At 70.7% G+C, this 55,922-nt stretch carries 52 protein-coding genes, 1 tRNA gene, 4 pseudogenes and 1 riboswitch (2 of these 58 cut by a window edge); of the genes and pseudogenes, 25 read left to right on the top strand and 32 right to left on the bottom strand.

Going from position 1 to position 55,922, the window contains the following annotated elements:
- From ACIHCX_RS07200 to ACIHCX_RS07225, 6 genes are all read left to right on the top strand, one after another.
- Positions 1–1,015, top strand: the 3' portion of a protein-coding gene (locus ACIHCX_RS07200) for an aspartate aminotransferase family protein (RefSeq protein ID WP_400027440.1). Its footprint begins 269 nt before the window's first position; only the last 1,015 of its 1,284 coding nucleotides appear in the window; its start codon lies beyond the left edge, outside the window; its stop codon occupies positions 1,013–1,015.
- A gap of 92 nt (positions 1,016–1,107) precedes the next feature.
- Positions 1,108–2,694 (top strand): PucR family transcriptional regulator, encoded by a 1,587-nt coding sequence (locus tag ACIHCX_RS07205; protein WP_400027442.1) that lies wholly within the window; start codon positions 1,108–1,110, stop codon positions 2,692–2,694.
- Positions 2,695–2,850: 156 nt separating this feature from the next.
- Positions 2,851–3,693, top strand: a complete 843-nt coding sequence (locus tag ACIHCX_RS07210) for a nitrilase-related carbon-nitrogen hydrolase (protein ID WP_400027444.1) — start codon at positions 2,851–2,853, stop codon at positions 3,691–3,693.
- A gap of 47 nt (positions 3,694–3,740) precedes the next feature.
- Positions 3,741–5,141, top strand: a complete 1,401-nt coding sequence (gene hydA, locus ACIHCX_RS07215; RefSeq protein ID WP_400027446.1) for a dihydropyrimidinase — start codon at positions 3,741–3,743, stop codon at positions 5,139–5,141.
- A gap of 11 nt (positions 5,142–5,152) precedes the next feature.
- Positions 5,153–6,172 (top strand): TIGR03842 family LLM class F420-dependent oxidoreductase, encoded by a 1,020-nt coding sequence (locus ACIHCX_RS07220; RefSeq protein WP_400027448.1) that lies wholly within the window; start codon positions 5,153–5,155, stop codon positions 6,170–6,172.
- A gap of 111 nt (positions 6,173–6,283) precedes the next feature.
- Positions 6,284–7,813 (top strand): NCS1 family nucleobase:cation symporter-1, encoded by a 1,530-nt coding sequence (locus tag ACIHCX_RS07225; RefSeq protein WP_400027450.1) that lies wholly within the window; start codon positions 6,284–6,286, stop codon positions 7,811–7,813.
- A gap of 75 nt (positions 7,814–7,888) precedes the next feature.
- On the opposite strand, the gene ACIHCX_RS07230 is transcribed toward ACIHCX_RS07225, so the two are convergent.
- From ACIHCX_RS07230 to ACIHCX_RS07240, 3 genes are all read right to left on the bottom strand, one after another.
- A complete protein-coding gene (locus ACIHCX_RS07230) occupies positions 7,889–8,581 on the bottom strand; it encodes a hypothetical protein (protein ID WP_400027452.1) in 693 nt (230 codons plus the stop codon).
- A gap of 272 nt (positions 8,582–8,853) precedes the next feature.
- Complete coding sequence (locus tag ACIHCX_RS07235; protein WP_400027454.1) at positions 8,854–9,918, bottom strand: biotin/lipoate A/B protein ligase family protein; 1,065 nt, start codon at positions 9,916–9,918, stop codon at positions 8,854–8,856.
- Positions 9,919–10,037: 119 nt separating this feature from the next.
- Complete coding sequence (locus ACIHCX_RS07240; protein WP_400027456.1) at positions 10,038–11,120, bottom strand: DUF4190 domain-containing protein; 1,083 nt, start codon at positions 11,118–11,120, stop codon at positions 10,038–10,040.
- A 465-nt stretch (positions 11,121–11,585) separates the two neighbouring features.
- On the opposite strand from ACIHCX_RS07240, the gene ACIHCX_RS07245 reads away from it, so the two are divergent.
- The 3 genes from ACIHCX_RS07245 (at position 11,586) to ACIHCX_RS07255 (ending at position 13,961) form a co-directional block, all read left to right on the top strand.
- Positions 11,586–12,530 carry an ABC transporter ATP-binding protein gene (locus tag ACIHCX_RS07245; protein ID WP_400027458.1) on the top strand — a complete coding sequence of 315 codons (945 nt, stop codon included), beginning with the start codon at positions 11,586–11,588 and terminating at the stop codon, positions 12,528–12,530.
- A complete protein-coding gene (locus tag ACIHCX_RS07250; RefSeq protein WP_400027460.1) occupies positions 12,527–13,504 on the top strand; it encodes an ABC transporter permease subunit in 978 nt (325 codons plus the stop codon). Before ACIHCX_RS07245 ends, ACIHCX_RS07250 begins: the two co-directional genes overlap by 4 nt.
- A gap of 61 nt (positions 13,505–13,565) precedes the next feature.
- Complete coding sequence (locus tag ACIHCX_RS07255; protein ID WP_400027462.1) at positions 13,566–13,961, top strand: GntR family transcriptional regulator; 396 nt, start codon at positions 13,566–13,568, stop codon at positions 13,959–13,961.
- A 42-nt stretch (positions 13,962–14,003) separates the two neighbouring features.
- On the opposite strand, the gene ACIHCX_RS07260 is transcribed toward ACIHCX_RS07255, so the two are convergent.
- The 3 genes from ACIHCX_RS07260 to ACIHCX_RS07270 form a co-directional block, all read right to left on the bottom strand.
- Positions 14,004–14,417 carry a hypothetical protein gene (locus ACIHCX_RS07260; RefSeq protein WP_400027464.1) on the bottom strand — a complete coding sequence of 138 codons (414 nt, stop codon included), beginning with the start codon at positions 14,415–14,417 and terminating at the stop codon, positions 14,004–14,006.
- Positions 14,418–14,440: 23 nt separating this feature from the next.
- Positions 14,441–16,108 carry an energy-dependent translational throttle protein EttA gene (gene ettA, locus ACIHCX_RS07265; RefSeq protein WP_400027466.1) on the bottom strand — a complete coding sequence of 556 codons (1,668 nt, stop codon included), beginning with the start codon at positions 16,106–16,108 and terminating at the stop codon, positions 14,441–14,443.
- Positions 16,109–16,146: 38 nt separating this feature from the next.
- Positions 16,147–16,210: riboswitch (Fluoride riboswitch) on the bottom strand.
- A 133-nt stretch (positions 16,211–16,343) separates the two neighbouring features.
- Complete coding sequence (locus tag ACIHCX_RS07270; RefSeq protein WP_400027468.1) at positions 16,344–17,441, bottom strand: hypothetical protein; 1,098 nt, start codon at positions 17,439–17,441, stop codon at positions 16,344–16,346.
- A 233-nt stretch (positions 17,442–17,674) separates the two neighbouring features.
- On the opposite strand from ACIHCX_RS07270, the gene ACIHCX_RS07275 reads away from it, so the two are divergent.
- Positions 17,675–18,772 (top strand): barstar family protein, encoded by a 1,098-nt coding sequence (locus ACIHCX_RS07275; RefSeq protein ID WP_400027470.1) that lies wholly within the window; start codon positions 17,675–17,677, stop codon positions 18,770–18,772.
- A gap of 79 nt (positions 18,773–18,851) precedes the next feature.
- Here the strand turns inward: ACIHCX_RS07275 and ACIHCX_RS07280 are convergent, their stop codons facing one another.
- From ACIHCX_RS07280 to ACIHCX_RS07290, 3 genes and pseudogenes are all read right to left on the bottom strand, one after another.
- Positions 18,852–19,256, bottom strand: coding sequence for a hypothetical protein (locus tag ACIHCX_RS07280; RefSeq protein WP_400027472.1), 405 nt, complete (start codon positions 19,254–19,256; stop codon positions 18,852–18,854).
- A 40-nt stretch (positions 19,257–19,296) separates the two neighbouring features.
- Positions 19,297–19,550 (bottom strand): annotated as a pseudogene (locus ACIHCX_RS07285) (UTRA domain-containing protein); the annotation flags it as partial.
- A pseudogene (locus ACIHCX_RS07290) lies at positions 19,546–19,869 on the bottom strand (IS110 family transposase); the annotation flags it as partial. The pseudogenes ACIHCX_RS07290 and ACIHCX_RS07285, both read right to left, overlap by 5 nt.
- A 3-nt stretch (positions 19,870–19,872) precedes the next feature.
- Between ACIHCX_RS07290 and ACIHCX_RS07295 the strand changes: the two are divergent.
- Positions 19,873–20,216, top strand: a pseudogene (locus ACIHCX_RS07295) (transposase); the annotation flags it as partial.
- 71 nt (positions 20,217–20,287) lie between these two features.
- On the opposite strand, the gene ACIHCX_RS07300 reads toward ACIHCX_RS07295, so the two are convergent.
- Both ACIHCX_RS07300 and ACIHCX_RS07305 read right to left on the bottom strand, forming a co-directional pair.
- Positions 20,288–20,827: a GNAT family N-acetyltransferase gene (locus ACIHCX_RS07300; protein ID WP_400027715.1), complete on the bottom strand. Its 540-nt coding sequence runs from the start codon at positions 20,825–20,827 to the stop codon at positions 20,288–20,290.
- A 75-nt stretch (positions 20,828–20,902) separates the two neighbouring features.
- Positions 20,903–21,115, bottom strand: a pseudogene (locus tag ACIHCX_RS07305) (UTRA domain-containing protein); the annotation flags it as partial.
- Between the two features lie 209 nt (positions 21,116–21,324).
- Between ACIHCX_RS07305 and ACIHCX_RS07310 the strand changes: the two are divergent.
- On the top strand, positions 21,325–22,122 hold the full coding sequence (locus ACIHCX_RS07310; protein WP_400027473.1) for a DUF5707 domain-containing protein: 798 nt from the start codon (positions 21,325–21,327) through the stop codon (positions 22,120–22,122).
- Between the two features lie 570 nt (positions 22,123–22,692).
- On the opposite strand, the gene ACIHCX_RS07315 is transcribed toward ACIHCX_RS07310, so the two are convergent.
- A tRNA-Gly gene (locus tag ACIHCX_RS07315) sits at positions 22,693–22,798 on the bottom strand.
- Between the two features lie 43 nt (positions 22,799–22,841).
- On the opposite strand from ACIHCX_RS07315, the gene ACIHCX_RS07320 reads away from it, so the two are divergent.
- From ACIHCX_RS07320 to ACIHCX_RS07340, 5 genes are all read left to right on the top strand, one after another.
- Complete coding sequence (locus tag ACIHCX_RS07320; protein ID WP_400027475.1) at positions 22,842–24,671, top strand: gamma-glutamyltransferase family protein; 1,830 nt, start codon at positions 22,842–22,844, stop codon at positions 24,669–24,671.
- 163 nt (positions 24,672–24,834) lie between these two features.
- A complete protein-coding gene (locus ACIHCX_RS07325) occupies positions 24,835–25,725 on the top strand; it encodes an inositol monophosphatase family protein (RefSeq protein WP_400027477.1) in 891 nt (296 codons plus the stop codon).
- Between the two features lie 180 nt (positions 25,726–25,905).
- A complete protein-coding gene (locus ACIHCX_RS07330) occupies positions 25,906–27,315 on the top strand; it encodes a phytoene desaturase family protein (RefSeq protein WP_400027479.1) in 1,410 nt (469 codons plus the stop codon).
- A complete protein-coding gene (locus ACIHCX_RS07335) occupies positions 27,312–27,824 on the top strand; it encodes an O-acetyl-ADP-ribose deacetylase (RefSeq protein WP_400027481.1) in 513 nt (170 codons plus the stop codon). Before ACIHCX_RS07330 ends, ACIHCX_RS07335 begins: the two co-directional genes overlap by 4 nt.
- A 22-nt stretch (positions 27,825–27,846) precedes the next feature.
- Positions 27,847–28,386: a manganese efflux pump MntP family protein gene (locus ACIHCX_RS07340; RefSeq protein ID WP_400027483.1), complete on the top strand. Its 540-nt coding sequence runs from the start codon at positions 27,847–27,849 to the stop codon at positions 28,384–28,386.
- A gap of 5 nt (positions 28,387–28,391) precedes the next feature.
- Here ACIHCX_RS07340 and pqqE read toward each other — a convergent pair whose 3' ends face one another.
- The 10 genes from pqqE to ACIHCX_RS07390 all read right to left on the bottom strand — a co-directional run bounded on the left by pqqE (position 28,392) and on the right by ACIHCX_RS07390 (position 38,391).
- The gene (pqqE, locus tag ACIHCX_RS07345; protein ID WP_400027485.1) at positions 28,392–29,528 is read right to left on the bottom strand and encodes a pyrroloquinoline quinone biosynthesis protein PqqE; all 1,137 of its coding nucleotides are present in this window, start codon (positions 29,526–29,528) and stop codon (positions 28,392–28,394) included.
- Complete coding sequence (pqqD, locus tag ACIHCX_RS07350; protein WP_400027488.1) at positions 29,521–29,850, bottom strand: pyrroloquinoline quinone biosynthesis peptide chaperone PqqD; 330 nt, start codon at positions 29,848–29,850, stop codon at positions 29,521–29,523. The genes pqqE and pqqD overlap by 8 nt, the downstream gene beginning before the upstream one ends.
- Before the next feature lie 5 nt (positions 29,851–29,855).
- A complete protein-coding gene (gene pqqC / locus ACIHCX_RS07355) occupies positions 29,856–30,563 on the bottom strand; it encodes a pyrroloquinoline-quinone synthase PqqC (protein ID WP_400027490.1) in 708 nt (235 codons plus the stop codon).
- A 4-nt stretch (positions 30,564–30,567) separates the two neighbouring features.
- A complete protein-coding gene (gene pqqB, locus ACIHCX_RS07360; RefSeq protein ID WP_400027492.1) occupies positions 30,568–31,455 on the bottom strand; it encodes a pyrroloquinoline quinone biosynthesis protein PqqB in 888 nt (295 codons plus the stop codon).
- Positions 31,456–31,582: 127 nt separating this feature from the next.
- Positions 31,583–31,705: a pyrroloquinoline quinone precursor peptide PqqA gene (gene pqqA / locus ACIHCX_RS07365; protein ID WP_400027493.1), complete on the bottom strand. Its 123-nt coding sequence runs from the start codon at positions 31,703–31,705 to the stop codon at positions 31,583–31,585.
- A gap of 56 nt (positions 31,706–31,761) precedes the next feature.
- On the bottom strand, positions 31,762–33,462 hold the full coding sequence (locus tag ACIHCX_RS07370) for a PQQ-dependent dehydrogenase, methanol/ethanol family (protein ID WP_400027494.1): 1,701 nt from the start codon (positions 33,460–33,462) through the stop codon (positions 31,762–31,764).
- A 20-nt stretch (positions 33,463–33,482) separates the two neighbouring features.
- Positions 33,483–33,992 carry an MSMEG_3727 family PQQ-associated protein gene (locus ACIHCX_RS07375; RefSeq protein ID WP_400027495.1) on the bottom strand — a complete coding sequence of 170 codons (510 nt, stop codon included), beginning with the start codon at positions 33,990–33,992 and terminating at the stop codon, positions 33,483–33,485.
- 136 nt (positions 33,993–34,128) lie between these two features.
- Positions 34,129–36,312, bottom strand: coding sequence for a catalase/peroxidase HPI (gene katG, locus ACIHCX_RS07380; protein ID WP_400027497.1), 2,184 nt, complete (start codon positions 36,310–36,312; stop codon positions 34,129–34,131).
- Positions 36,313–36,350: 38 nt separating this feature from the next.
- Complete coding sequence (locus ACIHCX_RS07385; RefSeq protein WP_400027498.1) at positions 36,351–37,745, bottom strand: LytTR family transcriptional regulator DNA-binding domain-containing protein; 1,395 nt, start codon at positions 37,743–37,745, stop codon at positions 36,351–36,353.
- Positions 37,746–37,809: 64 nt separating this feature from the next.
- Complete coding sequence (locus ACIHCX_RS07390) at positions 37,810–38,391, bottom strand: DUF488 family protein (protein WP_400027500.1); 582 nt, start codon at positions 38,389–38,391, stop codon at positions 37,810–37,812.
- A 139-nt stretch (positions 38,392–38,530) separates the two neighbouring features.
- Here ACIHCX_RS07390 and ACIHCX_RS07395 point away from each other — a divergent pair, with 139 nt between their 5' ends.
- Positions 38,531–40,096: an AlkA N-terminal domain-containing protein gene (locus ACIHCX_RS07395; protein WP_400027502.1), complete on the top strand. Its 1,566-nt coding sequence runs from the start codon at positions 38,531–38,533 to the stop codon at positions 40,094–40,096.
- Between the two features lie 12 nt (positions 40,097–40,108).
- Positions 40,109–40,591, top strand: a complete 483-nt coding sequence (locus ACIHCX_RS07400) for a methylated-DNA--[protein]-cysteine S-methyltransferase (protein WP_400027504.1) — start codon at positions 40,109–40,111, stop codon at positions 40,589–40,591.
- An 83-nt stretch (positions 40,592–40,674) separates the two neighbouring features.
- On the opposite strand, the gene ACIHCX_RS07405 is transcribed toward ACIHCX_RS07400, so the two are convergent.
- A complete protein-coding gene (locus ACIHCX_RS07405; protein ID WP_400027506.1) occupies positions 40,675–41,241 on the bottom strand; it encodes a nucleoside deaminase in 567 nt (188 codons plus the stop codon).
- Between the two features lie 63 nt (positions 41,242–41,304).
- Between ACIHCX_RS07405 and ACIHCX_RS07410 the strand changes: the two genes are divergently transcribed.
- Both ACIHCX_RS07410 and ACIHCX_RS07415 read left to right on the top strand, forming a co-directional pair.
- Positions 41,305–42,273 carry an antibiotic biosynthesis monooxygenase gene (locus ACIHCX_RS07410; RefSeq protein WP_400027508.1) on the top strand — a complete coding sequence of 323 codons (969 nt, stop codon included), beginning with the start codon at positions 41,305–41,307 and terminating at the stop codon, positions 42,271–42,273.
- A 406-nt stretch (positions 42,274–42,679) separates the two neighbouring features.
- Positions 42,680–43,204 carry an FAD-binding protein gene (locus ACIHCX_RS07415; protein ID WP_400027510.1) on the top strand — a complete coding sequence of 175 codons (525 nt, stop codon included), beginning with the start codon at positions 42,680–42,682 and terminating at the stop codon, positions 43,202–43,204.
- Here ACIHCX_RS07415 and ACIHCX_RS07420 read toward each other — a convergent pair.
- A complete protein-coding gene (locus ACIHCX_RS07420) occupies positions 43,158–44,102 on the bottom strand; it encodes a hypothetical protein (RefSeq protein WP_400027512.1) in 945 nt (314 codons plus the stop codon). The genes ACIHCX_RS07415 and ACIHCX_RS07420 overlap by 47 nt on opposite strands.
- A 119-nt stretch (positions 44,103–44,221) precedes the next feature.
- Here ACIHCX_RS07420 and ACIHCX_RS07425 point away from each other — a divergent pair, with 119 nt between their 5' ends.
- The gene (locus tag ACIHCX_RS07425; protein ID WP_400027514.1) at positions 44,222–45,154 is read left to right on the top strand and encodes an aminoglycoside phosphotransferase family protein; all 933 of its coding nucleotides are present in this window, start codon (positions 44,222–44,224) and stop codon (positions 45,152–45,154) included.
- A 226-nt stretch (positions 45,155–45,380) separates the two neighbouring features.
- Here the strand turns inward: ACIHCX_RS07425 and ACIHCX_RS07430 are convergent, their stop codons facing one another.
- A complete protein-coding gene (locus tag ACIHCX_RS07430; protein ID WP_400027516.1) occupies positions 45,381–45,722 on the bottom strand; it encodes a YciI family protein in 342 nt (113 codons plus the stop codon).
- 123 nt (positions 45,723–45,845) lie between these two features.
- The gene (locus ACIHCX_RS07435; protein WP_400027518.1) at positions 45,846–46,580 is read right to left on the bottom strand and encodes an SIR2 family NAD-dependent protein deacylase; all 735 of its coding nucleotides are present in this window, start codon (positions 46,578–46,580) and stop codon (positions 45,846–45,848) included.
- A gap of 185 nt (positions 46,581–46,765) precedes the next feature.
- Between ACIHCX_RS07435 and ACIHCX_RS07440 the strand changes: the two genes are divergently transcribed.
- Positions 46,766–48,217: a membrane-associated oxidoreductase gene (locus tag ACIHCX_RS07440; protein ID WP_400027520.1), complete on the top strand. Its 1,452-nt coding sequence runs from the start codon at positions 46,766–46,768 to the stop codon at positions 48,215–48,217.
- A gap of 213 nt (positions 48,218–48,430) precedes the next feature.
- On the opposite strand, the gene ACIHCX_RS07445 is transcribed toward ACIHCX_RS07440, so the two are convergent.
- Positions 48,431–48,763 (bottom strand): hypothetical protein, encoded by a 333-nt coding sequence (locus ACIHCX_RS07445; RefSeq protein ID WP_400027522.1) that lies wholly within the window; start codon positions 48,761–48,763, stop codon positions 48,431–48,433.
- Positions 48,764–48,935: 172 nt separating this feature from the next.
- Positions 48,936–49,445, bottom strand: a complete 510-nt coding sequence (locus ACIHCX_RS07450; protein ID WP_400027524.1) for a hypothetical protein — start codon at positions 49,443–49,445, stop codon at positions 48,936–48,938.
- Between the two features lie 503 nt (positions 49,446–49,948).
- Between ACIHCX_RS07450 and ACIHCX_RS07455 the strand changes: the two genes are divergently transcribed.
- The gene (locus ACIHCX_RS07455; protein ID WP_400027526.1) at positions 49,949–51,070 is read left to right on the top strand and encodes a hypothetical protein; all 1,122 of its coding nucleotides are present in this window, start codon (positions 49,949–49,951) and stop codon (positions 51,068–51,070) included.
- An 85-nt stretch (positions 51,071–51,155) separates the two neighbouring features.
- Here ACIHCX_RS07455 and ACIHCX_RS07460 read toward each other — a convergent pair whose 3' ends face one another.
- Both ACIHCX_RS07460 and ACIHCX_RS07465 read right to left on the bottom strand, forming a co-directional pair.
- Positions 51,156–51,659: an NUDIX domain-containing protein gene (locus ACIHCX_RS07460; protein WP_400027528.1), complete on the bottom strand. Its 504-nt coding sequence runs from the start codon at positions 51,657–51,659 to the stop codon at positions 51,156–51,158.
- 85 nt (positions 51,660–51,744) lie between these two features.
- The gene (locus tag ACIHCX_RS07465; protein ID WP_400027530.1) at positions 51,745–52,809 is read right to left on the bottom strand and encodes an ADP-ribosylglycohydrolase family protein; all 1,065 of its coding nucleotides are present in this window, start codon (positions 52,807–52,809) and stop codon (positions 51,745–51,747) included.
- A 194-nt stretch (positions 52,810–53,003) separates the two neighbouring features.
- Between ACIHCX_RS07465 and ACIHCX_RS07470 the strand changes: the two genes are divergently transcribed.
- Entirely contained in the window at positions 53,004–54,149 is a 1,146-nt protein-coding gene (locus ACIHCX_RS07470; RefSeq protein ID WP_400027716.1) for a glycerate kinase, read from the top strand.
- Between the two features lie 775 nt (positions 54,150–54,924).
- Here ACIHCX_RS07470 and pssA read toward each other — a convergent pair.
- Together pssA and ACIHCX_RS07480 are read right to left on the bottom strand one after the other, a co-directional pair.
- Complete coding sequence (gene pssA, locus ACIHCX_RS07475; protein ID WP_400027717.1) at positions 54,925–55,743, bottom strand: CDP-diacylglycerol--serine O-phosphatidyltransferase; 819 nt, start codon at positions 55,741–55,743, stop codon at positions 54,925–54,927.
- Positions 55,744–55,765: 22 nt separating this feature from the next.
- Positions 55,766–55,922, bottom strand: partial view of a phosphatidylserine decarboxylase gene (locus tag ACIHCX_RS07480; protein ID WP_281156604.1) — the end only. 500 nt of this gene lie beyond the right edge of the window; 157 of the gene's 657 nt are visible here — the last part of the coding sequence; the start codon falls outside the window, past its right edge — the gene reads right to left on this strand; it ends in the stop codon at positions 55,766–55,768.

Consider the following 55,922-nt stretch of genomic DNA (forward strand, 5'->3'; position numbering starts at 1 on the left):
CGTCGCCCAGTTGAGCGGAATCCCGGACGCCCGGGTGTTCTTCACCACCTCCGGCACCGAGGCCAACGACACCGCCCTGCTGCTGGCGACGACGTACCGGCGCGCCAACACCGTCCTCGCCATGCGCAACAGCTACCACGGCCGCTCCTTCAGCGCCGTCGGCATCACCGGCAACCGCGGCTGGTCCCCGACCTCCCTGTCCCCGCTCCAGACGCTGTACGTCCACGGCGGCGTACGTACCCGCGGGCCCTTCGCCCACCTGAACGACGCCGAGTTCATCGCCGCCTGCGTCGAGGACCTCAAGGACCTCCTCGGCCACACCCGCCCGCCCGCCGCGCTGATCGCCGAACCCGTCCAGGGCGTCGGCGGCTTCACCTCCCCGCCCGACGGCCTGTACGCCGCCTTCCGGGACGTGCTCCAGGAGCACGGCATCCTGTGGATCTCCGACGAGGTGCAGACCGGCTGGGGCCGCACCGGCGACCACTTCTGGGGCTGGCAGGCGCACGGAAGCAGCGGACCGCCCGACATCGTCACCTTCGCCAAGGGCATCGGCAACGGCTCGTCCATCGGCGGGGTCGTCGCCCGCGCCGAGATCATGAACTGCCTGGACGCCAACAGCATCTCCACCTTCGGCGGCACCCAGCTGACCATGGCCGCGGGCCTGGCCAACCTCAACTACCTCCTGGAACACGACCTCCAGGGCAACGCGCGGCGCGTCGGCGGACTGCTCATCGAGCGGCTGCGGGCCGCCGCCGCCCAGCTGCCCGGCGTCCGCGAGGTCCGCGGCCGCGGGCTGATGATCGGCGTCGAACTGACCCGGCCGGGGACGGACGAGGCCGATCCGCGGGCGGCCACCGCGGTGCTGGAGGCGGCCCGGCAGGGCGGCCTGCTCATCGGCAAGGGCGGCGGGCACAACACCAGCGCCCTGCGCATCGCCCCACCACTGTCCCTGACCGTCGCGGAGGCCGAGGAGGGCGCCGCGATCCTGGAGGGCGCACTGCGCGCCGCCTACTAGCGCCGCGGCACCAGCACCAGGCGCCACCTACCAGCGCCGCGGCGCTGACGCCCTGGAGGTGAACCGAACCGCACGCAGAGGGGAACGTCGCCATGACCACCGCCTCGGACACACCCCCGACCTCCTGGAATGCGCCGGAACCCGCTCTGTCGGTGCGCCAGGTCCTCACCCTGGAGCGGGTGCTCGCGGGGGAGCCCGAGGTGGTGGCCGGCGCCGGCCACCTCGACCGGCCCGTGCGCTGGGTGCACGTCGCCGAGGCCGCCGACGTCGGCGTGATGCTCAGCGGCGGCGAGATGGTCCTCACCACCGGCGTGCTGCTCGCCGGCGACGAGGCGAAACAGGCCGAGTACATCCGCTCCCTGCACCGCGCGGAGGCCGCGGCCGTCGTCCTGGGCCTGGGCCGGGCCTTCCCCACGCCGCCGGAGGTGATGCGCCGGGCCGCCGAGCGGTGCCAGCTGCCCCTGGTCGTCCTGCACCGCCCGTTCCCCTTCGCCGAGCTGACCGAGGAGGTCCAGTCCCGGCTGGTGCGGCGCAAGTTCGCCTCCGTCAGCCTGTCGGAGGCCGTACGCACCGCCCTCACCGCGCTGATCACGGCGGGCGCCCCGCTCCAGGCGCTGCTCGACGAGATCGCCCAGCACAGCGCCTGCCCCGTCGTCGTCACCAACCTCGCCCACCGCGTCCTGGCCACGGCGGGGGAGCGGTCGGCGGTCGACGACGTGCTGCGGGACTGGGAACGCATCTCCCGGCAGGCCGGCGCCGCCCAGGCCGACGGCTGGATCCGGGCCGAACTGGGCGGGCGCGGGGAGCGGTGGGGACGGATCGTGCTGTGCGGCCACCGCGGCGACGGCGCCACCGGACGGCTGCTGGCCGACCGCGCCGCCGAGGCCCTCGTCCTGCACCGCATGCTCGGCGGCAGCGCCGGATGCTCCTGGGAGGAGCAGTCCGCGCAGGGCCTGCTCACCGACCTCGTCGGCGGAGCCGTACCCGCCCGGCAGCTGCTGCCCCGGGCGCGGGCCGCCGGGCTGCCGGTCAACCGGCGCACCTTCGTCCCGCTGGTCGTACCGGACGGCGAGGTGGCCGCACTCGACCGGCTGCTGCGCCTGCTCGGCCTTCCGGGCCTGGTCGCCGAGCTCACCGAGGGCGCCACCGCCGTGCTGCTCAGCCTCGCCCGCGACCAGGACGCCGACGCCCTCACCGAGCACTTCGCGACCCGACTGCGCGACGGGTCCGGCGCGGACCGCGCGGTCGTCGCCGCCGCGGACGCCCGCACCGTCTGGGACGACGTGCCCGCCGGGCTGCGCGAGGCCCGGCACGTCGCCCGGGCCGTGGCCGACTCCGCCGCCGCCCTCGACCTCCCGGCCGTCGTACGCCTGAGGGACGTGCACCTGCGCGGCCTCGTCCGGCTGCTGCGCGACGACCCGCACGTGCAGTCCTTCGCCGAGCGGGAACTGGACGGCCTGCTGCGGCGGGGCGACGACGACCTGCTGCCCGTACTGCGCACCTACCTCGCCACCGGCCGCAACAAGTCCCGCACCGCCCAGCTCCACCACGTCTCCCGGCCCGCGCTCTACCGCCGCCTGGAGTCCATACAGGCGTGCCTCGGGGTGGACCTCGACGACTTCGAACAGGCCGTCTCGGTCCACATCGCGCTCCTCGCGCACGACGCGCAGCGGGAGTGAGCCGGAAGAACAGCCGGGAGAACGGCGGTGAGACATGGGACGGACCCGGAGTGACACGGTGGCACGCCCCGCCCCCGCAGACGTGACACGGTGCACCTCGAAGCGGAGCCGCCGGCTTTCTACGCTCCCCGCACCATCCAGCGAGTGGAGGTCCCGATGAGCAAGGTGATCCGTGCCGCCCTCTTCCAGACCGCGTGGACCGGCGACAAGGAATCCATGATCCAGGTCCACGAGCAGGCGGCCCGCGACGCGGCCGCGCAGGGCGCCCAGGTGCTGTGCTTCCAGGAACTGTTCTACGGACCGTACTTCTGCCAGGTCCAGGACCCCGCGTTCTACGCGTACGCCGAGCAGATCCCCGAGGGCCCGATCGTCCGGCGCTTCCAGGCGCTGGCGAAGGAACTCGGCATCGTCCTGGTACTGCCGATGTACGAGGAGGAGCAGCCCGGCGTCCTCTACAACACCGCCGCCGTGATCGACGCGGACGGTTCCTACCTCGGCAAGTACCGCAAGACCCACATCCCGCAGGTCAACGGCTTCTGGGAGAAGTTCTACTTCCGGCCCGGCAACGGCGGCTGGCCGATCTTCGACACCAAGGCGGGCAGGATCGGCGTCTACATCTGCTACGACCGGCACTTCCCGGAGGGCTGGCGGGCCCTCGGACTGGCCGGCGCCGAGATCGTCTTCAACCCGTCGGCCACCTCGCGCGGCCTGTCCGGCTACCTGTGGCAGCTGGAGCAGCCCGCGGCGGCCGTCGCCAACGAGTACTTCGTCGGCGCGATCAACCGGGTGGGCGTCGAGGAGTACGGCGACAACGACTTCTACGGCACCTCGTACTTCGTGGACCCGGAGGCGCAGTTCGTCGGCGAACCGGCGAGCGACAAGGACACCGAACTCGTCGTGCGCGATCTGGACCTGGCCAAGCTGCGCGAGGTCCGCGACCGCTGGCAGTTCTACCGCGACCGCGCCCCGGGCACGTACACGCCGCTGACCGCGCCCTGACCGGGGAACCGCGCCCCCGTGCACACCCGACCGGAAGGAGAGGGAGCATGAGCCGCACCGTCATCCGCGGCGGCCTCGTCATCACCGCCGCCGACGAGATCCACGCCGACGTCCTGATCGAGGACGGCCGCATCGCCGCCCTCGCCGCCTCCGGCACCCCGGCCGCCGAGGCGTTCACCGCCGAGCGGACGATCGACGCCACCGGCAAGTACGTCATCCCGGGCGGGGTCGACGGCCACACCCACATGGAGATGCCGTTCGGCGGCACCTACGCCTCGGACACCTTCGAGACCGGCACCCGGGCCGCCGCCTGGGGCGGCACGACCACGATCGTGGACTTCGCCATCCAGAGCGTCGGCGGAGCCCTGCGCGAGGGCCTGGACGCCTGGCACGCCAAGGCCGAGGGCAACTGCGCCATCGACTACGGCTTCCACATGATCGTCTCCGACGTGAACCAGGAGACGCTGAAGGAGATGGACCTGCTGGTCGAGGAGGGGGTCACCTCCTTCAAGCAGTTCATGGCCTACCCGGGGGTCTTCTACAGCGACGACGGGCAGATCCTGCGCGCCATGCAGCGGGCCGCCGACAACGGCGGGCTGATCATGATGCACGCCGAGAACGGCATCGCCATCGACGTCCTGGTCGAACAGGCGCTGGCCCGCGGGGAGACCGACCCGCGCTACCACGGGGAGGTCCGCAAGGCCCTGCTGGAGGCCGAGGCCACCCACCGCGCCATCCGGCTCGCCCAGGTCGCGGGCGCGCCGCTGTACATCGTGCACGTCTCGGCGCAGGAGGCGGTCGCCGAACTGGCCAGGGCACGCGACGACGGGCTCAGCGTGTTCGGCGAGACCTGTCCGCAGTACCTGTTCCTGTCCACCGACAACCTCGCCGAGCCCGACTTCGAGGGCGCCAAGTACGTGTGCTCCACGCCCCTTCGCCCCAGGGAGCACCAGGCGGCCCTGTGGAAGGGCCTGCGCACCAATGACCTCCAGGTGGTCTCCACCGACCACTGCCCCTTCTGCTTCACCGGCCAGAAGGAACTCGGCCGCGGCGACTTCTCGAAGATCCCCAACGGAATGCCGGGCGTGGAGAACCGGATGGACCTGCTCCACCAGGCCGTCGTCGACGGGCACATCTCGCGCCGCCGCTGGATCGAGATCGCCTGCGCCACCCCGGCCCGCATGTTCGGCATGTACCCGAAGAAGGGCACCATCGCGCCGGGCGCCGACGCGGACGTCGTCGTCTACGACCCGCACGCCGAGCAGGTCCTGTCCGCCGAGACCCACCACATGAACGTGGACTACTCGGCGTACGAGGGCAGGCGGATCACCGGCCGGGTGGAGACCGTGCTCTCCCGCGGCGAGCCCGTCATCACCGAGCGGGAGTACACCGGACGTGCCGGGCACGGCGTCTACACCCCGCGCTCCACCTGCCAGTACCTCGACTAGGAGTGCCGCCCATGGACTTCGGACTCGTCCTCCAGACCGACCCGCCGGCCTCGCGCGTGGTCAGCCTGATGAAGCGCGCCGAGCGCAACGGCTTCCGCTACGGCTGGACCTTCGACTCCGCCGTGCTCTGGCAGGAGCCGTTCGTGATCTACAGTCAGATCCTCGCGAACACCGAGAAGCTGACCGTCGGCCCCATGGTCACCAACCCCGGCACCCGCACCTGGGAGGTCACCGCCTCCACCTTCGCCACCCTCAACGACATGTTCGGCAACCGCACGGTCTGCGGGATCGGCCGCGGCGACTCCGCGATGCGGGTGGCCGGCCGCAAGCCCAACACCCTGGCCCGGATCAGCGAGGCGATGAAGGTCATCCGGGCGCTGGGCAGGGGGGAGGAGGCCGACCTCGGCGGCACGGTGATCCGGTTCCCGTGGGTCAGGCCCGGAGCCGAACTGCCCGTGTGGATGGCCGCGTACGGGCCCAAGGCGCTGAAGATGACCGGTGAGGAGGCCGACGGGTTCATCCTCCAGCTCGCCGACCTCTACCTGACCGAGTACATGGTGAAGGCGGTGAAGGACGCGGCGGCCGCCGCCGGGCGCGACCCCTCCGAGGTGAGGATCTGCGTCGCCGCCCCCGCCTACGTCACCGCCGACGACTCGCCCGAGGCACTCGCCCACGCCCGCGACCAGTGCCGGTGGTTCGGCGGCATGGTCGGCAACCACGTCGCCGACCTGGTCGCCCGCTACGGCGAGCACTCCGCCGCCGTACCCGACGAACTCACCGACTACATCAAGGCCCGCCAGGGCTACGACTACGCCCACCACGGGCGCAGCGGCAACCCGGACACGCAGTTCGTGCCCGACGAGATCGTCGACCGGTTCTGCGTGGTCGGACCGGTCGAGAAGCACATCGAGAAGCTGAACGCGCTGCGCGAGCTGGGCGTGGACCAGTTCGCCGTGTACGACATGCACGACGCGCAGGAAGCCGTGATCGACGCGTACGGGCAGCAGATCATCCCGGCCGTCAACTCCTGAGTCCCCGAGCGCTGTTCCCATCCCCCCTCTGTCCCCCCTCCCCACCTCCCCGGGGAGGGGCCGGGCGCCCGCACCGCCCCGTTTCGACCCGTCTCCTCGATTGGGCTGCCCATGACCGACACCGCTCCTCCGGCGATACCGCCGTCCGCGCAGGTCACCCTCCCCGACGGGCGCGTGGAGATCGCCCCCGGCACCCCGCCGCCCAGCGGCCCCTACGCCAACGCCGACCTGCTGCCCGTCCCGGTCGCCCAGCGCACCTGGACCACGTACAACTTCTCCGCCCTGTGGGTCGGCATGGCCCACAACACGGCCTCCTGGACCCTGGCCTCCGGTCTGATCGCCGTCGGCATGGACTGGAAGCAGGCGGTGTTCACCATCGCCCTGGCCAACCTGATCGTGCTCGTCCCCATGCTGCTCACCGGGCACGCGGGACCCAAGTACGGCATCCCCTTCCCGGTCTTCGCCCGCGCTTCCTTCGGGGTGCGCGGCGCCAACCTGCCCGCCGTCGTACGGGCGTTGGTGGCGTGCGGCTGGTTCGGCATCCAGACCTGGATCGGCGGCGAGGCGATCTACTTCCTCGCCGGGAAGCTGATCGGGACTGGCTGGACGGACGCCGCGAAGGTGGGCGGCCACGCCTGGACGATGTGGCTGTCGTTCGCCATCTTCTGGGTGATCCAGGTCGCCGTCATCTACCGGGGCATGGAGACCATCCGCCGGTTCGAGAACTGGGCGGCGCCGTTCGTGCTCGTCGGCGCCTTCGTGATGCTGTGGTGGATGAGCAGCAAGGCCGGCGGATTCGGCCCGCTCTTCGACCAGCCGTCGAAGCTGGGCTGGGGATCGGGCTTCTGGAAGCTGTTCGCGCCCTCCCTGATGGGCATGATCGGCTTCTGGTCCACCCTGTCGCTGAACATCCCGGACTTCACCCGGTACGGCAGGAGCCAGAAGGCGCAGACCCGGGGCCAGGCGCTCGGACTGCCCACGACCATGACCCTGTTCGCGTTCCTGTCCGTGCTGGTCACCTCGGGCTCCCAGGCCGTGTACGGCGAGCCGGTCTGGGACCCGGTGCAGTTGGCGGCCAAGACCGACAACGTGGTGGGCCTGGTGTACGCGCTGGTGACCGTGCTGGTGGCGACCCTGTCGGTCAACATCGCGGCCAACATGGTCTCCCCGGCCTTCGACTTCTCCAACATCGCGCCGCGCAAGGTCAGTTTCCGGACCGGCGCGCTCATCACCGCCGTACTCGCCGTGGTGATGTGCCCGTGGAAGCTGTACGCGGACCCGCAGGGCTACATCTTCACCTGGCTCGGCCTGGTCGGCGGCCTGCTCGGCACGGTGGCCGGCATCCTCATCGCCGACTACTGGGTCCTCAGGCGCTCCCGGCTGGACCTGGCCGACCTGTACCGCCCGGGCGGCGGACGGTACTGGTACGAGGGCGGCTGGAACTGGCGGGCGGTCGTGGCCTTCGCGGTGGGCGGCGTGCTGGCCATCGGCGGCGCGGACTTCCACCCGCTGATCGACGGCCGGCCCATCCCGGCGCTGAGGTCCCTCGCCGACTACGGCTGGGCGGTGGGCCTGGGCACCTCGCTGGTCCTGTACCTGCTGCTGATGGCGGCGCGCACCCGGCAGCGGTCCACGGCCTGACGCGCTCGCCGTCCGACGCGCGTCACCGTCTGACGCGCGTCACCGTCCGAGGCACGTCACCGCGCTGGAGAACGGTCAGCCCGTGCGACCGTTCTCCAGGGCGGCCATCGCCTCCTTGGCCGCCTTGATGGCGCCCTTGTTGATCTCGTCCGTGCTCGGCGCCTTCTTCGTCTCGAAGTCGCTGCCGTTGTACGTGACGGCCACGATCGCGTTGGCGGAGCGGGCCAGCACCACGCCCTCGCGGGTGTCCTGGTTGCTCTCGGTGGTGAGGTTCACCACCGAGTAGGCGCTGTCCCCGAGGCCGGGCACCGCTCCGCCGCCGCTCTTGTCGGTGGTCCGCTGCTCGTACGACTTCTGCGCCGCCTCGTCCGTCGCCATGATCTCGAAGGACACGTCGAGCCAGCGGTAGTCGTAGCCCTTGAGCGCGTTCCACGAACAGGTCCGGCGCACCCTGGTGTCCGTCGACGGGATCTCCTTGCCCGCCGTCTTGGCACCCGGCACCAGGGACGTGATCGTCTTCTCGGCGATGCTGGTGCACGGCACCGGGGCGGACGCGTACGTCTTGGTCGCCGCGGTCGACGACGGCGAGGACGGCTCGGAGGACGCCCCTTCGCCGGTGCCGCGGTCCTCCTGCTGCGCGGTCTCGGGACCGGCGGCGGCCGGGGAGGCGGCGAACGGACCGGACGTCAACGCCCAGCCCGCGCAGGCGAGCACGACGACCGGACTCAGACGCGCGGTGAGCGCGAGGGGAAGAGGAAGTTCACGCACGGCGCACTTCTCGTGTGGGGACGGACGCGGGTGCGGAGCGACTCCACACTGCGGACGGGACCTCAGTGTCACACGACTCCCCGTGTGGCGGAAGCCGCACTCCGCTCCGTGCCCGCGTGGTCACGGACGCGCCCTGCTGACGTACTGTTTGCCGCTTATGCCGCCTGCGGCGGCCGGGGGGACCGGGGACGCCCCTTGCAGCCCGCACCGGGCAACTCGTCGCTCTTGCCCGGGAGTCGGGGCCCGCTGACGGTGTACGTGGACGCCGGGCGCTACGGCACGCGTGCCGTCCACCGGGCCGAACCGAACTTCGTCCGCGCCAGCTCCCGAGCGCGGGCCAGTTCCTCGTCGCTCGCCTTGCCGGCCGTCAGCCCGTACCGGGCGCGGAAGGACTCCACCATCCGCGCGATGACGGCCTCGCGCCCAAGCCCGGTCTGCCGGCGCAGCGGGTCCACCCGCTTCTTCGCGCTCCCGATGCCTTTGTCGGACAGCTTCTCCCGCCCGATTCGCAGCACCTCGAGCATCTTGTCGGCGTCGATGTCGTACGACATGGTCACGTGGTGCAGCACCGCTCCGGGCCCTCCGCCCGGTCCCACCATCCGCTTCTGCGCGGCGCCCGCGATCTTGCCCTGGTCGGTGGCGATGTCGTTCAGCGGCTGGTACCAGGCCCGGATGCCCATGTCGCCGAGGGCGCCGAGCACCCAGTCGTCCAGGTAGGCGTAGCTGTCCTGGAACGACAGCCCCTGCACCAGCGCCTCCGGCACGGACAGCGAGTACGTGATCGTGTTGCCCGGCTCGACGAACATCGCGCCGCCGCCGGAGATCCGGCGCACCACCTCGACGCCGTGCCGTGCCGCCCCCTCGAGGTCCACCTCGTTGCGCAGCGACTGGAAACTGCCGATGATCACCGAAGGGGAGGCCCACTCCCACACGCGCAGCGTCGGCGGACGCCGGCCCGCCGCGACCTCCGCCGTCAGCACCTCGTCCAGCGCCATGTGCAGCGCGGGGGACTGCGGGCCCTCGTGGACGAGCTGCCAGTCGTAGTCCGTCCAGTCCGTGGCGTGCGCCAGCGCGCGGCGCACCGCGATCCCGACGCCTTCGGACGTCAGCCCGTACATCACGGTGCCCTCGGGCAGCGCCGCGTCGATCCGGGCGGCCAGGCCTGCCGCGTCGGTGTCCGAGGGGGCACCCTCCAGCGCCCGGTTCACGGCGTCCAGCGCCTCGTCCGGTTCCAGGAAGAAGTCGCCCGCCACGCGCACGTGCCGCAGCACGCCGCCCTCCGCCTCCACGTCCACGACGACGAGCTTGCCGCCGGGGACCTTGTATTCACCGTGCACCGTCCGACCTCCGATCCTGCCGCAGCACACCAACACCACGGACCCCTGAGGTGTTCCCGCGGGCGCCGGGTGACAGCGGCAGGGTCACACGGGTGCCGGGGCGGAGCGGTCTTGTCGCCTCATGCCTGCTTCGGCTGCGTGGTGGGCAGGGGAAGGTCCAGCAGGCGGCGTATCTCGAGGATGTACGCGTCTCCGTTGTGCCGGTCCACCGACCGCAGATGCCCGAGGAAGGTGTCCGCGTCGGACGCCTTCGCCGCCTGCTGCCAGAACGGCAGCCCCGCCTCGAACTCCGCCACGAGTTGCTCCGTCGGCCGCTGCGCCCCGGGCAGATCGGCGTCCTTGAGCAGCCGGATGGTCTCCTTCTGTGCCTCGGCCATCCGGCCGGCCCAGGCCCTGGCCCCGTCGAGGTCCTCCCGGGGACCTCGCGCCGGACGGAGCACGCCCGCGGCGTTCAGTGGTTTCACCGCGGAGAGGAAGGCCAGCTGGCCGTCGTCCACGTCGGACGCGTCGCGCCTGACCGTGGTGTCGAGTTCAGCGTCGTTCTGCGGGGTCACCCAGCACCGCACGGTGCGGTTCCCGGTGGTCCAGCCGCGTTCGTCCGGATAGAAGTAGTAGCTCTGCAACGGCCCGAAGGCCAGCGGGTCGATCGAGTAGTCGAGGAAGAGTTTCGAGCACCGCGGCCCTGCGATCGCGGCGATCGTGTCGGGGCCCGGGAACTCCTGCCCGGAGAGCGTGAAGGAGGCGTACGCCTCCGCGTGGTGCGACGTGTCGCACGGCGTCAGCTCCACACTGATGTCACCCAGCGACGAACCCTTCTCCTTGGGCAACTCGGTGCCCGGGTTGAAGCAGTCACCGTCCCTGAGCGAGTAGATCGTGGTCCACCCGCGGCCCGTGACCTCACCGCTGTCGTCCCTGCCGGGAATCGTCCACACCCTGAAGTCGACCGTCGCCACGATGAAGGCGGTCAGCAGCAGCACAGCGCCGGAGACGGACAGCCCGGCGATCGCGAGCCCCTTGCCCCGCTGCCCCCTCCTGGATATCTGCACCAGCGCGACGATGCCGAATATCAACCCGAGGGGAGCGAGGCACACCAGCGAGGTCACCAGCGCCGCGACCGCGAAGCCGTTCAGCCCCGGCGGAACCGGCTGACCCGCCGGGCTCCACTGCGGTCCCCAGGGCTGTCCCGGGCCGGGATCGGACACGGGCGGCTGAGGAGGATACGACGGCGGGGGAAACGACATGGAGTGTGAGCCTTTCTCGATATCTTGACCGGTCTCATGCGGGTGTCGACCACGACCTGCCGGCGCCTACGAGGTCCGTGGGGCTGGGCCTTAACGAGGGCTAAATCATCGATGGCGTCGCCACTGTGCGGCGCCTCGGTGTCCAGGATCAGCAGAGGGTGCCGGACGATGTGCCGGACCATCCCGGTGAACGATGCGCCGAACTGCCTTGATCTCCCTGGCTTCATGCCCGGGACTGTAGCGCCGCTTCCCCTCGCGGGTCTTTGGCGGAGTTTGCCGGCGGGAGGCGCCCACGCGCCGCTCCGCACTTCGGCGCACGCTCCCGCACCACCGCGTACGTCCGGGGGCTTCCCGGCCCGCCTTGACACCCTCCCGCCGTGAAGACCATGATTCCATTAATTGACTAGTGGAATTGAGAGGATGTGCATGACGGACACATTCGCTCCGGGCGGCTCGCTCGGCGCCTGGGCCATGGAAGCCCGCGGTCTGGGGAAGCGCTATCGCCGCGGCTGGGCGCTGCGCGACTGCTCGTTCAGGCTGCCGGCCGGGCGCATCTGCGGGCTCGTCGGCCCCAACGGGGCGGGGAAGAGTACGCTGCTGGGGCTCGCCACCCAGCAGATACAGCCGACGGAGGGCGAGTTGCGCCTCTTCGGCGTCCCGGCGGGCGATAAGGCGATGAGGCCGAGGACCGCGTTCCTCGGTCAGGACAAACCGCTGTTCAAGGGGTTCACCGTGGCGGAGACGCTGCGCATGGGCGCCGAGCTCAACCCCGCCTGGGACATGGCCTCGGCCGAGCGGATCGTCCAGTCGGGCCGGGTGCCGATGGATGCCCGGATCGGCACGCTCTCGGGCGGCCAGCACACCCGTGTCGCGTTCGCGGTCGCCTTCGGCAAGCGGCCCGATCTGCTGATGCTGGACGAGCCGATGGCCGATCTGGACCCGCTGGCCCGCCACGACCTGAGTTCCCTGCTGATGGCGGAGGCCGTCGAGCGCGGCATCACCGTCGTGATGTCTTCGCACCTGCTGTCCGAACTGGAGGACATGTGCGACTACCTGTTGGTCCTCGCCGGCGGCCAGGTCCGGCTGGTGGGTGACGCGGACGCGCTCGTCCCGGCCCACGCACTGGTGACGGGGCTCGTCACCGACGAGAACCCGCTCGCCTCGCTGGCCCCGCACACCGTCGTCGAACTCCGCTCCCAAGGACGGCAGTTCCAGGCGCTGATACGGCCGAACGGCCCGTTGCGCCCCGAATGGGACGTCAGCGAGCCCAGCCTGGAGGAAGTGCTGCTGGCACATCTGCGCTCGCCGGACGCGTCTCCCCTGTGCACACCCGGCGCCCGTCACGAGGCCGAAGGGACCCCCACCGCATGAGCACCACCCTGACCGACACGTCCCGGACGGCCGCCCGGGAGCCCGGACGCCGACTGCTGGGCGGGCTGAACTGGCTCGTCGTGCGCCAGCACCGGGCAGCGCTGCTCACCGTGGCCGCCGCGGTCGTGCTCGGCTCGGCGTGGATCGTCTACCAGCGCAATCGTCTGGCCGGAGTTCTCGAAGCGATCGGCTGGCCGGACAAGGAACCGCCGATGCCGGTACCCGGCTCCCAGAGCATCAGCCTCACCATCACCGCCCTGGGCATGCTGCCGGTCCTCCTCGGCGTCTTCCTCGGCGCCCCGCTGATCGCGGGCGACCAGGAGCGCGGCACCCTGCAACTGGTCACCACCCAGTCGGTGTCCCGCCGCCGATGGCTCACGGCCAAGCTCGCCTGGTGCTACGCGGCGGCGCTGCTGGCCGGTGCGGTGCTCTCGGTGTTCTTCACCTGGTGGTGGAAGCCCTACCGCGCGGTGTTCTCGAGCCCGTGGTACGAGGGGAGCATCTTCGACCACACGGGCCCGGTGCTCCCCGCCATGTGCCTTTTCCTCACCGCCGCCGGGATCACCATCGGCATGCTGGTGCGCCGGGTCCTCCCGGCGATGGCGGTCACGTTCGTCTTCTCCATGGCCGTCCAGATCGCCTGGGGACAGTTGCGCGCGTACCTCGCCCCGTCACGGATGTTCAGCTACCCGTACGGCGGCGGCATCCTCCAGCAGCTGGACGATCCGTACGAACTGGACAGCTGGATCGGGTCCGCCGACGGCCGCCTCTACGGCTGGGGAACGTGCGCCAAGCCGACGGATGCGGCGACGGACGCCTGCATGAAGAAGTACGGGATCGTCAACGACGTCATCAAGTACCTCGACTTCAGCCAGATGTCGGCGATGCAGTGGACCGGGGCCGGCATCCTGCTCGCGGCCACCGCGGCACTCACCGTGTTCACGGTGTGGCGGGTGTCCAGGAAGCCGTTGTAGGGCACGGAACCGTGCGTGACATGCGTATGGTTTCGGCAGTACGAAACAGGAGGTGAGAAGAATGGTCGTGTTCCGCATCAACAAGCGCAGCGGAGTGGCGACATACCTCCAGATCGTGCGACAGGTGGAACAGGCGCTGCGGATGGGCGCCCTGGAAGCGGGGGACCGGTTGCCGACGGCCGCTCAGGTCGCTGCGGACACCAAGGTCAACCCGAACACGACCCTCAAGGCGTACCGCGAGCTGGAGCGCGCGGGGCTCGCCGAGGTGAGGCAGGGGGCAGGCACCTTCATCACCCGCTCCCTGGCACCGGCGCAGGAGGGCCCCGTCTCCCCGCTGCGGACCTCGCTGGCCGCGTGGATGGACGAGGCGCGGTCCCAGGGGCTCAGCGGTGAGGAGGTCACCACCCTCTTCCGGGCGGCGCACGCGGCGGTGTTCCCCTCCGAGACGGACCGTTGACGGCCGGAGCGGGGCATGCACCGTCGTCCTCCACGGTGACCGTCAGGGCCGCCGTTTTCCCGGCGGCGGCTGCGGATTCGTCTGGTGGCCGGACGCCGTGGCGGGTGCGGGGCGGTCGGTGACCCGGTGGCGGGGCATGCCCGCGTCGCGGGACAGGGCACGGGCGGCGCCGTGCGCGGTGCGGTAGGCGCCGATCCCCCGGGCGGTGCCGGCGGGGACGGCGATCCAGCGAGCCGTGCGGCCGTCGCGGTGCCGCCGGACCCGGCCCAGCAGCCGTCCGTCGCAGGTGACGACCCGGATCACCGGGTGCCCGGGGAACAGCGGGGTGCAGGCCAGGCCGCGCACGTGGGCCAACCGCTCGACCGCCTGTTCTTCGCAGAGGTGCCAGGTGGCGTTGATGACGGTGAGCTGGGCGGCGCGGAGGGCCGCCACCGCCTCCTGATCGAGGTGCGTCATGGCGAAGGCTCCTGTCGGGCCGGTCAACCACGGACCAGACGGCGGTGGGTGACCTGGTGCGGGCGGGCCGCCTCCGGCCCCAGCCGTTCGACCTTGTTGGCCTCGTAGTCGGCGAAGTTGCCCTCGAACCAGAACCAGTTCGCGCCGCCCTCCCAGGCCAGGATGTGGGTGGCGATGCGGTCCAGGAACCACCGGTCGTGCGCGGTGATCACGGCGCACCCCGGAAAGCCGAGCAGCGCGTTCTCGAGGGAGGCGAGCGTCTCGACGTCGAGGTCGTTGGTCGGCTCGTCCAGCAGGAGGAGGTTGCCGCCCTGCTTCAGCGTCAACGCCAGATTGAGGCGGTTGCGTTCGCCGCCGGACATGATGCCGACGGGTTTCTGCTGGTCGGCGCCTTTGAAGCCGAAGGTGGCGACGTAGGCGCGCGAGGGCATCTCCACATCGCCGACGCGCAGGTGGTCCAGTCCTCCGGACACGGCCTCCCAGACGGACCTGGTGGGGTCCAGACCGGCGCGGTTCTGGTCGACGTAGGAGATCTCGACGGTCTCACCGAGACGAAGCAGGCCCGCGTCGGGCTGCTCCTGGCCGACGATCATCCGGAAGAGGGTGGTCTTGCCGACGCCGTTCGGGCCGATGACGCCGACGAGGCCGCCGCGCGGCAGGGAGAAGGAGAGGTCCTCCATCAGCACCCGGTCGCCGTAGCCCTTGGTGAGGTGGTCCGCCTCCAGGACCAGGCTCCCCAGGCGCGGTCCTGGCGGGATCTGGATCTCCTCGAAGTCCAGTTTCCTGGTCTTCGCCGCCTCGGCCGCCAGCTCCTCGTACCGCTGCACCCGCGCCTTGGACTTCGCCTGCCGCCCCTTCGCGCCAGAGCGCACCCACGCCAGCTCCTCGGCGAGCCGCTTCTGCCGCTTGGCGTCCTTGCGGCCCTCCACCTGGAGGCGGGCCGCCTTGGCTTCCAGATACGTGGAGTAGTTCCCCTCGTACGGATAGGCGTGGCCCCGGTCGATCTCCAGGATCCACTGCGCCACGTTGTCCAGGAAGTACCGGTCGTGGGTGACCGCGACGACCGTGCCCGGGTAGTCGGCCAGATGCTGCTCCAGCCAGGCCACGGACTCGGCGTCCAGGTGGTTGGTCGGCTCGTCCAGCAACAGCAGGTCCGGCTGCGACAGCAGGAGCCGGCACAGTGCGACCCGGCGTCGCTCACCGCCGGAGAGTTCCCGCACGGGGGTGTCGGGCGGCGGGCAGCGCAAGGCGTCCATCGCCTGCTCCAGACGGGAGTCGAGGTCCCAGGCGCCGGCGTGGTCCAGGGCCTCCTGGAGGCCGCCGAGCTCGTCGAGCAGCCGCCCCATCTCGTCGCCCTCGGTGTCACCGAGGCGGCCGGTGACTTCCTCGTAGCGGTGCAGCATGCCCCGGATCTGCGCCACGCCCTGCTCGACGTTGCCCTGGACGGTGGTGGTGTCGTCCAGCGTCGGCTCCTGTTCCAGGATGCCGACGCTGATGCCGGGCGCGGGGAACGCGTCGCCGTTGGTCGGCCGCTCCAGCCCGGCCATGATCCGCAGAACGGTCGACTTCCCCATGCCGTTCGGCCCGACCACGCCGATCTTGGCGCCGGGCAGGAAGGCGAGGGTCACGCCGTCGAGGATGACCTTGTCGCCGTGGGCCATGCGGGCCTTGCGCATCGTGTACACGTACATCCGCGATGCCTCCATACCGGGCCACCGCACGGCGGCCGCTGCTCGCAGAGGCCATCAGCACGCAAGGTGCGGTCAGGGGCGAGCCTCATCGCCCATGTCCCCTCACCCCATGGTGCGCCCGCCGCGGGCGGTCCTGCCAGTCCGGCCCCCGCGGGCCGGCGCGTGGCCCGCCCGCTGCGCTCGGCGACGATCACCGCAGGCCAAGAGCGAGCCTCTGACTCCCCGCACCCGCCGCTCACGACCGTGTGGCAGTCCCGCACCCCGCATCGCCGGCCTCCCGCATGCGCGTTTCCATCGAGGCGCTCCGGTCGTACGGGTCGACCTCGGGGCCGTCTCCCGGACGCGAGGCGGCGCGCTCCGCGTCGAACTCTGGGGTGAGGTAGCCGGTGAAGGTGCCGCAGCCACCGTTGGTGGTGTCCACCTTGTAGGAGACGAGGGAGAACGTACCCGGTTCGATGACGACCTTCGCCGGGTCGTCCCAGCTCATCACGACTTCGCGGCGCACGATGGTGCGCGCGACCTCGTCGCTTCCCGCTGCGGCGCGTACGACGGGATACACGTACGTGACATCGGTGGTCACCTCGACCGCACCGCGCTCGCCCTCTCGGTACGTGATCCGCCCTCGTGTCCTGACCACATCCCCGACAAGCCGGACCTTCGTCCTGTCGAACCGGCTGAACAGCAGCAGAGGATCGTTCTCCCGGCCGGGCGTGCGGAACGAGGTCGCCAGGTAGTCCTGGACGTCCTGCTGATGAGGATTGATCAACGCGATCGCCTTCCCCGGCCGCTCCCCGCGCAGCACATGGGGATCCAGACTGGACGCGGCGAGGAAGTCCTGGGTCTTCTCGAGCGCCTGCGTGACCTGTCCCTTGCTCATCCAGCCGGTCGCTCGTGCCTCGGGCAGGCCGATCCCAGCGGTCCCGTCACCCCACTGTGCCGCGGGCGACCCCCTGAACGGCTGCTCCATGGTGGGACGTTGGGCTGCGGCTTCCGTCGGCGGCGGTTGATCCGGACGTGCCGACTCCGCGGCGAGGGGAGCACTCTCGCCGCCTCCACCTCCGAACCATCCAGCCACCCGCCCCGGATCCAGCGCCACGACCAGCAGGGCGGCGGCCACCAGCAGACCGAACGCGTACCAGGCCTTGCTTCCTTGCCGCCGGGCCGGTTGCCGACTCCGCCACGGCTCCGGCCGGTCGGTCTCCTCCCGCAGCCGCCGCGTCACCATCCGCGCCCGCGCCGACGGCTCCTCGGGCGCGTCCTTGGCCCCCGCCTCGGCGTCACGAAGGAAGCGATCCCACTCCTCGTCCGGTATGGACTCCCCGCCCTTGCCCACGATGGGGCCCCACCCTTCTTATGCACCCGGCCCCACCCCAGGGCCGATCACTTTCTCGCGCATCATCACACGGCTCAACTTGGCACCATGACCGCTGCGGGGGGGGGGGATCCCCGGGGGCTTCGCGCCGTTGCGCCGAGCTGAACTTGCGTTCTGCTTGTTCCTCCGCCGGCGTCAGTGGACATGGTGCGACCGCCATAGAAAATGCCTTCGTCGCGAAGCCCTGTCCGGGCATGATGACCACCGTGCGTGAGGACAGGGACCATCGCGGGCATGGGCGGTACACGCTGAGGGAGACAGAGCACGGCCACGTCTGGGGTGTGTGCGCAGTAGTGGACGGATTCTTCGGGGAGCCCCAGCGCGGGACGTATGAACTGTTCGGCTGGGTACCGGAAGGCGCCGAGGTGCGGGGCTGGGTCGGCAGTCGGGTATGGCTGGTGCCGGACGACGACGCACTCGAGCCCTGGCTGCTGGAGGACGCGGAGAGCCCAGGGCCGCTCTTGAGGACCGGCAGTCTCGTGCTCACCGGTCTGGACGACTACGAAGGGCCGCCCGAGGGACACAGGGGTCCTGTCCGAGTGCACGACGGGCACCGATGGCTGGGCTCCTGCCGGGAATTCGCCCGCGTCCTGCCGCCCGAACAGGTGGCGCCCCCGCTCGTCCTGCGGGGGCTCGCCCAGGGTGATCAGCTGCGGGCTGCATTGCTGAAGGGCACCCGGCGGGCACTGGACCTGGAGGGGGCTGCCCTGGAGATACAAGACGACCAGGGCGAGCCGCTCACCGATCGGGTGCTGTGGACCAAGGTCAGCGCCTGGCGCCCATCCTCCTACGGGATGGATCTGATCGACGTGGAGCTCGACGGAAAGTTCTTCACACCGGTTCCCGAATACGCCCGGCCCATCTGGGAGCGGTGGCTCGCCGGGCCGCCGGACACGCTGGGTGCCTGGGCGAGCCTCGACACCCGGCGCCGCGAGGCCTGGCTCGACCTCGTCCGCGAGCGGGCCTGCCGACGTGCCCACCGCGACCGACCAGCTGGTCACGCCTACGAACTCGACGGTCGGCACATCACCGACGAACCGGGCCTCTACCTGGCGCTTGGGGAGGCGGTGAACGGGCCGGGTGGCTACTTCGGCGGCTGTCTGGCCGCGCTCGACGACTGCCTGCGCGGCACCTTCGGTTACACCGCCCCCGCAACCCTGCTGTGGCGGAACGCCGCGACCGCACGCGCGTACCTGTCCCCAACCCTGACACCGGACGGCCGGCCCTACGACCTGTTCGCCGAGACCCTCGATGCCCTGGCCGAGGGCGGCATGCACGTCACCCTGGCGTGAACCGCCGTCCGAGCAACTACCCAGTCTTGATGGCGTCCCCGGCACGATTCGAAACAGCGACAGATGCTTTGGGAAGAACTCAGAGCGCGTCGAGCGCTGCCTGGAACGCGTCCGCCGTGGGTTCTATGACGACCGCCTTCTCCTGGAACTGTGCAGGAAGATGACGGCGGTCGTCCAAATGGAAGATCAGCGCACCACCGTCCTGGGGGACTATCGAGGCCCCAAGGGCTGCGGCCAGTCGGGTGAGCATGCCGCTCATCGCGCCGCGGGCGAAGTGCGTCGCCATCACGGACGACAACCCCTCGTCGGCCTGGGACGCGTGGTACAGGTCCGCCTCACCCCCATCCTCTGCGCGGAGTTGGGAGAAGCCTTCCTCAGAGCTGCGCGCCACCACGTAAGGCTCGATCATTCGCCGGAATTGTTCGGCGTCCAGCGCGACGACCTCGCCGTCCACGAAACGGAGCAGGTAGATGCTGTAACTCACGTGCACACTCTGTCAGCATCATGATCCGTCGGACAGGCCGGCGGTTGATCGGGATCTCGTAGACGATCTCGCAGTGCGCGGCGGGCACCACGATGTCCGCCGTCTCCAAAGGCTGCCCCTGGTCGCTGTAGTACGTCCGCCGGATGTGTATGACGAGTGCGGCCTTCTGGATACCGAGGAGCGATGCCTCCTCGGTGGCCGCCTGCCTGGGCTCCGCTGCTCCACGGGGTGGCTGACTGTTACACCAATCGAGGCCATCCGGTTCACGACGCCCGTTCCGGCGTGCGGCCCTCCCTAGGGCCAGCAATTGCTGGCCGGAGGTGTCTTCGACGGCCGGGAGGTGGTGGGCGTACTCGGCGCGGAAGACGCTCCGCAGGCGTTCGGCCTCGGTGTCGAAGCACCGGATGCGCCCGCTGCGTTTGAGGGCAGCCCGGATCTGGGCGAGGGTGAGCCGGGCCGCCTTCGTCGGGGTCGGGGCCAGGGTGAGGATTACCCGAGCGTCTGCCCTGGTCAGGCCGCCTTCCTTGCTCTGGAAGGCGTGCAGGGCGGCGGGATAGTACTCGCGGAGCAGGGAGGGGATCTGGTTGTCGACCTGTTGGCGGCTCAAGACGGCGTAATCGGCGACGACCGGACCCGCTTCGCCGACGCCAGAGCACTCAAGTCCTACGCGGGTTCCGCCCCGATCACCCGCGCCTCCGGCAAGAAACGCTTCGTCGGCCGCCGCTTCGTCAAGAACAACCGGCTCATGCACACCGGCTTCCTCTGGGCCTTCTCAGCCCTCCGGGCCTCGCCCGGCGTGAACGCCCACTACCGGCGACGGCGCGAGCACGGAGACTGGCACAACGCCGCCCAGCGTCCCTGCTCAACCGCTTCCTCGGTCAGTTCCACCACTGCCTCCAGACCCGGCAGCCGTTCGACGAACAACGCGCCTTCGCGCCGCTCCCTCCAGCGCCTGCATGACCCGCGAACCCGCCCGGCTTCGTCAAAGAGAACAACGGCGCTTCGACAGATCCGAGCTGTCGAGCGCGGGCTCAATCGGAGGGCGCGACCGGGGACCGCTGGCCGAGCCACTGATCGGCGTCCCAGGCCCGGAACCGCTCTACTTCGGTGAACCCCAGCTTTGCCGCGAGGCGCATCGAGCTGACGTTAGCGGTCTGGGTGGCGAGCACCACCGGCTCACCAGGAAGAACGCTTTCGAACCAGTCAAGTGCCGCCGCGCACGATTCGGCGGCATACCCGAATCCCCACGCCCGTGGCAGGAGCAGGTAGCCGAGATCGGCCTTCCCCGCGGCAGCCGGGCGATGGTGATCCGGCGCTCTCCTGAGCAGGATCTGGCCGATCATTGCCCCATCGAGATCCACGACGAAGCTTCCGGGCCATCGCTCGGGCACCTCGGGCAACTGGCGCTCAAGCTCGTCACGCGGGCGGGGTCCACCGAGGTAGGTGTGCACATCTGGCGACGCCAACAGCTCGATGAACGCCGCACGGTCCCGGGCCTCGGGCTCACGGAGCACTAGCCTCTCGGTCCTGATCGGTGCAGGCGGCCAGGCAACGGGTCCGAGATCAGTCATGTCGGCCAGCCAATCAGCGAGCTCAGCAGTGATCAAGACTCGCGACCCTCTTGGCTTCTTAGCCCCCTGAGACGTCTCGGGGAGGACGACGAGACTGCCGGCGGTGAGGTCGTACGGCTCCCAGTTCGTCGACAGCTGAGCCGGCCTGCCGTCCGCCAGGAACTCGTACGCCGTCCGGACGCACATCTCATCCTCGGCGATGCCCAGCCGCGCCGCGATCTCTGCCGGCGCCGGCACCTTGGCGTCGGTCCGGCTCTCCCAGTCTCCTTGCCTACCCACGGTCTTCATGTCCGCCCGGAACGGCGACCCGTCGGGGGTCACGTCCGCGGGAGTGGCCGTCGATACACCACTCCAGCGGACATGACCTGCAGCTCGCTTCGTCGCCGAGGTCTGGGCATGAGTCTCACGCCGCTTTCATCTTTGTGTACAACCTTTCACGTGCGCCCCAGGTCTGGTCTGTCGGGTCAGCAGACCCACGGACCAGACTTGGGGAACAAATGCGTATTCGTGCCACTGTTGCCGCTGTCTCCGGCGCCCTGGCCCTGTCTGCCCTCACCGCGCCGGTCGCTCAGGCAAGCAGCCCTTCGTTCGCGCTGACGCGGGCGGACGCCGCCCCGGTGATCAGCAAGGTCGTTGTGAACAGTGGAAAGCCGATCGTGCTCGGTACCACCGCCACCAAGAAGGTGACGGTCTCCGTCACTGCGTCCCACTCCTCGGGCATCGAGGACGCTCTCTCCTACCTCTGGAGGGGCCGCGACAGCAACCCGAACCTGTACGGCTTCGGGTTCCACCCGGACGCAGAAAGGGCCAAGTGCAAGGCCGCGAACGCCACAACCTCGACCTGCACCCTCACCATCACGGTCGATCCCGGATACCTGTGGAACACCAACGCCACGACCTGGCGGGTCTACGCCGGCGCATGGGGCAAGGACGGGCTCTTCACCGAGAATGCCAAGTTCTCCTCGGTCAGGTTCCAGCGGCTGTCGCGGCTGACGGCCAAAGCCTCCCCGAAGCCCGTGAAGAAGGGCAGCACCATCACGGTCACGGGCAAGCTGGACCGGGCCAACTGGGACACCGGTAAGTACGCGGGCTACACGTCCCAATCGGTCAAACTCCAGTTCCGGAAGAAGAACAGCAGCACATACACCACCGTCAAAACGGTGAAGAGCTCCAAAACCGGCACGCTGAAGACCACGGTCAAGGCGGTGAAGGACGGCTACTGGCGCTGGAGCTTCGCCGGTACGACCTCGACTCCCGCAGTCAACGCCACTGGTGACTTCGTCCACGTGAAGTAGTCCCGCAGCGCGCGGTAGCGAGAGAACCGAAGGGCCCGGCAGGTCGGGCCCTTCGTCGTTTCCGCGAGGGGGCGTTTCCGCCGAAAGAAGCGTCGCGCGCTCGGGATCCTGGAGCACCAGTTGGGAAGACGTGTGCTGTGGAGTACGGACCCCGCACTTTTCCGCCGATGCCGTTGTGCGGGAGGGGCGAGCAGGGGACGCGGGTGGGGTTGGCTGGGCATCGCCGTGGGTGTGGGCGCGGTGCTGGCGCTGCTGGCGTTACCCAACGGCGGTGGGGGCAACGCGTACGGAGGCGCCATATCCGAGTCGTTGATCGGGGGTCCGGAGGATGATCAGCCCATCGCCCACCCCTTGGGCGGGGTCGACGCGGCGGACAACAAGGAGGCCGTCCGCACCGGCCTGCGTAGGTGAACGGCCCCTGACCAGGTCATATGGTCCGGGGCCGTCGCGCTGCACGCTGCCCGCTCGTCACCGTGTCTCCCCGCAGTTTCCCGCTCGATCGGGCACGGAAGGGGCACGCGCGGGGCATGGGCCGAGCACGGCATCCCTCCCGCGAGGGAGGGCGGAGACTGGCTCCCCGGCAGGACTCGAACCTGCGGCCAAGCGCTTGGAAGGCGCCTGCCGGTAAGGGCGCGGGAGTGTGAGCGCAGCCGATGGGTAGCCTGCTGACTGGTCAACGCCGAGCGGAGTCACGGTACGCGCGAACACCGAGGTGAGAGATGCGGTTCACCACCCGGCCCACGCTCCAGGGCACCTTCGGCATGGTGTCCTCCACGCACTGGCTGGCCTCGCAGTCGGCGATGGCCGTGCTGGAGGACGGCGGCAACGCCTACGACGCGGCCGTGGCCGGGGCCTTCGTGCTGCACGTCGTGGAGCCGCACCTGAACGGGCCCGCCGGCGAGGTGCCGATCCTGCTCGCACCGGCCGGCGGCGAGGTGCGGGTGCTGTGCGGGCAGGGTGTCGCCCCGGCCGGGGCGACGGTCGCGCACTACCGGGCGCTGGGCTTGGACCTCGTACCCGGCACGGGGCCGCTGGCCGCCGCCGTGCCGGGCGCGTTCGACGCGTGGATGGTGCTGCTGCGCGACCACGGCACGAAGCCCCTCGCCGATGTCCTGAAGTACGCCGTCGGATACGCCGAGCACGGACACGCGCCCGTGGAACGCGTCGGCGAGACCGTCGAGACCGTGCGGAGGCTGTTCGAGACCGAGTGGACCTCGTCCGCCGAGGTGTACCTGCCCGGCGGACGCCCGCCGCGGCCCGGCGCGCTGCTGCGCAACCCCGCGCTCGCCGCCACCTGGCAGCGGCTGCTCGCCGAGACCGCGGGCGCAGGCGACCGGGAGGCGCGGATCGAGGCCGCGCGGGAGGTGTGGCGCGCCGGTTTCATCGCCGAGGCCCTGGTCCGGCAGGCCGGGCGGCCGACGCTGGACACCAGCGGCGAACGGCACACCGGCACCCTGACGGCGGCCGACCTCGCCGCCTGGTCCGCGACCTACGAGACTCCGGCGTCCTACGACTCGAACGGCTGGACCGTGTGCAAGGCCGGCCCCTGGAGCCAGGGCCCGGTGCTCCTCCAGCAACTCGCTCTGCTCCCGGCCGAGTTGCCCCCGTACGGCTCCGCCGACTACGTCCATCTGCTGATCGAGGGCTGCAAGCTCGCCATGGCCGACCGGGAGGCCTGGTACGGGGACGCCGCCGAGGTGCCGCTGGCGGAGCTGCTGTCGGCGCCGTACAACACCGAGCGGCGGAAGCTGGTCGGCGCCGCCGCCTCGTACGAGCTGCGGCCCGGCAGCCCCGGCGGGCGCGTGCCGCGGCTGAGCGCGCACGCGCACGCGGTGGCCGCCGAGGTGGGCGGGTTCGACGCGATGGGCGTCGGCGAGCCGACGTTCGCCAAGAGCCCCACCTCCCCCGTGCCGGGCGAGCCCGACGTGGCCGCCGACGGCGGCACGCGCGGTGACACCTGCCACATCGACGTCGTCGACCGCTGGGGCAACATGGTCGCCGCCACGCCCAGCGGCGGCTGGCTCCAGTCCAACCCCGTCGTGCCCGAACTGGGTTTCCCGCTCGGCACCCGGCTCCAGATGGCCTGGCTGGAGGAGGGCCTGCCCAACTCGCTGACGCCGGGGCGCCGTCCACGCACCACCCTCACCCCCTCGATCGCGCTGCGCGACGGGGTGCCCGTCATGGCGTTCGGCACGCCCGGCGGGGACCAGCAGGACCAGTGGCAGCTGCACTTCCTCCTCGCGGTCGCGCTGCGCGCCCCCGTCCGCGGCGGGCTCGACCTCCAGGGCGCCGTCGACGCGCCGAATTGGCACAACGACAGCTTCCCCGGCTCCTTCTACCCGCGCGGGACGCGCCCCGGCAGCGTCACCGTCGAGTCCCGCATGGACGCGGAGGTCGTCACGGAACTGCGGCGCCGCGGCCATGACGTGACCGTGGGCGGGCCGTGGTCCGAGGGGCGCCTGTGCGCCGTCGCCCGCTGCCCCGCGACCGGCATCCTGTCCGCGGCCGCCAACCCGCGGGGGATGCAGGGGTACGCGGTCGGCCGGTGAGGCCGGTCGGTGTCCGTCCCGTGCCGGTCGGCGTCCGCCCCCTGCCGGCCGCCGGTCTCCACCGGACCGTGCCGGGATGTCCGATGACGGGTGTTCACGCCGATTCCATCCGGAGTGCACCGGCCCGGCGGGGAATGTCAGTGGGGCATGGTCTCATAGAGGCATGATCGAAGAGACGGAAACCATCGAAGAGTTTCTCGCACGACACTCGGCCGACGTGGAGGAGGCGGTCCGCAAGGCGGCCGCTGCCGAGATCATGCCCCGCTTCCGCCGACTGGCGGAGCACGAGGTGGACCAGAAGTCCGGACCGCACGACCTGGTGACGGACGCCGACCGGCTGGCCGAGCGGTACCTCACGGACGCGCTCGGCGCCCTGCTGCCCGGCTCCGTCGTGGTCGGCGAGGAGGCGGTGCACGCCGACCCGGCGGTGTACGAGGCGGTGCGGGGCGACGCCCCCGTCTGGATCGTCGACCCGGTCGACGGCACACGCCAGTTCGTGCACGGCGACCCCGGCTTCTGCACCCTGGTCGCCCTCGCCCGGCACGGAGTGCTGCTCGCGTCCTGGACGTACGCGCCGGCGCGCGACGAACTCGCCACGGCCGTACGCGGTCAGGGCGCCTTCCTCGACGGCGTGCCCCTGCGCTGCGGTGCGCCCGAGCCGGGGCGGCCCCTCGAAGTGGCCACGTCCCACCCGGACTACACGACGGAGGAACAGAAGCGGGCCCTGAGCGGCCTGTGGACGGACGGTGTCGCACCGCGCCCCTGCGGATCAGCGGGGCTGGAGTATCTCGCCATCGCCCGCGGCGAGTTGGACGCCACCGCCTTCTGCTGGGAGGCGGCGTGGGATCACGCGGCGGGTCTCCTGCTGGTCGAGGAGGCCGGCGGCACCCACCTGACCCTGGCCGGCACCCCCTTCCGCGTCACGGGCGGCAACACGCTGCCGTTCGCAGCGGCCCGGGACACGGCGACGGCCCGACACGTCACCGGCCTCCTCGCCGTCCCGGACGCCCCCACCCTCGTACCTGGCGCGGAGGGCCCGACCCCGGCGTCCTGATCCCGGCGAGCACCACCCCCGGGCCGCCCCGCCCGGCCGACGCCGGCCGGCGGCACCCGGGCAACCCCCTGCGACGCCTCCCGTCCCCGAGCCGTCGCCCCGCCCCCGGGGTGTCGGGGGTGCGGCATATCCTGGGGCCGAATGGCCATCGGCTGACGAGGGGGTCCGAAGGTGCCGTCGATGCTCGATGCGGTCGTGGTGGGTGCGGGGCCGAACGGACTGACCGCTGCCGTGGAACTCGCCCGCCGCGGCTTCGACGTGGCGGTGTTCGAGGCGCGGGACACCATAGGCGGCGGTGCCCGCACCGAGGAACTGACCCTGCCCGGCTTCCGGCACGACCCCTGCTCCGCCGCACACCCCCTGGGCATCAACTCACCCGCGTTCCGCGCCCTGCCCCTGGAGCGCTACGGCCTCGAGTGGCTGCACGCCGAGCTGCCCATGGCGCACCCCTTCCCGGACGGCACCGCGGCCGTGCTGTCCCGTTCCGTCGCCGAGACCGCGGCCTCCTTCGGACCGCGCGACGCGGGCGCGTACCGCAGATTGGTCCAGCCGTTCCTGCCCAGGTGGGACACCCTCGCCCGCGACTTCATGTCGCTGCCCCTGACCGCGCTCCCGCGCGACCCGGTCACCCTGGCCCGCTTCGGCCTGGTCGGACTGCCCCCGTCCACGTGGCTGATGCGCCGCTTCCGGGACGAGCGGGCCAGGGCGCTCTTCGCCGGCCTTGTCGCCCACGTCATGGCCCCCCTCGGCGGCTTCGCCACCGGCGCCGTCGGCCTGGTCTTCGCCCTCGCCGCGCACGCCCGCGGCTGGCCGGTGGCCCGCGGCGGCTCTCAGGCGATCTCCGACGCCCTCGCCGCGTACCTGAAGGACCTCGGCGGCGCCCTGCACACCGACTACGAGGTCAAGCGCCTCGACGACCTGCCGCCCGCGCGGGCGTACGTCTTCGACACCTCGCCCACCGCGCTGGCCCGTATCGCGGGCCTCGGCCGCTACTACGACGGCTACCGCTACGGCCCCGGCGTCTTCAAGATCGACTACGCCCTGGACGGCCCGGTGCCATGGACCGCGCGGGAACCGCGGGGCGCCGGCACCGTCCAGATCGGCGCCGACAGCGCCGAGATCGGCACCGCGCTGCGCGCCGCGTCCCGCGAGGGCCGCGCACCCGACCGGCCCTTCCTGATCACGGTCCAGCCCAGCGTCGCCGACCCCAGCCGCGCCCCCGCGGGCAAGCAGGTCTTCTGGGCGTACGGCCATGTCCCCAACGGCTGGACCGGCGACCTCACCGACGCGGTGGAACGCCAGCTGGAACGCTTCGCCCCGGGCTTCCGCGACCGCGTCCTCGCCCGCGCCACCGCGGGACCGCCCGAGGTCGCCGCCCGCAACGCCAACTACGTCGGCGGCGACATCGCCTCCGGCGCGGTCTCCGGGCTCCAGCTCCTGCTGCGCCCGAAACCGTCGCTGTTCCCGTACAGCACCCCGCACCCCGCCGTCTTCATCTGCTCGTCGGCCACCCCGCCGGGCCCCGGCGTGCACGGCATGTCGGGGCACAACGCCGCGAAGGCCGTCTGGAGGAGGTTGCGCCAGACATGACCACCGCCATCACGCTCGTCCAGGGCGACATCACCAGGCAGCGCGCCGACGCGATCGTCAACGCCGCCAACTCCTCCCTGCTCGGCGGCGGGGGCGTCGACGGTGCCATCCACCGCCGCGGCGGCCCCGCGATCCTCCAGGAGTGCCGCGCCCTGCGCGCCTCCAGGTACGGCAGGGGCCTGCCCACCGGCGAGGCGGTCGCCACCACGGCCGGCGAACTGGACGCCCTCTGGGTGATCCACACCGTCGGTCCCGTGCACAGCCGCACCGAGGACCGCTCGCACCTGCTGGCCTCCTGCTACCGTGCCTCCCTCCGCGTCGCCGACGACCTGGGCGCCCGCACCGTGGCGTTCCCGGCGATCTCCACCGGCGTCTACCGCTGGCCGATGGACGACGCGGCCCGGATCGCGGTGGAGACGGTGAGGGAGACCGGCACCCGCGTCGAGGAAGTCCGCTTCGTCCTCTTCGACGAGGGGGCCTACGAGGCGTTCGCCGCGCGGGCCGGCTGACCCCGTACGGGGTGACGTCGCCGTGATCTGGGAAATGCTGGGCCTGGGCTTCGTCCTCAGCCTGGACAACTTCCGGGTGGCGACAGCGCTCGGCACCGTCCCCTTCGGACTGAAGCGCGCGGTGCAGGTCGCGCTCACCTTCGGGCTGTGGGACGCCGTCATGCCCCTGGTGGGGCTGCTGATCGGACGCGAGGTCGGGGAGGCCGTCGGGGGTGTCGCCGACCTGGTGGGCGCCGCCGCGCTCGGCGGGTACGGTCTTTACCTCGTCGTCTCGGCTCTCCGCAAGCCCGAGCCGGAGGGATTGGACCAGCCGCTGGCGCTGTTCGGCATCCCGTTGACGCTGAGCCTGGACAACCTGGTCGCCGGGGCGAGCCTGGGCATCCTCGGGCTCTCGCCGTGGATCTCGGCCCCCGTCTTCGGCCTCGTCACGGCGGTGATGTCGCTGATCGGGCTGCGACTCGGGCGGGCCGCGGCACGCCTCGTCCGGATCCGCGCGGACCTGGTGAGCGGGGTCAGCCTGATCATCGCCGCCGCGGTGCTGCCGCTGGTGTTCGGCGGCTGATCCGCTCACCCGTTCCCGGGAGCGGACCGGCCCGCTCCACCCGGACGGCCGACCGGCCGGCGAGCCCGGTGCGAGCGGGGGACCGGCGCGAGAGCCGCGGCCCGCGATCCGGCGTTGGCGGCCTCGACCGCTTGGGCGACCAGGTCGTGGTCGGGCGACAGATGGCAGACGGGGTCGGTGCGGGCGGCGTCGCCCGTGAGCAGGAACGCCTGGCAGCGGCACCCGCCGAAGTCCACCTCCCGCCGGGGGCAGCTCCGGCAGGGTTCCGGCATCCAGTCGGTCCCCCGGAACGCGGTCATCACCGGGGACTCGGCCCAGATCCGCTCCAGCGAGTCCTCCCGGACGCCGGCCCGCGGCAACGGCAGCGACTGCGCGGCCGGACACGGCAGGACGTCACCGTTCGGCGTCACGGTCAGCTGCCGGGAGGCCCAGCCGCTCATGCACGGCTTCGGGTAGTGGCTGTAGTAGTCGGGGAGGACGTAGATGACGTCCATGCGGTCCCGCAGCCGCTCGCGGGCGGCCCGCACGACGGCCTCCGCCGCCTCGAGCTGGGCCCGGCTCGGCAGCAGCGCGGCACGGTTGCGCCAGGCCCAGCCGTAGTACTGGGTGTTGGCCAGCTCCAGCCGGTCCGCGCCCGCCTCCTCGGCCAGAGCGAGCACCTCGGCGACGCGGTCGATGTTGTACCGGTGCAGCACCACGTTCATCGTGAGCGGCCAGCCCAGCTCCTTGACCAGGCCCATCGCCTCGATCTTGCGCCGGAAGGACGGGAGCCCCGCGATCCGGTCGGACACGGCCGGCTCGTCGGCCTGGATGCTGATCTGCACATGGTCGAGGCCGGCGGCCCGCAGCCGCTCGGCCCTCGGACGGGAGAACCCGACGGCGCTGGTGATGAGGTTGGTGTAGAGGCCCAGGTCGTGGGCGTCCGCCACGATCTCCACCAGGTCGCGCCGCAGCAGCGGTTCCCCGCCGGACAGATGGCACTGCAGCACCCCCAGCTCGACGGCCTCGGCCAGCACCCGCCGCCACTCGTCGGTCGCCAGCTCGTCCCCGTAGTCGCCCAGGTTCAGCGGGTTGGAGCAGTACGGGCAGGCCAGCGGGCAGCGGTAGGTGAGCTCGGCGAGCAGCCCGAACGGACTATCCATCGGCCAGCTCCACCCAGCGCCGGGCCACGAGCCGGGACAGGAACCGCCGCACCTCGTCGTCGGGAACGCTCCGGTAGCGCGCGCCCAGCTCGGCCACGATCTCGGCCACCGTGCGCCGTCCGTCGCACAGCCCGAGGATGTCCGCGCCGCTGCCGTTCAGCACCACCACCGTCTCGGGGTGCAGCAGGACCTGACGCTGCCTGGCCCGGGAGTAGGCCAGCCGGACATGGCGCGCCAGGCGGGGCCGGTCCGCGCCGGACACCTCGACGCCGGGGCGGGTCCTGGGCGGGGTCCGGGTCGTTCCGGGACGGGGCGGGTCCATGGTGGTCACTCCGGGTAGGCCTGGGCGATGGCGTCCATCAGGCTCCACAGGACGTCGCACTTGAACGACAGCGCGTCGACGGCGCGCGCCCGGGACTCGGCGGAGAGGCAGTGCGTCGTGACCACCTCGAGGGCGTGTTCGCAGTCGCGCGGCGCCTGCTCCAGGCGGGCCCGGAAGTAGGCGAGGCCTTCGGGGTCGATCCACGGGTACCACCGCTCGAACGCGGCCAGCCGCGCCGCCATCAGGTCGGGCGCGAACAGTTCGGTGAGCGAGGACGCCACCGCCTCCACCCACGGGCGGGTCCGGGCGAAGGTCACGTAGGCGTCGACGGCGAACCGCACCCCGGGCACCAGATGCCGGTGGTCGCGGACCTCCTCGACGGTCAGTCCGACGGCCTCGCCGAGGCGCAGCCACGCCTCGATGCCGCCCTCGCCGGCGGACGTGCCGTCGTGGTCGGTGATCCGGCGGATCCAGCGGCGGCGGACCTCCAGTTCCGGGCAGTTGGACAGGATCGCGGCGTCCTTGCGGGGGATGTTCTCCTGGTAGTAGAAGCGGTTGGCCACCCAGCCCCTGACCTGCCCGCGGCTCAGCCGTCCGGCGTTCATCCGGACGTGGAACGGGTGCTGGTCGTGGTAGCGCCGCGCGTGGGCCCGCAACGCCTCGACGAAGTCGTCGGCGCCGGTTCGCGCGGTTGTCGTCGTCGTTGTCGTCACGGCTCTACACCTGGACTTCCAGGCCGTCCACGGCCACTTCCATGCCGCTCTCCTCCACGGTACGCCGCTCGGGCGTGTCCTCCAGAAGGACCGGATTGGTGTTGTTGACGTGCACGAAGACCGTCCGCCCCACGCCCAGCGACGGGAGCTGCGCCAGGCTGCCGCCCGGGCCGTCGATGGGCAGGTGGCCCATCTCCCGGGACGTCTTGGCGGCCAGGCCGAGCCGTACGAGTTCGTCGTCGCGCCAGCAGGTCCCGTCGATCAGCAGGCATGCGCAGCGCTCGATCTCCCCGCGCAGTTGTGGCGTGAGCGACTGCACCCCCGGCAGGTACACCAGCGTCCCCCCGCTGCGTTCGTCGGTCAGCCGGTAGCCCACGACGCGGCCTTGGTCCACCCCCGCTCCGAACCGGTCGCGCTTGCTGGTGGGCACGTCGAACGCACGGCACGACAGCCCGTCCGCCAGGGCCAGGCCGGCGCCGGGGGTCACCGCCCGCCACTCGACCGGGCAGTAGCGTTCGAGCGTGCGCAGAATCCCCGAGCCGGCGCCCAGGGTCTCGCGCACCGCCGGTGTGGCGTACAGCCGCAGGGCGCGGGCCTCGCGCAGCAGGAGCAGGCCCAGCGTGTGGTCCAGCTCGGCGTCGGTGAGCAGCACCGCCTCCAGCGGCGTCGTCCGGTCCTCGTGCGGGTGCAGGCCGGGGAAGGCCTCGAACTGGGTACGGACGTCGGGTGAGGCGTTGATGAGGAACCACCGGCGGCCGTCGGCGCTGACCGCCACCGACGACTGGGTGCGCGCGGGACCGGCCCCGGAGCGGACCGCGGCGCACACCGGGCAGCCGCAGTTCCACTGGGGGGAGCCGCCCCCCGCCGCCGAGCCCAGCACGCGCAGCAACACGCAGGCACTCCGTTCGTCGCAGGTCCGGGCCCGTGGCCGCACGGCCGTCCGTGGCCCGTCCGTGGCCGTCCCGAGCCGCCGGAGGGCGCCGGAGCAGGTCCGGTGCCCTCCCACGTCCGCTGGTCCGCTACTCCTCCAGCCGGGCGACGTACATGGTCACCTCGGCCGCGACCGCGATCTCCTCGAACTCGGGTGTCTCCCACACTTCGAGCGCTTCCAGCACTTCGAGCGCTTCGAGCTGAGACTCCATGGATCCACCTCCTCTCTGCCCGGACGGGACAGGCTCCGGTCACGCCGCTACGACGTCTACGACGCCTCCGGGAGGGCGAAGACCATCAGGGCGCTTCCGTGCCCCGCGCCGAGCATGCCGGGCAGGAACCCCTCGGCCCATCCGCCCCAGCCGACCGGCACGGCGATGTACTGCCTGCCGTCGACCATGTAGGTGGTCGGGCTGCTGTGGTGGCCGCTCCCGCACTGGAACTGCCACAGCAGCTCCCCGGTGCGGGCGTCGAGCGCGTTGAACTCCCCGGAGGCCTCACCGGCGAACACCAGGTCACCGCCGGTGGCCAGCACCGAGGCGCACATCGGGAGCTCGTTGCGCCAGCGCCACTTCTCCTCGCCGTTCGCGTCGAACGCGCTGATGGACCCCGCCATGTCCTCGATGTCCACCTGAACGCCCGCGCCCCAGTACGGAATGCTCTCCTTGAACTCCCGGCGCCGCCGGGTGGCCGTGGCCCCGGTGTCCTGGACCGGCACGTAGAAGAGCCCGGTCTTCGGGCTGTAGGCCGCGTGGGTCCATTCCTTGGCACCGGCCGGACCCGGGTAGAAGTGGACCGGTACTCCCTCCTTGTCCGGGTAGGCCTTGGCCGTCACCTGGCCGTCCCTTGTGATCGCCCCCCAGGTGATGCGGTCCACGAAGGGGGTGATCCGGACCCGCTCGCCGCTCGTGCGGTCGAGGACGAAGAAGTAGCCGTTCTTGTCGAAGTGCCCGAGCAGTTTGCGCCCGTCCTGCTCGAACAGGATGCACTCGGCGATGCTGTCGTAGTCCCACACGTCGTGCGGGGTGCACTGGTAGTGCCAGCGGATCTGACCGCTGTCCACGTCGACGGCGATGACGCTGTCCGTGAAGAGGTTGTCGCCCTCCCGGACGGCTCCGTCGAAGTCGGGTGCCGGATTGCCGGTGCCGACGTACAGCAGGTTCGTCTCCGGGTCGAAGGTGCCGGTGACCCAGCAGTTCGCCCCGCCCCGTGCCCAGGCCTCGCCGTCGGAGGGCCAGGTATCCGAGCCGGGTTCCCCGGGCTTCGGCACGGTGTAGCAGCGCCACTGGTGCTCGCCGGTCTCCAGGTCGAACGCGTCGAGGTGGCCCCGCACACCGAACTCGCCGCCGGAACTCCCGACGATGACCAGGTTCTTCACGACCAGCGGGGCGAGCGTGGCGCTCTCGCCGGCCCGGACGTCACCGTAGGTCCGGTCCCAGACCCGCTTGCCGGTGGTGGCGTCGAGCGCCAGCACACGGGCGTTCGCCGTGACGAAGAAGACCTTCCCCTGCGCGACCGCTACCCCGCGGTTGACGTTCCCGCAGCACAGGGACACGTCGAAGGGGACCGCGTGCTTGTACCGCCAGATCTCCACACCCGTCTTCGCGTCGAGGGCCCAGACCCAGCCGTCCCAGCCGGAGACGAACATGACCCCGTCCACGACGATCGGGGCGGCCTCGAACGAGTAGGTCGACGCGCCCGCGATCAGACCGGTCGTGCCGGCCTGGAAGACCCACGAGGGGACCATCCGCTTGACGTTCTCCGTGTTGATCTGGTCCAGCGGGCTGTACCGCTGTCCGTCGTAGGCGCCGTAGTAGGTGAGCCAGTTCTGGGGTTCCTCGCGGGCACGGAGCAGACGCTCGTAGTCGATGCCGGCCACCACGGGCGGCGCGATGTCCCCGCCCGCCGTCTTGCCGCTGAGGCTTCCCTGGTCGACGGCCCAACCCGCGTCCACGTAATCGACGGTCATGCCGCCCCACCTCCTTCTTCCTACGGCCGCGGCTGCTCGGGACGGTCGAGGCGGGCCTCCGGTGGAGCGTCCCCCATGACGACGATGGCCCCGGTCAGCCCCCTGCCCTCGTCGTTGCCCGTGGGCGAGCCGAACCAGTAGTAGCCCGGTCCGTCGAGGTTGAGACTCGCCCGCCCCCGCGAATGGTTGACCAGCCAGATGAACTTCCGGTCGCCGTTGCTCGGCAGGAGCGCACAGTGGGTGTTCTGGTCGTCGTTGACGAGCTCGAGCTCGATATCGCCTCCGTGCGGCATGACGAGAATAGAGGGATCCCAGGCCAGCTCATCCGGGTTGATGCGAATGGTGGCCTGCATGCGGCCGTCCGACCTCTCGGTGGCCTGCCCAATGGTTCCGGTTCCCAGCACCTGACCCAGCGCTGCCTTGTTCTGTGCGGCCAACCCGATCTTGTTCAGCAGGTCGGATCGTTCCTGCGCGGTCGTCATCGGGGCTTCACTCCCCTCACCCGACTCCGAATTGACCTCGGAATTCACGCCGAAAAGGGTAAAGAATTCGTCAGTAACGAGCACGCTACGCCGGAGGAATCGCACCGGGTGGCTCCTGCCGTTCGTCCGCGACCGGCTACCGCTCGCCCCCGATGTGCCGCCGCTGGGAGGCACGGCGCAGGGGTCACCCGAGGTCGTACCGATCGAGATTCATGACCTTGTCCCACGCGGCGACGAAGTCGCCTACGAACTTCTCCCGTGCGTCGTCGCTCGCGTAGAACTCCGCGAGGGCACGCAGTTCGGAGTGCGCGCCGAAGACGAGATCGACGCGGCCGGCGGTCCACCTGACCTCTCCGGTGGCGCGGTCGCGGCCCTCGAAGGTCTCCGCGGCCGCGGACGCCGGCTGCCATTCCGTGCCCATGTCGAGCAGATTCACGAAGAAGTCACTGGTCAGCGATCCGGGCGTCGAGGTGAGGACGCCCAGCGGCGACTGCCGATGGTTGGCGCCCAGCACCCGCAGGCCGCCCACGAGGACCGTCATCTCGGGCGCGCTCAGGTCGAGCAGGGCCGCGCGGTCGACCAGCAGGTGCTCCGACGGCAGTCGGCTCCCCTTGCTGCGGTAGTTGCGGAACCCGTCCGCGGTCGGCTCCAGCGCGGCGAAGGACTCCGTGTCGGTCCACTCCTGCGTGGCGTCCGTGCGTCCCGGAGCGAAGGGGACCCGGACGTCGTGGCCGGCGGTCCTGGCGGCCTGCTCGACGGCCGCGGCGCCGCCGAGCACGATGAGGTCGGCCAGCGAGATCCTCCTGTCCCCGGCCTGGGAGCCGTTGAAGGACTCCTGGATCCCCTCCAGGGTGCGCAGCACCCGGGCCAGCGTGTCGGGTTCGTTGACCTCCCAGCTCCGCTGCGGCTCCAGGCGGATGCGTGCGCCGTTCGCCCCGCCCCGCTTGTCGCTGATGCGGAACGTCGAGGCCGACGCCCACGCCGTCGACACGAGCTGGGAGACCGAAAGCCCGGAGACGAGGACGCGGCGCTTGAGCGCGGCGATGTCCGCGGCGTCGACGAGCTCGTGGTCCACCGCGGGGACCGGGTCCTGCCAGCGCAGTGTCTCCCGGGGGACCAGCGGCCCCAGGTAGCGCCGGACCGGGCCCATGTCGAGGTGCGTCAGCTTGAACCAGGCCCGGGCGAACGCGTCCGCGAGCCGGTCCGGGTGCTCCAGGAAACGCCGCGCGATCGGCTCGTACACCGGGTCCGAGCGCAGCGCGAGGTCCGTCGTCAGGATCGTCGGCGCGTGGGTCCTCGACGGGTCGTGCGCGGCCGGCACGGTGCCGGCCCCGCCGCCGTCCCTCGGGATCCACTGCCACAGACCGCCGGGGCTCAGCTCCAGCTCCCACTCGTAGCGGAACAGGGTCTCGAGGAAGCCGTTGTCCCACCTCGTCGGGGTGGGCGTCCACGTACCCTCGAGCCCGCTGGAGATGGCGTCCGCGCCCTTGCCGGTGCGGTAGCCGCTCCTCCAGCCCAGGCCCTGCTCCTCCAGGGGGGCGCCCTCGGGTTCGGGGCCGAGGTGGGCGTCCGGGTCGGCCGCGCCATGGGTCTTGCCGAACGTGTGGCCGCCCGCGATCAGCGCGACGGTCTCCTCGTCGTTCATCCCCATGCGGCGGAACGTCTCGCGGATGTCCCGGGCGGAGGTGAGCGGGTCCGGGACGGTGTTCGGTCCCTCCGGGTTGACGTAGATGAGGCCCATCTGGTCGGCGGCCAGCGGGTTCTCCAACTGCCGGACGCCGCCGTGGCGTTCGTCGCCGAGCCAGGCGTGTTCGGGGCCCCAGCGGCTGTCGTCGGGCTCCCAGACGTCCGTCCGGCCGCCGGCGAAGCCGAAGGTCGTGAACCCCATCGTCTCCAGGGCGCGGTTGCCCGCGAAGACCATCAGGTCGGCCCAGGAGATCCTGCGCCCGTACTTCTTCTTCACCGGCCAGAGCAGCCGGCGCGCCTTGTCGAGGTTGCGGTTGTCCGGCCAGCTGTTCAGCGGCGCGAAACGCTGCATGCCGGCGCCCGCGCCACCGCGGCCGTCGGCGACCCGGTACGTCCCGGCGCAATGCCACACCATGCGGATCACGAGGGGCCCGTAGTGTCCGAAGTCGGCCGGCCACCACTCCTGCGACGTCGTCAGCACCTCGTCGACGTCCCGTGCCAGGGCGTCGAGGTCGAGCGACCGGAACTCCGCGGCGTAGTCGAAGTCCCCGCCCATGGGGTCGCCCGTGGCGGGGTGTTTCCGCAGGACCGCCAGGTCGAGCCGGTCCGGCCACCAGTCGCGGTTGCCCGTGCCCCAGGGGTTCGTCCCGCCGGGGGCGGCGTCCGGAGGACTGCCAGTCACGGGAACCTCCTTTCGGAACAGAGGCCGTGCCGGGGGACTCAGATGTCCAGCGCGCGCCGCAGGGCCGGCGCGTTCCGCCGGGAGACCGGCACCATGTCGTGGGCTCCGTCGTCCATGACCAGGGACAGCTCGCCCTTGAGCCCGCGCTCGACCTCCCGGATGCGGCCGAGGTTGACCACATAGCGGCGGTGCACCCGCAGGAAGCCGGCGTCCGCCAGTTCGCCCTCGAGCTTGTCCAGGCTCACCGAGGCGGCCCGCAACCGCCCCTGATCGGTGGAGAGCCACACGTCGTTCCCCCGCGACTCGGCGAAGGAGACCTCCGGCAGCCGCAGCAGCACCAGCCGGTTGTCGCGCGTCGCGATCAGCCGGCGCGGCCGCGTCCGAGGCGGCGCGGACGTCTCCGCCCGGGGCAGCCGCGCCCCCTCGGAGTCACCGAACGCGACCAGGTGCCCGATCAGACGCCCGGACGAGAAGACGGGCCGGATACTGATCGACGTCGGCTCGTCGGCGAGGTGGGCGAAGATCTGCGTCGAGCCGACCCAGTCGGGCTGGTGGGCCGCCTGCGCGGTGGCGTACCGGGCGGCCGCGATCAGCTCCGGCAGCCCGGGGTTCCAGCGCAGTGTGGGATCGACCGCCGGGGTGTGGGCGGGGACGCCCAGGAGCACGCTCGCCATGTCGTCGGCGATCACCACCTTGCCCGCGGTGTCCACCGCGGCCAGCGCCGCACCGGAACGTGCCCTGGCCTGGGCGCAGGCCGCGACCAGCTCGGCGCCGCTGTCCCGGGCGCGCCTCCTCAGCGGGTACTGGGTCATGGTGACCGCGTTCGCCAGCCAGCCGCTCGCGGACGCGGGAAGCGGGCTGCGCCAGCAGCAGATGCCCAGGACCGCGATCGGTTCCTTGGTCACCACGTCGCGCACCGCGATGCCCGCGCAGACCCAGTCGTGGAACGCCTGGCACCAGTGCTCCGCGCCCCTGATCGGTACCGGGCCGTGCGCCTCCAGCGCCGTGCCCATGCCGTTCGTGCCGGCCGCGCACTCGGACCAGCAGAACCAGGGCGCCAGATGGGACTCGCCGGCTCTGGCGAGCGTGGCCTGGTCACCCCACTCGGACAGGATCCGGCCCGTGGCGTCGGTGACGGTGACGACGCCGCCGAGGCTGCCCACCTCGTGCGCCACGGAGGCGGCACGGAATCCCAGCTCGGCGAACACGACGTCGTACTCGGGGGTGCGGTCGGGCTCCGCGACGGCCAGCGGGGCCTTGGTGAGGTGCGGATCGACCCGGTACTGCTCCCGGCAGCGATGCCAGGAGATCGCCACCAGGGGCCGGACATCCGGGACGTGATCCTCGCCCTGCACGAACCGCTCCCACGCCGCGAGCACGGTGCCGCTGCCCAGGTTCGCCGGGACGGGCTCGAGTCGATGTACATCACTCATGGTTCAGAACCGTCCTTGGTCCCTCCCCTCCCCACCCCACCACCACAGAACCGCACTCCCCACCCTAGGTACCGTTGCCGGGCCGCGCACGTCCCTCCTCGGGCCGGTCCGACGACTGCCGACCGTCGTAGACGAGCAGTCCGTCCTCGCGCAGCCGCACTCCCTCGCTGAGCCGATGGGGGACGAGCCGCCCGTCGTGCATCAGATGGACGACGGGCCGTCCGCGGGCGAGCACCACGAAGTCGGCGATGACCCGGCGGTGGCAGCGCCACCACACCGTCTCCGCGCACATGACGGCCGTCCGCCGGTGCGCGGCCTCGTCGAGGAGTTCGGTGACCGCGTCGAGGAACTCGCCCGTGCGGGTGTGGGCGGCGTAACCGCGGAAGGCGTCGTTGCGCCAGACCGTGTCGGGCGAGTCCGCGGGCACCTTGCGGAATCCGCCCAGGCGCCCCTCCCAGCGGTAGTCGATCCCGGCCTCGGGCAGCCACCGCAGCAGTCTCTCCCGGCCCACGTCCGGGTTGTGGCGGCTTCCGGGCGCGGTCCTGACGTCGACCACGGAGGCGATCCGTGCCGCGCGGATCAGGTCCGTGAGGTGTTCGCGGTCCGCCGTACCGTGTCCGAAGGTGAGGAGCGGCTGCTGCTTCATACGTCCAGGATCGTCCTTCCAGGATCGTCGAAGGCCCCGTCCTGTCCGAGGGCGATGCGATCGTCGCGGTCCCAGGACACGCGAGGGCGATGTCGGATTACCGCCAGCGATGGTCTGCCCGGTGCCGGATGCTGGACGCATGCAGAAAGGGATGCACACTCATCGCGAGCGCTGTGTGCGCGCCGTCCAGTCCAAGGACGCGCGGTTCGACGGCTGGTTCTTCACCGCCGTCCTGACCACGCGCATCTACTGCCGGCCCAGCTGCCCGGTGGTGCCGCCCAAGCCGGAGAACATGACCTTCTACCCGAGCGCGGCCGCCTGCCAGCAGGCCGGCTTCCGGGCCTGCAAGCGCTGCCGCCCCGACACCAGCCCCGGCTCACCGGAGTGGAACCAGCGCGCCGACGCCGTCGCCCGCGCCATGCGGCTGATCGCCGACGGAGTCGTCGACCGCGAGGGCGTGCCCGGACTGGCCGCCCGCCTCGGCTACAGCACCCGCCAGATCGAACGCCAGCTCCGCGCCGAACTGGGCGCCGGACCGCTCGCGCTCGCCCGCGCGCAGCGCGCCCAGACCGCCCGGCTGCTGATCGAGACCACCGCCCTGCCCATGGCGGAGATCGCCTTCGCCGCCGGCTTCTCCTCGATCCGCACCTTCAACGACACCGTGCGCGAGGTGTTCGCCCTGTCACCCAGCGGCCTGCGCAACCGTGCCCCCGGGCGCCGCGGCGCCACCAAACCTGGCACACTCAGGGCGGTCCCGGGCACCCTCGGCGTTCCCGGCACCCCCGCCGTCCCTGGCACTGCCGGCGTCCCGGGCACTCCCGGTGCCCTGTCCCTGCGCCTGCCGTTTCGTGCTCCGCTCAACCCGGACAACCTCTTCGGCCACCTCGCCGCCACCGCCGTACCCGGTGTCGAGGAGTGGCGCGACGGCGCCTACCGCAGGACCCTGCGCCTGCCCTACGGCCACGGGATCGTCGCGCTGACCCCGAAGCCGGACCACATCGCCTGCCGCCTCACCCTCGGCGACCTGCGGGACCTGCCGGTCGCCATCAGCCGCTGCCGGCGCATGCTCGACCTGGACGCCGATCCGGTCGCCATCGACGACCAGCTGCGCACCGACCCGTTCCTCGCGCCCCTGGTCGACAAGGCCCCCGGCCGGCGCGTACCGCGCACCGTGGACGAGGGCGAGTTCGCGCTGCGGGCCGTGCTCGGCCAACAGGTCTCCACGGCCGCCGCCCGCACCCACGCCGGCCGTCTGGCCGCCGCGCACGGCGAGCCCGTCGACGACCCCGAAGGCGGCCTCACCCACCTCTTCCCCGCGCCCGGCGCGCTGGCCGCCCTCGACCCCGAGTCGCTGGCGATGCCCCGCACCCGGCGTACGACCCTGCTCACCCTGGCCGGTCAACTCGCCGACGGAACACTGCACCTGGGCGTGGAGAGCGACTGGGAGGAGACACGCTCCCGCCTCCTGGCACTCCCCGGCTTCGGCCCCTGGACCGCCGACGTCATCGCCATGCGTGCCCTCGGCGACCCCGACGCCTTCCTCCCCACCGACCTCGGCATCCGGCGCGCCGCACAGGAGCTCGGCCTGCCGTCCACCCCGGCCGCGCTCACCGCCCGCGCGGCGGCCTGGCGGCCCTGGCGGGCGTACGCCGTGCAGTACCTGTGGGCGACCGACAGCCACCCGATCAACTTCCTTCCCGTCTGAGGACGTTCCGCCATGAAGCAGCACACCGTGATCGACAGCCCCTACGACCTGCTCACCCTCGTCGCCGACGACGGCGTCCTGTGCGGCCTGTACATGACCGACCAGCGCCACCGCCCGCCCGAGGAGTCCTTCGGCGAGCGCGACGACCGCCCCTTCGGCGAGGCCGTCGACCAGCTGGAGGCCTACTTCACGGGCGAGCTGAAGGAGTTCACGCTCCCGCTGCGCCTGCACGGCACCCCGTTCCAGCGCGGCGTCTGGGACCAGCTGAGGAAGATCCCCTACGGCGAGACCCGCTCCTACGGCGCACTCGCCACCGCCCTCGGCAACCCGGGCGCCTCCCGCGCGGTCGGCCTCGCCAACGGCAAGAACCCGATCGGCATCATCGTCCCCTGCCACCGCGTGATCGGCACGGGCGGCAGCCTCACCGGCTACGGCGGCGGCCTGCCCAGAAAGCGGCGCCTGCTGGACTTCGAACGGGGGACGGCCCTCTTCTAGCCGCTGTGCGAGCCGTTCTGGCCGCCGCGCGAGCCGGCGCGCAGCCCGGTGCCGTGGCCGACGCCTGCCGGGCTGAGTGGCCGTCAGTACGGATGGTGGTTCGGCTTGTCCCGCCATGTCTGGTAGGCCTGGGCGCCCAGCTCGGGGTACATCTGCTGGAGACTGATGCTCCGCTGGTCCGGAGGCCGCTGGAAGTCCTCGTACTGGAAGTCGTCGCTGAACCCGATGTCCTGGGTGGCCTTCCAGTCACAGCTGTAGTAGACGGCTTCGATGCGCGCCCAGTAGATGGCGCTCATGCACATGGGGCAGGGCGCGCCGCTGGTGTAGATCGAGCATCCCTGGAGCATGCGGGCACGCTCCGGCAAGATGTCCGGAGACCCGTCGGGACGGGGCACCAACTCCAGCGTGTACTCGTTCTGGTGGTCTTCCGAGACCGTGGGAGCATCCGGGTTCAGGTACTGAATGGCCTTGCGTATGGCTTCTACCTCGCCATGCGCGGTTGGGTCCGCCGTGAGCAGCACACGGTTCTGGCCGCGAGCGATCACCTCGTCATCATGGGTGATCACCGCGCCGAAAGGGCCTCCCCAGCCGTTCTCGACCGATTCGGTGGCCAACTGCGCCGCTTCGGCCAGGTACTCCCTGTGTCCCATCTCGGCGCCTCCGATCACATGTTACTTTTGCGGCATATGAGGCCTCTGTCTACTCTAGGAGGCGTGAGTCCTCGTGCAACTCCTGGCTCCCAGGGCGACAGCGCGACGGTCGTGATCTCACAGAAGGTCCGTCCGGGTTGTGAAGACGACTACCTGCGCTGGCAGGATCGAACCAACGAGGTCGTAGGTGAATTCGACGGGTTCGAGGGAACGGAGCAATACCCTCCGCCCTCCGTCGAAGGAAACGAGTGGGTCGTTGTCTTCCGCTTCTCCCATCTGGACCAGCTGACCGCATGGATGGGCTCCGATACGCGCCGCGAACTCCTCGAACAGGGGCGCGAACTGTTCGAGGAAGCCCCCACGCAGGAAGTCCTCGCGGGTGGCACGCCGGTCCATGACGCCGTCACCGCGGTGATCTCGCATGACGTGCGACCTGACCAGGAGCGGGTGTTTGTGAGCTGGCAGGAAAAGATCCTGTCGGCGCAACGGAAGTTCCCGGGCTTCATGGGATCGGAGTTGTTCCGGCCCGTGAAGGGGGTCCAGGACAAGTGGGTGGCCGTCTTCCGCTTCGACACCCGTCAACATCTGGACATGTGGCTTCAATCCACCACTCGTCGAAAGCTCCTCGACGAAGGGCGAGGCGCCTTCGTGTCCTACGACGTGCGCAAGGTCGGATCCGCGTTCGGCAGCTGGTTCCGCTTCGAGCAGGGTACGGAAGAGGGTGCTCCGCCCAACTGGAAGCAGGCCATGTCCGTGGTGCTGGCCCTCTATCCCACCGTCGAGATCCTCAACCTTGTGGTGGGTCCCCGACTTGCTGCTCTTGGCCTGCCCGGAAATGTCGCCTTGTTCATCTCGAACGTGTTGAGCGTGTCCATCCTGACATGGCTGCTGATGCCGTTGGTGAACAGAGCCCTCGCCTTCTGGCTGATGCCCAGGCAGGCGCGCTCCCTCCGCATTGACGTGGCGGGTGCCGCAGTGGTGGCGATCTGCTGGCTGGCGTTCGTCGTGATCTTCGGCCGGACCACCGGCTGACAACCGGTCCCGGCAGATGCTCACGACGAGGAGGTCGTCATGAGCGAACAAGACGGGCGCTCACGGATCGAAGGCGCGCTCCTGCGCAGGGGCGACGCGGACTACGAGACCGCCCGTGCGCGCGCACTGTGGAACGAACTCAAGCCGGACCGGTACCCCGATCTGATCGTCCGAGCTGCCTGCGAGAGGGACGTTCAGGAAGTCCTGAAGCTAGTGCCGCGGCGGGCAACGTTTGCCCGTCAAGGAGCGGCGTCCGGTGCGTGCTCTCGGTGTGCCGGCCGGAAGTCCTCGTACTGGATGTACTCGGGCTTCCGGCCGGTGCGGCGAGAGGGCGTGCCGGGCGTCGCGACGGGGCAAACGTTGCCTGTCGCGGCACTAGCCGTCTCCAGCGGCCTGCAACTCGACCGTGCAGCCAGGTGCCATCGGCAGCAGGTTCGCTATGGAGCTCGCCCGGCGCGATCTCGCCTTCCCGGCAGGGCACTGTCCCTCGGTCGCGCTGGGCGGTTACCTCCTCAGCGGCGGCCTCGGCTGGAACTCCGGCCTGTGGGGAGTGGGCTGCGCGAGCGTACTGGAGATCACCGTTGTGACAGCCGACGGTGCAGTGCTCAGGTGCACCGAAGAAGAACATCCCGGCCTGTTCTGGGCAGCACGGGGAGCCGGACCCGGCTTCTTCGCCGTGGTCACCGGCTTCCGCCTCCGTCTGCAGCGGCGCCCGACCGCACTCGCCACCACCTCCTATGTCTTTCCCCTTGCGGCAGTTGGCCCCGTAGCCGACTGGGCCACCGAGACGGCGCGTGAACTGCCAAGGGCGGTTCTTGCTAGGAACACGGCCAGTTGGCAGTTGCCGATCTTGCCATGGTTCGACCAGGACAGCCCCGGGTCTCCTATGAATCTGTCCAGCGAATCGGGTGACCGGATGGATCTGTGGTGAGCCAGGATCCGTCTCCGAGGGGCTGGATGTCGTAGGGATTCTCTCCGTGCGCGTCGAACGCAGCTTGGACCTGGCCGGAGCGCACATTGACGCGGTAGTGGCGGAACCACTCCTGCTCGTCCTCGGTTTCGCCGGTGAGGGTGACGATGGCGGAGTCCGGGCTCAGGTAGCCGCCGCTCCATTCCACGTAGATCTCGTCCGGGTCATGCCCGAAGGCATCGACGGAGAGGGCGAACGTCACCTCGCCGTCCGGGTATGTGTGGATGGCCATGTCGGCTTGGTCGTGGTCGACAGTCATGAAGTGGCGTCCATCGGGCGACAGGTCGATGAGGCACCTGTCGCTCCAGGGATAGCGGAAGAGATCCATCCGACCCTCGGCCAGCGACGCGCGGTAGATGACCGAGCCGTCCTGTCCCTCGCCCACATCGAGGAGGACCTGATCGCTCGCCTGGTGCAGGAGGTGCTGGCCGCCGTGCCCGACGGTCTGCAGATCCGCCTGCGCGACGACCGCTCCGGTCCCGGCATCCAGGGCGACCCACTGGTCGGGACGGTTACGGCCGGCCATGGCGTCGGGCCGGTATACCCAGACCACCAGTCCGTCCCACGACAGCACACAGCTGGGACGGTGTCCGAACTGCTGGTTTGACTGCGGCTTGAACTCCGACCGCCAGACCTCGGCCCCGTCTGCTGTCACGCACACGACCGTGTTCAAGGTCGTGTAGTAGACACGCTGAAGATCAGCGGAAACGGCGTGGTCGACGACAACGTCCTCGGTAGACGGCCGACAGACCATGACGGGCGACAGCACGCCCCGGACATCGGCAGCCAGGTCATAGGCGCAGACGCTTCCGTCGACGAGCCGCGTGATGACCCGGAGGGGTCGAGTGGGTTGAGCCATGGGCAGGAGGTTAGTACTCCGTCCGTAGATCGCGATCTTCGTAGTGCCCGGTCCGCCGGGGGCCGCAGCGGCCGGCGTGGGCTTGGTGGCTGCCGCAGGCCGGCGCGTAGGGTGCCGGGGTGATCGCGATGCCAGAGGAGTTCGCACAGAGCACCGTCGACCGCGAGGGGGAGGCCGGGGCGGCGTGGCTCGCCGAGCTGCCGGGAATCGTGGAGGAGCTGCTGGGGCGCTGGGAGTGTGTGCCGGATGGCGAGATCATGCACGGGGGCGTCGGCGTCATCGTTCCGGTACGGCGGCGGGCTGAGGAGAGCGCCGTGCTGAAGGTGTCGTTTCCGCATCCCGGCAACGTCCATGAGCCGGACGCGTTCGTTGCGTGGGGCGGATGCGGCGCCGTCCTGCTGCACGAACGCGACGACGAGCGGTTCGCGATGCTGCTGGAGCGGGTGCAGCCGTCGACCCTTGCGGAGGTCGAGGACGGCGACGAGGTGGTGACGGTCGCCGGGCGGCTCAATCGCCGCCTGGCCGTCCCCGCACCGCCCGGCCTGCCCCGGTTGTGTGAGCAGACGGATGCCTGGGAGGAGCAGTTGTGCAAGGACGCCGAGGAGCTGCCGCATGCGCTGTCGCGGGAGGTGCTGGATGCCGCCGTGGCGACCGTTCGGGAACTGGGCCGGGCCCAGCCGGACACCCTCGTCCATGGTGACCTCCATGCACGGAACATCCTGCGTGCCGGCCGAGAGCCGTGGTTGGCTGTCGACCCCAAGGGGTACGTGGGAGATCCTGCCTACGACGGCGGCACGCTGCTGAAGTCCCGCGCGCTGACGCTCCTCGAAGCGGATGACCTGCGCAAGGCTGTCCACCGCGTCCTGGACGTCTTTGCCGAGGCCGCGGAACTCGATCGTGAACATGTCCAGCGGTGGGCCCAGTTCCACGCCGTCCAGGCTGCGTTCTGGGGCCGCCGCCACGGTTTTCGTATCGCCCGCAGCGGGCCTCAGCTGGACTGGCTCACTGAATTCGCCGACCGCCTGGCGGAGTTGCTCACCGAACGCTCGTAGTGCGTGATGGTGCCGACCGGGTCCGGTGCAACGCATCGGTGGACGTAACACAACAGAGTGGGGTCTCTGCAGCCGACGTCGACCGCTGGTCCCCATATCGATGGTGGCGCGCTGTCGGCGAGCTCGGCGAACCCGCATCCGCCAATACCGCCGGACGATGAAGCGGCGGCTCGCTCGGATGGCTTGAGCTCGATCTGTCCGCTCCGTCGGTGGAGGCGATTGCCGGTCAGCTGTCGGGGTCGTACTGAAACGCGCGCACCTCCTGCGCGCATCGGCAGGCGACCGCGATCTTCGCCGCCCACTCCAACGCCGCCTCGCGGGAGGGCAGCTCCAGCACTGCGTAGCCGCCTTCGATCTGCTTCGTCTGATGGTAGGTGCCCTCGGTCACAGTCCCATCGCCGGCGACCATGACAGGCGGCACGCTCTCGTCGATGCCGCCACCGAACACCCACACGCCGGCGTCCTTCGCCTCCTTCACGACCGCGTGCGCAGCATCCGAGACAGACTGCAGATCCTCGTCGGGAAAGACCATGGCGGCACTGGGGAACGAGATGAGGTACTTCGTCATCGCCTCGACTCCTTCTTCACGTTTCGGAGATCGGACCCATCCTGACTGACGCCGTCGCGCTGAAGAGTCGGCAATGATGCCAACCGCACAGTGCGGCCCGCCGGAGCCAGAAACCTAAAGGGATTATTTACTCTCCGGGCTCAGCCGACGCAGAAGTTGGGGCAGGGCTGTGCCGATTGGTTCGCGGATCACCTCGTCGGCGTGATCGTCGTACGGGGTCGGCTCGGCGTTGACGATGATCAGCCGTGCCCCGTGGTCGGCGGCCACGCCGGCGAGCCCGGCGGCGGGCTGCACCTGGAGGCTGGTGCCGACGGCGATGAAGACCTGGCATGCCTTGGTGATCGCGACGGCTTCGCCGAGCACCTGCGGGTCGAGCCGCTCGCCGAACATCACGGTCGCCGACTTCAGGATGCCGCCGCATTCCCGGCAGGGCGGGTCCTCTTCTCCGGCTTCGACCCGGGCGAGGGCGTCCTCCATGGGTCCGCGTGCGTGACACTGCGTGCACACCACACTGAGTGCGCTGCCGTGCAGTTCCAGCACCTTGCGGGCGGGCATCCCGGCGAGCTGATGCAGTCCGTCCACGTTCTGAGTGATCACCCTGACCGGCACCCCGGCCCGCTCCAGCTCGGCCACGGCCCGGTGTGCGGCGTTCGGCTCGGCCGTGAGCGCGCGGTTCTTCCGCCGCATCCGCCAGGACCGCCGCCGGATCTCCGGATCGCCCATGTAGTACTCGTAGGTCACGAGCTTCTCGGCCTCGGGATCCTTCCGCCACAGCCCGTTCGGTCCGCGATAATCGGGGATTCCGGAATCAGTGGAGATGCCTGCGCCACTGAGGATTGCGACGAGCGGCCTGTTCATGTGCCGAGAGTAGGACGCTTGCCCGCTCGAGGCGAACGGATACCTGGCACGCCGTCTGGCGACACCGTGACAAGCCCCTCGCGGAGGAATCATGGCTTCTGCCCAGGGAGAGTTGTACCACCAGCAGTACCTTGGCGCTGGCGACTCTCTGGCCCGTCTTCGGGCCAAGAGCTAGCGTCCTGCGGATGGACATCGCAGAACTGACGCCTGTGGAACGTCGCATCTGTCGTGCGTTCTCTCGTGGTGCAGCGTTCGACGTTCGCCGAGACGGGGATGGAGACACCGCACATGCCGAGGGCGGGGAAGGAACCGTACGGGCAGAGGTCCTTCGTGCCCTCATCCTCAGTGGTTCGTCCGAACCCGGCGAGACGCCCGCCCTCCACGTGACCGGCGCGAGGATCACCGGTGTCCTCGATCTTCGGCACGCTGAAGTGCGCCATCCGATCCGCCTGACCGCCTGCAACTTCCAGCACGCCTTGGAACTCGACGGGGCACGGACCCGCCTACTCGACCTCAACGGGTCCTACCTCCCTGCCCTGGCGGCGACAGCCATCCGCGTTGATGGCGCACTCCGACTCACGGACTGCCGCATATCGGGAAGCGTCCGGCTCAGCAACGCTGAGATATCCGGCGGAATCTTCCTCGACCGTTCCCACGTCGGGACCGACGGCGGATGGGCGCTTCACCTCGACCATGTCTCAGTGGGCACCGACGTGTGGGCGCCCGGGCTCGTAGCGCGGGGTGGGATCCGACTCGGTGCGGCGAATGTAGCGGGAGCCGTCAATCTGGAAGACGCCCAGGTCAAGAACCCTGGTGGCGATGCCCTGGACGCAGCCCGCCTCAACGTTGGCACCGTCCTCAACGCGGGCGGCCTCACCACCGAGGGGCGGGTCCGGCTCACCGGATCGAAGGTTGCCGGGTGGTTTTCCTTCATCGAGGCCAGGCTGAGTAACCCGGGCGGCGTCGCACTGGGCATCAGCAGTTGCCAAGCCACACAGCTGACGCTGCGGGACGCCCACCCGATCAACGGCGACGTCAAGATGCACTACGCCAGTTTCAAGGTCATCGAAGCCGAGCCCCGGGTCTGGCCAGCCCGAGTAAGACTGGATGGGCTGACGTACGAGACACTCACCCCACGGCTGCCGGCCGCAGACAGACTCGCGCTGCTACAGCGCGACGCGGACGGCTTCGTGCCCCACAGTTACGAGCAACTCGCCGCCTCGTACCGTCGCGGCGGCGATGACGCAGACACCCGCACGGTTCAACTCGCCGAACAGCGACGGCGGCGGGCCACTCTGCCCTGGTACGCGAAACTATGGGGCCACGTCCAAGACGCGACCGTGGGTTACGGCTTTCGTCCCACGCGCGCCGGAAGTTGGCTCCTGGCGCTGCTCATTCTGGGCTCGATCACGTATGGACTGCACCATCCTGCGCCGGTCGAGCAAGGCAAAGGTCCGGCGTTCAATCCTCCCGTCTACGTCCTGGACCTCCTGCTGCCCGTCATCGACTTCGGCCAGCGCAACGCCTTTGCACCCGCTGGGCCGTACCAATGGCTGTCCTACGTCCTCATCGCCTCGGGCTGGGTTCTCACAACGGCCGTCGCTACCGCGATCACCCGTGCTCTCAACCGCCAGTGACATCCGTGGGCTATGCAGCATGACAATCGACTGCTCGCACCAGCGGTACCGCTCGGGCACCGAAAGCCCGGACAGGTACTGCGGGTTGGGTGGGACTGGGGGCGCCCTGCCCAGTCGGTGCAGCACCCGCCGATGGCTGACCCCCTACCCCGCTACGGCGTTCACAGCCCCAAGCCGAGTGGGTGCCGCCTGAGGGAGCAGCAAGATCGCGCGCTACGGCTGGAGTACCGGCCAGGAGCGGGTCCGGCACAGTTCCTGGTCGCAAGATCCATGGAAGCGAGTTCCGCCCAGCTGACCCAATGGCGCTGTGCAGGTCGCCTGCTGCAACCCAGGGTCGAGAGGGAGACCGCGTTCCGGTGCAAGGGGCTGAAAGCCCGCGTAGTTGTTCAATCCGAAGAGAAAGCCGAAGGCCGCGTCATCGGTCTCGTCGCACAGCGGCCAAAGATCCATGGCGGCCACCCACGGCTCGCCGTCGTAGTAGTCGGCACCGACATCAGGATGACGAAACTCGATGCCTCCATGGATGTCCGTGCTCAGGTGCCGCACCCTAACGGTCCTGGCCTGGGCAGGCACGCGCCTTTATTGGCAGGTCAGCAGTGGAGGCGGGCCGTCTCCCCAGCCCGGCGCCGTGGGCACTACGGCCTTCCGGCGAACGGATTGCCTGGGCCAGGAAACTGTCCGCTCGGCGGCACATACCGCAGCCGTCCGTTCTGGTCGGTCACCGGTATGAATCCGCGGCCTGCAGGAGGGCGGTGCACTTGGCTTTGCGACGTCGATTGATGGCGAGGCCGAGCGGTATGGCGACCATCAGCACGGCGCAGAATGCGCCGGCGAGGAGAACGGAAGTGGTGCCCCTTTGGAGCCCGAGGGCGAGAGGAATGACGCAAATCCCGATGCTCCGTACCACCTGATTGCCGTACAGGGCGGACATGTCGAACGTGATGCGGGCCTTGAGCAACTCGATCGCCCCGGGCAGGAGGGGCGGCAGCGCGCCCCCGTCACTCGCATTCGGGTACTGCGCCCAGTTCTGCGCGGCTCGCGCGCGGGCCTGCGGGCTGAAGTCGGGCACGAACAACATCACGTACCCCCATCCCTGCCGAACGCCTGCGTACTCGTACCCGAACTGCTGGGCGATGGAGGCGAGTCGGGCAAACTCCTTCGTTGTCGCCATGCCCGGGGCGACCTCAACGGGCTGCCCACTCGTCATCTGCCGCAGCATCTTCAACATGTGCCGCTCACTCACCGGTGCCCCCCTCGCTTCCACGGCTCTGACAGTCGTCGACAGTGCCGTCATCTCTCATGAAGATCCATGAGCCTGTCGGTCACCAACTGCCAGTACAACCAGAACAAACGCTGTTGCTGAACGCGCACAAAACCACGCGGTCAGCTCCCGGTGGGCACCATAGGCCACGGCATGGGGCCCGACCATGCCAGGCTCAGGCACTCTCGCGGCTCATTGGCTGCCGACAACGCACCCATGGACCGGCGTCTCTTGCCCTATCGGCATCGCTCCTGCTTGGAGGAGCCGTGGATGGAGGCAACGAAGACAGGAGAAATGGTTTATGAGCACGGCTTGACGTGGATCATCAAGCCGCGTTGACAGACTCCTGTCGGTCGCCTGCGTTCGGGGTCATGGACGCTGTTCGGAGGCGGGAGAACGCCGGAGCCCTACGGGTGGGGGCACGTTCGATGTCAGTGGCCCCTTCTAGGCTGCCAGCCATGAGCAGATGGATGGGGAACACCCAGGTCCTGGCAGAACAGGCCGCTCAATACCGGGCCCTCGCGGAGCGCGGCGATCTGCCTGAGCTGTCTCGCGCCGTCATGCGGGCCGCCTGCAACAACGGCTCCATGACGGGGGTGGGGTTCGAGAACATGGAGCTTCTACGCGCCCTGCCCGACAAGGACCGGCTGGAGCTCGCCGGCATATGGGCCCGTTGGTACGCCCACGTGGAAGACGACTGGTCGGCCGAGGAGTTCAGGTGGGATCCGGGATACCTCCGCACCGAACTACTCATGGTCGCTTCCGGAGTCGTCCGTGGCCTCGACGGGGACCTGTTGGCTGCCGAACGCCAGGAACAGCTCTCCCGGTTGAGGGACCAATACCTCATCTGGTCGACCCACCGGATCTGGGAACTGGCCGACGCGGAACTCGCAGCCGGGCGTACTCCCGACGCGGCCGTCCTTGCCGCCTTCCGGCGCACAAGTGCGGCGGCGAACCTGCCGGGCTCCCGTCGCACCCAGGCGGCCGCGAACGGCGCGGAGCCCGGAATGCGGAACCTACTGGCTCATTTTCCTGGTCCGGTGCTCAATCCCGGTGAGCCGTGGGCCGACGCGGCTCTCAAGGAAGCAACGGCCGGAGGAGAGCCGTGGAAGCGGCTGCTGGAGCATGCGGCCCCCGCGACGGCCGGCGCACCATCGGCGAAGTGGAGACGGACCGGATCGGCCCGGCTGGACGCCGTTGGCCCGGAGGAGGCGCGACGGGCAGTACTCAGGTGGTTGGAGCTGGCTCATCTGGATCGAACCTTCCCGCTTCTCGGTCATCCGCACCTCCCGTTCGATGTGAACGCGTGTTTCGACCCCTACAACTCCCACGTGCTACGTGGACTCGCTTGGATGCTTTCCCTCCTTCCGCCTCGGCCGGACACGGTCCATGCCCTCGTCGGCCTCGTCGAGACCTCCCTGGATCATCGGTCCGGAGACGCCCCTCGCTCGCCTCAAGTGGCTGAGGCGGGCATCGTCGCGCTGGCTCTGCTCGGGAATCGGGCAGCACGGGCGGAACTGGAGACCCTGAGTAGATGGGTCACGCACAAGGGCACGTCGCGGCGCATAGACAAAGCACTCGCGGTGCTCTGATCAGGCCGCGGCCGTTCTTGCCCATACCTGGCTCACGCAGGCGTCTCCAGACCCGAGGATGACCACGGCTCTGCCGAGGAAGCGGTTATGAACAGGGCTTGCCGGCGCGGTGGCCGTTCTCCAGTTCCGCCGTACCCGTGCCGTCGTTCAGGACGTCGAGGGCCGTCAGGACACGGCGACCGAGGGAGCCCGGCAGGTGGGCGGCGAGTTCGTCGCGGGCGACCAGGCGCCAGGACAGCAGCTCCTCCTCCTGGAGACGGATCGCCTTGAGGTCGTCGTCGGAGAGCAGCCCGCCGTCGTAGACGTACGCCACCAGCGGCGGCCGCCCGGTGCCGGGCACCCAGTCCACGACGAGCAGCCGCCCCGGCTCGCGGTCGAGTCCGATCTCCTCCAGCGTCTCGCGGCGCGCGCCCTGGCGCGGGGTCTCCCCGTCGTCGGACTCGACGGTGCCGCCGGGCAGCGTCCATCCGTCCCGGTAGTTGGGCTCGACGAGAAGCACCTGGCCCTGCGCGTCACGGAAGACGCAGGCGGCACCGGCGAGGACCCGGGGGAGGCCGGCGATGTACGTGGCGTAGTCCGCGGTGGTCACCCCAGAAGGGTAGCGAGTCGCCGAGGCCGGTCAGGGCGCTCTCCTGGTTTCCGCCGACCGTCAGGGCTGGTGGGGCCGGTTCCTGTCAGGCGTCGAGCAGGCGCAGGGTGCGCTCCGCCAGCTCGCTGACGCGGACGCCGTCGAAGCCGAAGACCGCGCTGCGGACCGTGTCCTGAAGGGGGTCCTTCCACTGGGCGGGGACGGCCGCCGCACCCGTCATGACGCCGGCGACCGAGCCGGCCGTCGCGCCGTTCGAGTCGGTGTCCAGGCCGGCGCGGACGGTCAGCGCGATGGTGCGGGTGAAGTCGCCCCCGCCGTAGAGCAGGCCGGCCGTGATGACGGCGGCGTTCGGGACCGTGTGGATCCAGCCGAGGCCAGAGGTCTCGTCCGCGAGCGTGTCGAGCGCGTCTTCCCAGGGCAGGCCGGCCTCGTACAGGGAGACCGCCCGGCGTACGGTGCGGGCCAGGCGGCTGCCGGCCGGGATCACGGTCAGCGCGGTGCCGACGGCGGCGCGGACGGTCGGCGCGGTGAAGGCCGCCGCGATCAGTGCCGCCGCCCACATGGCGCCGTAGACACCGTTGCCGGTGTGCGACAGCACCGCGTCGCGGCGGGCCAGCGAGGCGGCGCGGCGCGGGTCGCCGGGGCTGGTCCAGCCGTGGATGTCGGCGCGGATCAGGGCGCCGATCCACTCCTGGTACGGGTTGTCGTACGTGGCCGTCAGGGGCGGCTTGAGCCCGTTCGCGAGATTGCGGTACGCGGCCCGCTCCGCGGTGAACGTCTGGAGGTACGGCAGGCGTCGCAGCCACAGCTCGCCGACCTGCTCGGTGGTGAAGCCGAAGCCGTGTGTCTCCAGGAGGTCCAGGCCCAGGATCGCGTAGTCGACGTCGTCGTCGCGGCAGCTGCCGTGGATGCGGCCGCGGACGCAGCCGCGCCACTCGGGGCGCAACGGCGGGTGGTCGTCGTCGGCCGGTTCGGGCAGGTAGTCGGTGAGCGGGAGCGCGTCGGCCGCGCGCAGGTAGCGGTCGATGCGGTCACGCGTCCACACCTCGCCCTGCTCCACCGGCTTGCCGAGCATGTTGCCGGCGATCCGGCCGAGCCAGCCGCCGAGGACGCGGTCGGCGAGTTCGGGCGTGGCGCCCACAGTGGTCATGGGAACCGGTCTACCGGATTCCGGGGGCGGCCGCGCGGGGTCCAGGCGCACGGCCAGGGGCACGTCAGCGGCTTCTCGGGGGCCGGGCGGGGCATGACGGCGGGGGCGGTCGCCGGTTAAGGTCGCAGCGGCGCGACTGGCCCTGATGTGCGGGGCCCGGAGAGCAAGGGGATGTCAAGGTGGCGGACGCTGCAGTGCACGGCACCCGGAGGGTGCTGGTTGCCGCGGACAAGTTCAAGGGCTCGCTGACGGCCGTGCAGGTCGCCGAGCGCGTGACGGCCGGGCTGCGCCGGGTCGTGCCGGACGTGGAGGTGGAGGCGCTGCCCGTCGCCGACGGTGGCGACGGGACCGTGGACGCGGCGGTCGCGGCCGGGTTCGAGCGCCGGGAGGTACGGGTCGCGGGTCCCCTCGGGGACGAGGTGACGGCCGCGTTCGCGCTGCGCGGTGACACGGCGGTCGTGGAGATGGCCGAGGCCAGCGGGTTGCAGCGGCTGCCGGCCGGGGTGTTCGCGCCGCTCACGGCGTCCACGTACGGCTCCGGGGAGCTGCTGCGGGCGGCGCTGGACGCGGGGGCACGCACGATCGTGTTCGGCGTCGGCGGGAGCGCGACGACGGACGGGGGCGCGGGGATGCTGTCCGCGCTCGGGGCGCGGTTCCTGGACGCGGACGGGGAGCCGATCCCGCCCGGCGGTGGGGGACTGGCGTCACTCGCCCGGGCGGACCTGTCCGGGCTCGACCCGCGGCTCGCCTCCGTGGAACTGGTGCTCGCCAGTGACGTCGACAATCCGCTGACCGGGCCGAAGGGCGCGCCCGCGGTCTACGGGCCGCAGAAGGGCGCCTCGGCGCAGGACGTGTCCACGCTGGACGCGGCGCTCGCGCACTTCGCGAAGGTGCTGGAGGGCGCGGGCGGCGTGGCCGGGGGCCGGGCCGCCGAGTACGCGGCGTCGCCGGGGGCGGGCGCGGCGGGTGGTATCGGGTTCGGGGCGATGCTGCTCGGGGCGCGGTTCCGGGCCGGGATCTCGGTCATGCTCGACGTGCTGGGCTTCGCTCCCGCGCTGGAGCGGGCCTCGCTGGTGATCACCGGTGAGGGGTCGCTGGACGAGCAGACGCTGCACGGGAAGGCGCCGGCCGGGGTCGCGGCGGCGGCTCGGGCGGCGGGCAAGGAGGTGGTCGCGGTGTGCGGGCGCCTGGCGCTGGAGCCGGAGGTCCTGGACCGTGCGGGGATCCGGCGCGCGTATGCGCTGACCGAGGTGGAGCCGGATGTGGCCCAGTGCATCGCGGATGCGGGACGGATCCTTGAGCAGGTGGCTGAGCGGATCGGCCGCGACTGCCTGATCTGACGACCGGTCCTCAGGGACGGCGTCCCGCCGTTTTTGGGTCTCCGCCGGGCTTCGCCCACCCGCCCACCCGACTCGGTGGGGGCGAAGTGGCCGTCCCCTGGGGCTCCGCCCCAGACCCTGGCGGGGCTGCGCCCCAGACCCCAGACCCCGGCGGGGCTGCGCCCCAGACCCCAGACCCCGGCGGGGCTGCGCCCCAGACCCCAGACCCCGGCGGGGCTGCGCCCCGGGCTCTGCCCCTGCACCTCGTCGGGGCTTCGCCCCGGGCTTTGCCTACCGGCCCGCGCGGCTTGGTGGGCGTGGGGTGGGGTGGGGTGGCTGTTCTCTGGGGCTTCGCCCCAGACCCAGCGGGGCTCTGCCCCTGCACCCCAGCGGGGCTCTGTCCCTGCACCCCAGCGGGGCTCTGTCCCTGCACCCCAGCGGGGCTCTGTCCCTGCACCCCAGCGGGGCTCTGTCCCTGCACCCCGGTGGGGCTTCGCCCCTCACCCCCCGGTGGGGCTTCGCCCCTCACCCCCCGGGCTGCGCCCCCTCGCCGCTACCTGCCCCGACTGGGCTGCGGCCCTGCGGCCCAGGCTCGGATGTGGCCTTGCTGTGCCCACTGGGCTGCGGCCCCCCGCACCTGCACCCGCCAGGGGGTCTCGGCACCTCCCGGTGCCCTCGGGCCCCGCTCCCCTCTCGGGGGCCCGGGCCCGGGAGGCCCAGTTGGGTCCCAGGGCACGGGAAGGGCCCCGAACCTCACGGTTCGGGGCCCTTCCCATCCTGCGGTCGCAGCGGAGCGTTACGGCTGGGCCGCCCGTGCCTCGCGGCGGTTGTCGCGGAAGTTGTTCACTCGGCGGGCCGTGGCGAACAGGGGGATCACCGCGGCCATGACCAGTTGCAGGGCGCAGCCGGTCTGGAGGAGGAGCTGGCCGCTCGGGGCGTCGAAGGCCCAGGCCGCCAGGAGGCCCATCGACAGGACGATCCAGGACAGCATGGCCACCGCGAGGCGGCCCCGCGGCTTCGGGTACTCCACGCGGCTCACCATCAGCCACGCGGTGCCGAGGATCGCCAGCAGCGTGGCCACGAAGGGCAGCTCCAGCAAAACGATGGAGACCACCGTCAGCGCGCCGAAGGGCGAGGGCATGCCCTGGAACATGCCGTCCTTCAGCGTCACGCAGGAGAATCTCGCGAGCCGGAGGACCACCGCCAGCAGCACCACGATCGCGCCGAGCGCCGCCATCCTCTGGTGGGCGTCGTCCGCGACCATGCCGTAGACGAGGACGAAGTACGCCGGAGCCAGGCCGAAGCTGATCAGGTCGGAGAGGTTGTCGAGCTCCGCGCCCATGGGGGAGGAGCGCAGCTTCCTCGCGACCAGGCCGTCGAACAGGTCGAAGACCGCCGCGCACAGCATCAGGATGACCGCCGTGGCGGCGCTGTGCCTGGCCATGCCCGCCGACTCGTCGTTGCCGGTCAGGTGCGGGATCAGGATGCCGGTGGTGGTGAAGTACACCGCCATGAAGCCGCAGGTCGCGTTGCCCAGGGTGAGGGTGTCCGCTATCGACAGGCGCAGCGAGAGGGGCATCTCCTCCTCTTCGTCCACCTCGTCCGCCTCCGGCACCCAGCCGGCCTGCGTCTCGGGATCAATGACGGTCAATGCGAGTCACCCCAGCCACGGTCTTCTGGCCGACCTCGACCGCGACGTCCACACCCTCGGGCAGGTAGAGGTCGACACGCGAACCGAAACGGATCAGACCGATCCGCTCGCCCTGCTCGACCTTGGTGCCGGACGGGATGTAG

The organism is Streptomyces sp. NPDC052043 (assembly GCF_044548235.1).
GTDB lineage: Bacteria > Actinomycetota > Actinomycetes > Streptomycetales > Streptomycetaceae > Streptomyces.

Excerpts from the sequence above, each read along its gene's own strand:
- ACIHCX_RS07205 (WP_400027442.1), top strand. The coding sequence starts at position 1,108 with ATGACCACCGCCTCGGACACACCCCCGACCTCCTGGAATGCGCCGGAA.
- ACIHCX_RS07210 (WP_400027444.1), top strand. The coding sequence starts at position 2,851 with ATGAGCAAGGTGATCCGTGCCGCCCTCTTCCAGACCGCGTGGACCGGC.
- hydA (WP_400027446.1), top strand. The coding sequence starts at position 3,741 with ATGAGCCGCACCGTCATCCGCGGCGGCCTCGTCATCACCGCCGCCGAC.
- ACIHCX_RS07220 (WP_400027448.1), top strand. The coding sequence starts at position 5,153 with ATGGACTTCGGACTCGTCCTCCAGACCGACCCGCCGGCCTCGCGCGTG.
- ACIHCX_RS07225 (WP_400027450.1), top strand. The coding sequence starts at position 6,284 with ATGACCGACACCGCTCCTCCGGCGATACCGCCGTCCGCGCAGGTCACC.
- ACIHCX_RS07245 (WP_400027458.1), top strand. The coding sequence starts at position 11,586 with ATGACGGACACATTCGCTCCGGGCGGCTCGCTCGGCGCCTGGGCCATG.
- ACIHCX_RS07250 (WP_400027460.1), top strand. The coding sequence starts at position 12,527 with ATGAGCACCACCCTGACCGACACGTCCCGGACGGCCGCCCGGGAGCCC.
- ACIHCX_RS07255 (WP_400027462.1), top strand. The coding sequence starts at position 13,566 with ATGGTCGTGTTCCGCATCAACAAGCGCAGCGGAGTGGCGACATACCTC.
- ACIHCX_RS07260 (WP_400027464.1), bottom strand. The coding sequence starts at position 14,417 with ATGACGCACCTCGATCAGGAGGCGGTGGCGGCCCTCCGCGCCGCCCAG.
- ettA (WP_400027466.1), bottom strand. The coding sequence starts at position 16,108 with ATGTACGTGTACACGATGCGCAAGGCCCGCATGGCCCACGGCGACAAG.
- ACIHCX_RS07275 (WP_400027470.1), top strand. The coding sequence starts at position 17,675 with ATGATGACCACCGTGCGTGAGGACAGGGACCATCGCGGGCATGGGCGG.
- ACIHCX_RS07300 (WP_400027715.1), bottom strand. The coding sequence starts at position 20,827 with ATGACTGATCTCGGACCCGTTGCCTGGCCGCCTGCACCGATCAGGACC.
- ACIHCX_RS07310 (WP_400027473.1), top strand. The coding sequence starts at position 21,325 with ATGCGTATTCGTGCCACTGTTGCCGCTGTCTCCGGCGCCCTGGCCCTG.
- ACIHCX_RS07320 (WP_400027475.1), top strand. The coding sequence starts at position 22,842 with ATGCGGTTCACCACCCGGCCCACGCTCCAGGGCACCTTCGGCATGGTG.
- ACIHCX_RS07325 (WP_400027477.1), top strand. The coding sequence starts at position 24,835 with ATGATCGAAGAGACGGAAACCATCGAAGAGTTTCTCGCACGACACTCG.
- ACIHCX_RS07330 (WP_400027479.1), top strand. The coding sequence starts at position 25,906 with ATGCTCGATGCGGTCGTGGTGGGTGCGGGGCCGAACGGACTGACCGCT.
- ACIHCX_RS07335 (WP_400027481.1), top strand. The coding sequence starts at position 27,312 with ATGACCACCGCCATCACGCTCGTCCAGGGCGACATCACCAGGCAGCGC.
- pqqE (WP_400027485.1), bottom strand. The coding sequence starts at position 29,528 with ATGGATAGTCCGTTCGGGCTGCTCGCCGAGCTCACCTACCGCTGCCCG.
- pqqD (WP_400027488.1), bottom strand. The coding sequence starts at position 29,850 with ATGGACCCGCCCCGTCCCGGAACGACCCGGACCCCGCCCAGGACCCGC.
- pqqA (WP_400027493.1), bottom strand. The coding sequence starts at position 31,705 with ATGGAGTCTCAGCTCGAAGCGCTCGAAGTGCTGGAAGCGCTCGAAGTG.
- ACIHCX_RS07370 (WP_400027494.1), bottom strand. The coding sequence starts at position 33,462 with ATGACCGTCGATTACGTGGACGCGGGTTGGGCCGTCGACCAGGGAAGC.
- ACIHCX_RS07385 (WP_400027498.1), bottom strand. The coding sequence starts at position 37,745 with ATGAGTGATGTACATCGACTCGAGCCCGTCCCGGCGAACCTGGGCAGC.
- ACIHCX_RS07390 (WP_400027500.1), bottom strand. The coding sequence starts at position 38,391 with ATGAAGCAGCAGCCGCTCCTCACCTTCGGACACGGTACGGCGGACCGC.
- ACIHCX_RS07395 (WP_400027502.1), top strand. The coding sequence starts at position 38,531 with ATGCAGAAAGGGATGCACACTCATCGCGAGCGCTGTGTGCGCGCCGTC.
- ACIHCX_RS07400 (WP_400027504.1), top strand. The coding sequence starts at position 40,109 with ATGAAGCAGCACACCGTGATCGACAGCCCCTACGACCTGCTCACCCTC.
- ACIHCX_RS07405 (WP_400027506.1), bottom strand. The coding sequence starts at position 41,241 with ATGGGACACAGGGAGTACCTGGCCGAAGCGGCGCAGTTGGCCACCGAA.
- ACIHCX_RS07420 (WP_400027512.1), bottom strand. The coding sequence starts at position 44,102 with ATGGCTCAACCCACTCGACCCCTCCGGGTCATCACGCGGCTCGTCGAC.
- ACIHCX_RS07430 (WP_400027516.1), bottom strand. The coding sequence starts at position 45,722 with ATGACGAAGTACCTCATCTCGTTCCCCAGTGCCGCCATGGTCTTTCCC.
- ACIHCX_RS07435 (WP_400027518.1), bottom strand. The coding sequence starts at position 46,580 with ATGAACAGGCCGCTCGTCGCAATCCTCAGTGGCGCAGGCATCTCCACT.
- ACIHCX_RS07440 (WP_400027520.1), top strand. The coding sequence starts at position 46,766 with ATGGACATCGCAGAACTGACGCCTGTGGAACGTCGCATCTGTCGTGCG.
- ACIHCX_RS07450 (WP_400027524.1), bottom strand. The coding sequence starts at position 49,445 with ATGTTGAAGATGCTGCGGCAGATGACGAGTGGGCAGCCCGTTGAGGTC.
- ACIHCX_RS07455 (WP_400027526.1), top strand. The coding sequence starts at position 49,949 with ATGGGGAACACCCAGGTCCTGGCAGAACAGGCCGCTCAATACCGGGCC.
- ACIHCX_RS07465 (WP_400027530.1), bottom strand. The coding sequence starts at position 52,809 with ATGACCACTGTGGGCGCCACGCCCGAACTCGCCGACCGCGTCCTCGGC.